This window comes from Promicromonospora sp. NPDC023987 (assembly GCF_040639055.1).
Lineage (GTDB): Bacteria > Actinomycetota > Actinomycetes > Actinomycetales > Cellulomonadaceae > Promicromonospora.
In genome coordinates this window covers 1-57,671 of the sequence record NZ_JBEZZF010000014.1, presented here as the reverse complement: position 1 = coordinate 57,671, position 57,671 = coordinate 1, and the positions used below count along the sequence as shown (strand labels likewise).

General features: G+C 71.3%; 51 protein-coding genes (1 of these 51 running past the window's edge). 21 read left to right on the top strand and 30 right to left on the bottom strand.

The window, feature by feature from the left end; translation table 11 throughout:
• From AB0F40_RS09250 to AB0F40_RS09230, 5 genes are all read right to left on the bottom strand, one after another.
• A protein-coding gene (locus AB0F40_RS09250) for a superoxide dismutase (RefSeq protein WP_357465923.1) crosses the window boundary here: on the bottom strand, positions 1-200 show its 5' end (the start). 430 nt of this gene lie to the left of the window's left edge; only the first 200 of its 630 coding nucleotides appear in the window; its start codon is at positions 198-200; its stop codon lies beyond the left edge, outside the window.
• A 165-nt stretch (positions 201-365) separates the two neighbouring features.
• Positions 366-2,078 carry a cytochrome bc complex cytochrome b subunit gene (locus tag AB0F40_RS09245; RefSeq protein WP_357465921.1) on the bottom strand — a complete coding sequence of 571 codons (1,713 nt, stop codon included), beginning with the start codon at positions 2,076-2,078 and terminating at the stop codon, positions 366-368.
• Positions 2,075-3,103, bottom strand: a complete 1,029-nt coding sequence (locus tag AB0F40_RS09240; RefSeq protein WP_357465992.1) for a Rieske 2Fe-2S domain-containing protein — start codon at positions 3,101-3,103, stop codon at positions 2,075-2,077. Before AB0F40_RS09240 ends, AB0F40_RS09245 begins: the two co-directional genes overlap by 4 nt.
• 50 nt (positions 3,104-3,153) lie before the next feature.
• On the bottom strand, positions 3,154-3,933 hold the full coding sequence (locus AB0F40_RS09235) for a c-type cytochrome (RefSeq protein ID WP_357465919.1): 780 nt from the start codon (positions 3,931-3,933) through the stop codon (positions 3,154-3,156).
• Between the two features lie 105 nt (positions 3,934-4,038).
• Entirely contained in the window at positions 4,039-4,692 is a 654-nt protein-coding gene (locus tag AB0F40_RS09230; protein ID WP_357465917.1) for a heme-copper oxidase subunit III, read from the bottom strand.
• Positions 4,693-4,870: 178 nt separating this feature from the next.
• Between AB0F40_RS09230 and AB0F40_RS09225 the strand changes: the two genes are divergently transcribed.
• Both AB0F40_RS09225 and trpD read left to right on the top strand, forming a co-directional pair.
• Entirely contained in the window at positions 4,871-5,344 is a 474-nt protein-coding gene (locus AB0F40_RS09225; protein WP_357465915.1) for a hypothetical protein, read from the top strand.
• A complete protein-coding gene (gene trpD / locus AB0F40_RS09220) occupies positions 5,341-6,402 on the top strand; it encodes an anthranilate phosphoribosyltransferase (protein WP_357465913.1) in 1,062 nt (353 codons plus the stop codon). The genes AB0F40_RS09225 and trpD overlap by 4 nt, the downstream gene beginning before the upstream one ends.
• 60 nt (positions 6,403-6,462) lie before the next feature.
• Here the strand turns inward: trpD and AB0F40_RS09215 are convergent, their stop codons facing one another.
• From AB0F40_RS09215 to coxB, 4 genes are all read right to left on the bottom strand, one after another.
• Positions 6,463-7,296, bottom strand: coding sequence for a hypothetical protein (locus AB0F40_RS09215; protein WP_357465911.1), 834 nt, complete (start codon positions 7,294-7,296; stop codon positions 6,463-6,465).
• A gap of 220 nt (positions 7,297-7,516) precedes the next feature.
• A complete protein-coding gene (locus AB0F40_RS09210) occupies positions 7,517-7,918 on the bottom strand; it encodes a cytochrome c oxidase subunit 4 (protein ID WP_357465909.1) in 402 nt (133 codons plus the stop codon).
• Positions 7,915-9,729: a cytochrome c oxidase subunit I gene (gene ctaD, locus AB0F40_RS09205; protein WP_357465907.1), complete on the bottom strand. Its 1,815-nt coding sequence runs from the start codon at positions 9,727-9,729 to the stop codon at positions 7,915-7,917. The genes AB0F40_RS09210 and ctaD overlap by 4 nt, the downstream gene beginning before the upstream one ends.
• The gene (coxB, locus tag AB0F40_RS09200) at positions 9,729-10,640 is read right to left on the bottom strand and encodes a cytochrome c oxidase subunit II (protein ID WP_357465905.1); all 912 of its coding nucleotides are present in this window, start codon (positions 10,638-10,640) and stop codon (positions 9,729-9,731) included. Before coxB ends, ctaD begins: the two co-directional genes overlap by 1 nt.
• 360 nt (positions 10,641-11,000) lie before the next feature.
• Between coxB and AB0F40_RS09195 the strand changes: the two genes are divergently transcribed.
• Positions 11,001-12,149: an aminotransferase class V-fold PLP-dependent enzyme gene (locus AB0F40_RS09195; RefSeq protein ID WP_357465903.1), complete on the top strand. Its 1,149-nt coding sequence runs from the start codon at positions 11,001-11,003 to the stop codon at positions 12,147-12,149.
• Positions 12,150-12,179: 30 nt separating this feature from the next.
• On the top strand, positions 12,180-12,425 hold the full coding sequence (locus tag AB0F40_RS09190) for a sulfurtransferase TusA family protein (protein WP_357465901.1): 246 nt from the start codon (positions 12,180-12,182) through the stop codon (positions 12,423-12,425).
• A 100-nt stretch (positions 12,426-12,525) separates the two neighbouring features.
• Here the strand turns inward: AB0F40_RS09190 and erpA are convergent, their stop codons facing one another.
• A complete protein-coding gene (erpA, locus tag AB0F40_RS09185; protein WP_108495706.1) occupies positions 12,526-12,879 on the bottom strand; it encodes an iron-sulfur cluster insertion protein ErpA in 354 nt (117 codons plus the stop codon).
• Positions 12,880-13,021: 142 nt separating this feature from the next.
• Positions 13,022-13,609, bottom strand: coding sequence for a hypothetical protein (locus AB0F40_RS09180; RefSeq protein ID WP_357465899.1), 588 nt, complete (start codon positions 13,607-13,609; stop codon positions 13,022-13,024).
• A gap of 48 nt (positions 13,610-13,657) precedes the next feature.
• Between AB0F40_RS09180 and nadA the strand changes: the two genes are divergently transcribed.
• The 3 genes from nadA to AB0F40_RS09165 all read left to right on the top strand — a co-directional run bounded on the left by nadA (position 13,658) and on the right by AB0F40_RS09165 (position 16,110).
• Positions 13,658-14,872, top strand: a complete 1,215-nt coding sequence (gene nadA, locus AB0F40_RS09175) for a quinolinate synthase NadA (protein WP_357465990.1) — start codon at positions 13,658-13,660, stop codon at positions 14,870-14,872.
• 13 nt (positions 14,873-14,885) lie between these two features.
• Positions 14,886-15,473 (top strand): DJ-1/PfpI family protein, encoded by a 588-nt coding sequence (locus tag AB0F40_RS09170; protein WP_357465897.1) that lies wholly within the window; start codon positions 14,886-14,888, stop codon positions 15,471-15,473.
• 88 nt (positions 15,474-15,561) lie between these two features.
• A complete protein-coding gene (locus tag AB0F40_RS09165) occupies positions 15,562-16,110 on the top strand; it encodes an acyl-CoA thioesterase (protein ID WP_357465988.1) in 549 nt (182 codons plus the stop codon).
• Between the two features lie 76 nt (positions 16,111-16,186).
• Here the strand turns inward: AB0F40_RS09165 and AB0F40_RS09160 are convergent, their stop codons facing one another.
• A complete protein-coding gene (locus AB0F40_RS09160; protein WP_357465895.1) occupies positions 16,187-17,566 on the bottom strand; it encodes a dipeptidase in 1,380 nt (459 codons plus the stop codon).
• 56 nt (positions 17,567-17,622) lie between these two features.
• Between AB0F40_RS09160 and AB0F40_RS09155 the strand changes: the two genes are divergently transcribed.
• Positions 17,623-18,243 (top strand): DUF3043 domain-containing protein, encoded by a 621-nt coding sequence (locus tag AB0F40_RS09155; protein WP_357465893.1) that lies wholly within the window; start codon positions 17,623-17,625, stop codon positions 18,241-18,243.
• Positions 18,244-18,392: 149 nt separating this feature from the next.
• On the opposite strand, the gene AB0F40_RS09150 is transcribed toward AB0F40_RS09155, so the two are convergent.
• Together AB0F40_RS09150 and AB0F40_RS09145 are read right to left on the bottom strand one after the other, a co-directional pair.
• Positions 18,393-19,406, bottom strand: coding sequence for an aldo/keto reductase family protein (locus AB0F40_RS09150; RefSeq protein ID WP_357465891.1), 1,014 nt, complete (start codon positions 19,404-19,406; stop codon positions 18,393-18,395).
• Positions 19,407-19,453: 47 nt separating this feature from the next.
• Positions 19,454-20,158: a hypothetical protein gene (locus AB0F40_RS09145; protein WP_357465889.1), complete on the bottom strand. Its 705-nt coding sequence runs from the start codon at positions 20,156-20,158 to the stop codon at positions 19,454-19,456.
• A gap of 61 nt (positions 20,159-20,219) precedes the next feature.
• On the opposite strand from AB0F40_RS09145, the gene AB0F40_RS09140 reads away from it, so the two are divergent.
• Positions 20,220-21,716, top strand: coding sequence for a PLP-dependent aminotransferase family protein (locus AB0F40_RS09140; RefSeq protein ID WP_357465888.1), 1,497 nt, complete (start codon positions 20,220-20,222; stop codon positions 21,714-21,716).
• 11 nt (positions 21,717-21,727) lie between these two features.
• Here the strand turns inward: AB0F40_RS09140 and AB0F40_RS09135 are convergent, their stop codons facing one another.
• Genes AB0F40_RS09135 through AB0F40_RS09120 form a run of 4 tightly spaced genes read right to left on the bottom strand, consistent with a single transcriptional unit; the run spans position 21,728 to position 23,809 of the window.
• Positions 21,728-21,937: a hypothetical protein gene (locus AB0F40_RS09135; protein ID WP_357465886.1), complete on the bottom strand. Its 210-nt coding sequence runs from the start codon at positions 21,935-21,937 to the stop codon at positions 21,728-21,730.
• Positions 21,934-23,025: a quinone-dependent dihydroorotate dehydrogenase gene (locus AB0F40_RS09130; protein WP_357465884.1), complete on the bottom strand. Its 1,092-nt coding sequence runs from the start codon at positions 23,023-23,025 to the stop codon at positions 21,934-21,936. Before AB0F40_RS09130 ends, AB0F40_RS09135 begins: the two co-directional genes overlap by 4 nt.
• The gene (locus tag AB0F40_RS09125; RefSeq protein ID WP_357465882.1) at positions 23,022-23,474 is read right to left on the bottom strand and encodes a hypothetical protein; all 453 of its coding nucleotides are present in this window, start codon (positions 23,472-23,474) and stop codon (positions 23,022-23,024) included. The genes AB0F40_RS09130 and AB0F40_RS09125 overlap by 4 nt, the downstream gene beginning before the upstream one ends.
• On the bottom strand, positions 23,450-23,809 hold the full coding sequence (locus AB0F40_RS09120) for a hypothetical protein (protein WP_357465880.1): 360 nt from the start codon (positions 23,807-23,809) through the stop codon (positions 23,450-23,452). The genes AB0F40_RS09125 and AB0F40_RS09120 overlap by 25 nt, the downstream gene beginning before the upstream one ends.
• 121 nt (positions 23,810-23,930) lie before the next feature.
• On the opposite strand from AB0F40_RS09120, the gene AB0F40_RS09115 reads away from it, so the two are divergent.
• On the top strand, positions 23,931-25,457 hold the full coding sequence (locus tag AB0F40_RS09115; RefSeq protein ID WP_357465878.1) for a leucyl aminopeptidase: 1,527 nt from the start codon (positions 23,931-23,933) through the stop codon (positions 25,455-25,457).
• 103 nt (positions 25,458-25,560) lie between these two features.
• Here AB0F40_RS09115 and AB0F40_RS09110 read toward each other — a convergent pair whose 3' ends face one another.
• Entirely contained in the window at positions 25,561-25,914 is a 354-nt protein-coding gene (locus AB0F40_RS09110) for an oxidoreductase (RefSeq protein WP_357465876.1), read from the bottom strand.
• Positions 25,915-26,215: 301 nt separating this feature from the next.
• On the opposite strand from AB0F40_RS09110, the gene lpdA reads away from it, so the two are divergent.
• The 3 genes from lpdA to AB0F40_RS09095 all read left to right on the top strand — a co-directional run bounded on the left by lpdA (position 26,216) and on the right by AB0F40_RS09095 (position 30,625).
• The gene (gene lpdA / locus AB0F40_RS09105) at positions 26,216-27,634 is read left to right on the top strand and encodes a dihydrolipoyl dehydrogenase (protein ID WP_357465874.1); all 1,419 of its coding nucleotides are present in this window, start codon (positions 26,216-26,218) and stop codon (positions 27,632-27,634) included.
• Between the two features lie 31 nt (positions 27,635-27,665).
• Positions 27,666-29,528, top strand: a complete 1,863-nt coding sequence (gene sucB, locus AB0F40_RS09100) for a 2-oxoglutarate dehydrogenase, E2 component, dihydrolipoamide succinyltransferase (protein ID WP_357465872.1) — start codon at positions 27,666-27,668, stop codon at positions 29,526-29,528.
• Positions 29,529-29,629: 101 nt separating this feature from the next.
• The gene (locus AB0F40_RS09095; protein ID WP_357465870.1) at positions 29,630-30,625 is read left to right on the top strand and encodes a TIGR01777 family oxidoreductase; all 996 of its coding nucleotides are present in this window, start codon (positions 29,630-29,632) and stop codon (positions 30,623-30,625) included.
• Here the strand turns inward: AB0F40_RS09095 and AB0F40_RS09090 are convergent.
• On the bottom strand, positions 30,609-32,069 hold the full coding sequence (locus AB0F40_RS09090; RefSeq protein WP_357465868.1) for a hypothetical protein: 1,461 nt from the start codon (positions 32,067-32,069) through the stop codon (positions 30,609-30,611). The two genes, AB0F40_RS09095 and AB0F40_RS09090, sit on opposite strands and share 17 nt — an antisense overlap.
• Positions 32,070-32,197: 128 nt before the next feature.
• Entirely contained in the window at positions 32,198-33,286 is a 1,089-nt protein-coding gene (locus AB0F40_RS09085; protein ID WP_357465866.1) for a Gfo/Idh/MocA family oxidoreductase, read from the bottom strand.
• Positions 33,287-33,451: 165 nt separating this feature from the next.
• On the opposite strand from AB0F40_RS09085, the gene AB0F40_RS09080 reads away from it, so the two are divergent.
• From AB0F40_RS09080 to glnA, 5 genes are all read left to right on the top strand, one after another.
• Positions 33,452-34,165, top strand: coding sequence for an HNH endonuclease family protein (locus AB0F40_RS09080; RefSeq protein WP_357465864.1), 714 nt, complete (start codon positions 33,452-33,454; stop codon positions 34,163-34,165).
• A 51-nt stretch (positions 34,166-34,216) separates the two neighbouring features.
• A complete protein-coding gene (gene lipB, locus AB0F40_RS09075) occupies positions 34,217-34,921 on the top strand; it encodes a lipoyl(octanoyl) transferase LipB (protein WP_357465863.1) in 705 nt (234 codons plus the stop codon).
• A 91-nt stretch (positions 34,922-35,012) separates the two neighbouring features.
• Positions 35,013-36,014 (top strand): lipoyl synthase, encoded by a 1,002-nt coding sequence (gene lipA / locus AB0F40_RS09070; protein ID WP_357465861.1) that lies wholly within the window; start codon positions 35,013-35,015, stop codon positions 36,012-36,014.
• Between the two features lie 42 nt (positions 36,015-36,056).
• On the top strand, positions 36,057-36,800 hold the full coding sequence (locus tag AB0F40_RS09065) for a DUF4191 domain-containing protein (RefSeq protein ID WP_357465859.1): 744 nt from the start codon (positions 36,057-36,059) through the stop codon (positions 36,798-36,800).
• A 346-nt stretch (positions 36,801-37,146) separates the two neighbouring features.
• Positions 37,147-38,571, top strand: a complete 1,425-nt coding sequence (gene glnA, locus AB0F40_RS09060; RefSeq protein WP_357465857.1) for a type I glutamate--ammonia ligase — start codon at positions 37,147-37,149, stop codon at positions 38,569-38,571.
• A 128-nt stretch (positions 38,572-38,699) separates the two neighbouring features.
• Here the strand turns inward: glnA and AB0F40_RS09055 are convergent, their stop codons facing one another.
• Complete coding sequence (locus AB0F40_RS09055) at positions 38,700-41,606, bottom strand: BTAD domain-containing putative transcriptional regulator (protein ID WP_357465855.1); 2,907 nt, start codon at positions 41,604-41,606, stop codon at positions 38,700-38,702.
• Positions 41,607-41,690: 84 nt separating this feature from the next.
• Between AB0F40_RS09055 and AB0F40_RS09050 the strand changes: the two genes are divergently transcribed.
• The gene (locus AB0F40_RS09050; RefSeq protein ID WP_357465852.1) at positions 41,691-42,764 is read left to right on the top strand and encodes a class I SAM-dependent methyltransferase; all 1,074 of its coding nucleotides are present in this window, start codon (positions 41,691-41,693) and stop codon (positions 42,762-42,764) included.
• 177 nt (positions 42,765-42,941) lie between these two features.
• The gene (locus AB0F40_RS09045; RefSeq protein ID WP_357465851.1) at positions 42,942-43,073 is read left to right on the top strand and encodes a hypothetical protein; all 132 of its coding nucleotides are present in this window, start codon (positions 42,942-42,944) and stop codon (positions 43,071-43,073) included.
• An 80-nt stretch (positions 43,074-43,153) separates the two neighbouring features.
• Here AB0F40_RS09045 and AB0F40_RS09040 read toward each other — a convergent pair whose 3' ends face one another.
• The 3 genes from AB0F40_RS09040 to AB0F40_RS09030 form a co-directional block, all read right to left on the bottom strand.
• Positions 43,154-43,747 carry a hypothetical protein gene (locus AB0F40_RS09040; protein WP_357465849.1) on the bottom strand — a complete coding sequence of 198 codons (594 nt, stop codon included), beginning with the start codon at positions 43,745-43,747 and terminating at the stop codon, positions 43,154-43,156.
• A 137-nt stretch (positions 43,748-43,884) separates the two neighbouring features.
• Positions 43,885-45,726 carry a translation factor GTPase family protein gene (locus tag AB0F40_RS09035; protein WP_357465847.1) on the bottom strand — a complete coding sequence of 614 codons (1,842 nt, stop codon included), beginning with the start codon at positions 45,724-45,726 and terminating at the stop codon, positions 43,885-43,887.
• Between the two features lie 138 nt (positions 45,727-45,864).
• Positions 45,865-46,830, bottom strand: coding sequence for an EamA family transporter (locus tag AB0F40_RS09030; RefSeq protein ID WP_357465845.1), 966 nt, complete (start codon positions 46,828-46,830; stop codon positions 45,865-45,867).
• Between the two features lie 80 nt (positions 46,831-46,910).
• Between AB0F40_RS09030 and AB0F40_RS09025 the strand changes: the two genes are divergently transcribed.
• Entirely contained in the window at positions 46,911-47,801 is an 891-nt protein-coding gene (locus AB0F40_RS09025; protein ID WP_357465843.1) for a LysR family transcriptional regulator, read from the top strand.
• Positions 47,802-47,805: 4 nt separating this feature from the next.
• On the opposite strand, the gene AB0F40_RS09020 is transcribed toward AB0F40_RS09025, so the two are convergent.
• The 5 genes from AB0F40_RS09020 to AB0F40_RS09000 all read right to left on the bottom strand — a co-directional run bounded on the left by AB0F40_RS09020 (position 47,806) and on the right by AB0F40_RS09000 (position 54,071).
• Positions 47,806-48,774, bottom strand: a complete 969-nt coding sequence (locus AB0F40_RS09020; RefSeq protein WP_357465841.1) for an OmpA family protein — start codon at positions 48,772-48,774, stop codon at positions 47,806-47,808.
• On the bottom strand, positions 48,771-51,299 hold the full coding sequence (locus tag AB0F40_RS09015; RefSeq protein WP_357465839.1) for an Hsp70 family protein: 2,529 nt from the start codon (positions 51,297-51,299) through the stop codon (positions 48,771-48,773). The genes AB0F40_RS09020 and AB0F40_RS09015 overlap by 4 nt, the downstream gene beginning before the upstream one ends.
• A gap of 2 nt (positions 51,300-51,301) precedes the next feature.
• Positions 51,302-51,865, bottom strand: coding sequence for a hypothetical protein (locus tag AB0F40_RS09010; protein WP_357465837.1), 564 nt, complete (start codon positions 51,863-51,865; stop codon positions 51,302-51,304).
• Between the two features lie 68 nt (positions 51,866-51,933).
• Positions 51,934-53,193, bottom strand: coding sequence for a hypothetical protein (locus AB0F40_RS09005; protein WP_357465835.1), 1,260 nt, complete (start codon positions 53,191-53,193; stop codon positions 51,934-51,936).
• Positions 53,190-54,071, bottom strand: a complete 882-nt coding sequence (locus AB0F40_RS09000) for a serine/threonine-protein kinase (protein WP_357465833.1) — start codon at positions 54,069-54,071, stop codon at positions 53,190-53,192. The genes AB0F40_RS09005 and AB0F40_RS09000 overlap by 4 nt, the downstream gene beginning before the upstream one ends.
• Positions 54,072-57,671: the final 3,600 nt, after the last annotated feature.

Genomic DNA, 57,671 nt, shown 5'->3' with positions numbered 1-57,671 from the left:
GCGAGGTCCTTCTCGATCTTGTTGACGCCGCCCAGGTTGCCCGTCTCGCGGGCCTCCTCGAGCTGCTCGAGGGCAGTGTTCGCGCCCTTGACGTACGTCGCGTGGTGCTTGGAGTGGTGCAGCTCCATGATCTTGCCCGAGATGTGCGGCTCGAGCGCGGCGTAGTCGTAGGTCAGGTCAGGGAGCGTGTAGACAGCCATTGCTGAGGTACCTCCAGGATGGGGCCGCACACCGGACGGTGTGCGGGGGGAAGACGCCGTCCTGGTCGCGCGCCGAGTGGTGCCCGCCGGGACGGCAATGGCCCGTGTCCCCGGCCGCAGTCGCGGACCGGGAGACACAGGCCATCGCTTGGTGTCGCAGGTCGCTCAGTGCTCCCGCGAGGTGGTTCCCGCGCCGGCCTCGACGGCCTGGCGCTCGGAGCCGTTCAGCTGGTCGTGCTCGCCGTGCGAGTGCGCGGCCTCGACCTCCGCCGGGGTGACAGGTGCCACGCGGTCCTCGTAGAAGAACCGAGACAGTCCGTGCCACCGCTTGTCGGAGCCGTAGCCCTTGCGCTTGACCCCCCGCGCGTCGGTCTTCGGGGCGATCGCCAGCGGAGCGGGCGCCTCGTAGTTGACGCGCAGCCAGCGCTCCTGCTCGTCGAGCGGAGTGTGGACCTCGACGTACTCGCCGTTCGCGTGGCGCACGATCCGGCCGGACTCGTGGCCGTGCAGCACCAGCTCGCGATCCTTGCGCTGCAGCCCGAGGCAGATGCGCTTGGTGATGTAGTACGCGAACACCGGCCCGACGAAGAACAGGACACGGAACACCCAGGTGATCGCATTGATCGACAACGCGAAGTGCGTGGCGATGAGGTCGTTCGACCCGGCAAGCGCCAGGATGATGAACGCCGCCAGGAACGCGACACCCAGGGCCGTGCGCACCGGCTTGTTGCGCGGCCGGTCCAGCACGTGGTGCTCCTTGTCGTCGTTCGTCACCCGCGCCTCGAGGAACGGGTAGACGATCAGGAACGTGAACAGGATGCCGGGGATGACCACGGCGGGCACCAGGACGTTCAACGGGAGCGTGTACCCGGCGATGACCCACTCCGTGCCCGCGCCGGGCATCAGGCGCAGGGAGCCCTCCAGGAACAGCATGTACCAGTCCGGCTGGGCACCGGCGGACACGGGCGACGGGTCGTACGGCCCGTAGTTCCACACGTTGTTGATCGCCATCGTGGCGCCCATCAGGGTCAGCACGCCGGCGACGATGAAGAAGTTGCCGGTCATCTTGGCGACGTACACCGGCAACGCCGGGTAGCCGACCACGTTCTTGTCGGTACGGCCACCGCCCGGGAACTGCGTGTGCTTCTGCAGCACCATGAGGAACAGGTGCAGCGCGATGAGGGCCAGCAGGATGCCCGGGATCACGAAGATGTGCAGCGTGAACAGCCGGGGCACGATGTGGTGGCCCGGGAACTCGCCGCCGAAGACGAAGTACGACAGGGGCGAGCCGATCAGCGGGATCGACTTGATCACGCCGTCGGTGATGCGCAGACCGTTGCCGCTCAGCACGTCGTCAGGCAGCGAGTAGCCGGTGAAGCCGGCGGCGAGGCCCAGGATCATCAGGACGATGCCGACGATCCAGTTGATCTCGCGGGGCTTGCGGAATGCACCGGTGAAGAACACGCGCATCATGTGCACCACGATCGACGCCATGAAGATCAGCGCGGCCCAGTGGTGGATCTGCCGCATCAGCAGCCCGCCGCGCACCTCGAACGACATTTCGAGGGTCGAGGCGAACGCCACGGACATCAGCTGCCCGTGCATGTTGGCCGGGTGCTCGTTCTCGTAGGTCGTGAGCGCCATCGACGGTTCGAAGAACATCGTCAGGAAGAAGCCCGAGGCGATCAGGACCACGAACGAGAACAGTGCGATCTCGCCGAGCATGAAGGACCAGTGGTCCGGGAAGATCTTGCGCGCGAACTCCTTGACGGCGACGCCGATCGAGGTGCGCTGGTCGAGGTAGTCGGCCGCCTTGCCGGCGGGCGTCGTCGGCTTGGCCGGCGCCTCATGCTTGGTGTCGTGGGTCGCGGTGCTCACTTCAGTCGCTCCCAGAAGCTCGGGCCGATGGGCTCGGCGAAGTCGTCCTGCGCCACGAGGTAGCCCTCGTCGTCAACGGTGATCGGCAGCTGCGGCAGCCGGCGGTTGGCCGGGCCGAAGACGACCTTCGCGCTGTCCGCGATGTCGAACGTCGACTGGTGGCAGGGGCACAGGAGGTGGTGCGTCTGCTGCTCGTAGAGCGCCACCGGGCAGCCCACGTGCGTGCAGATCTTCGAGTAGGCGACGATGCCCTCGTACGACCAGTCCTCGCCCTCGGGCGACTGGTCGGTCCGGAGGTCCTCCGGGTTGAGGCGCACCATCAGGACCACGGCCTTCGACTTTTCCGTGATCCACTCGTGCGTCTCGCGGTATGCCTCGGTGGTCTCCGGGACCACGTGGAACACCGAGCCCACCGTGACGTCGGTGGCCTTGATGGGACGACCTGACGGGTCGATCGCGAGGCGCATGCCGCGCTTCCACATCGTGTGCTTGAACTTGGAGATGTTCCAGTCACCGCCCACCGAGCCGATCAGCGGCACGGCGATGGCGAGCGGGAACAGCGCCAGGGCACCGAAGAACGCGCCCTTGAGCATGCCGCGGCGGCCGACGACGCCCGAGTCCGCGAGGCCCTCGTTCAGGTCGTTGATCGCGGTCTCGCGGTCCTCGCCCTGCGTCGCGAGCGTGTGGCGCTCCTGCACGTACTCGTGGTCACCCATGAGCGCCTTGGCCCAGTGGATGCCTGCGATGCCGATGCCGAGCAGCGACACCGCGAGACCGAGGCCCAGCAGCAGGGTCGACAGCCGGACGCCGGCCGCCGTGCCGTCCGGCGGGACCATCATGTAGGCGACGATCGAGCCGATCGTGCCGAGGATCGACAGGACGAACAGGAGAGTCACTGTCCGCTCCGCGCGCTTGGCGGCACGGGGGTCCGTGTCGGTGAGGCGCTTCTTGTGCTCCGGGACGCCCGGGTCCTGGAACCGCTCCGCGGGCCCGACGGCGGTGCCCGTCTCCTGGGACACCGTCACGTCGGCGGAGGTGTTGCCCAGGTCCTTCTGGTTCTCGTTCTGGTTCTCGCTCACGAGGACTTCGCTCCGATCCACACCGCTGCGCCGATGAGCAGGCCCATGCCGACCACGAACGCCCACAGACCCTCGGACACCGGTCCGAGAGCACCGAGTGAGGCGCCGCCGGCCGAACCGTCGCGCTGCTCGACGAGGAAGGAGATGATGTCGCGCTTCTCCTCGGGGTTGATGTTCGCGTCGTTGAACACGGGCATCGACTGCGGACCGGTGAGCATCGCCTGGTAGAGGTTCCGCTCGGACGTGTCCCACAGCGGAGGCGCGAACTTGCCCTCCGAAAGAGCACCGCCGGCGCCCACCGCGTTGTGGCACATGGCGCAGTTCGTCCGGAACAGGGCCATGCCGTTGGACGGGTCACCCTTCGAGGCGTCCACCTGCTCGTCCGTGGGGATGGCAGGGCCGGCGCCCAGCGAGGCGACGTACGCGGCCAGGGCCGCGGTGTCCTCCTCGCCGAACTGCGGCGGCTTGGCCTCGGCCTGCGGGCCGTTCATCTGCATCGGCATCCGCCCGGTCGACACCTGGAAGTCGACGGCAGCTGCGCCGACGCCGACCAGGGACGGCACGCCGTCGGTACCTTCCGCGTTCGAGCCGTGGCACGTCGCGCAGTTGGCCTGGAACAACTTCTTACCGGTCTCGATGTCCGCGGTGCTGACGGTCTCGGCCTGAGCCGTACTCGGAGCCAGGGCGGCGTAGACGCCGCCCGTGGTCAGCAGCGCCAGCAGCAGAAGCACGACCGGAGCCAACCGGTGGTGCCTGCGGGCGGCGAGTGCCTTCACGAAAATGTCCTCGTCTCGCTGTGAGTGTTTGAGCTTCTCTGTTATGAACCTATGCCACCGCACGGGCCACGCCGACACACGCCAGGGGGCGTGGTCGCTACGGGGTCACTGCAGCAGGTAGATCACCGCGAACAGCGCGATCCACACTACGTCGACGAAGTGCCAGTAGTAGGACGTGACGATCGTGGTGGTGGCCTCGTGGTGACCGAAGCGCTTGGCGGCGAAGGAGCGGCCGAGCACGAAGAGGAATGCGATCAGACCGCCGAGCACGTGGAGGCCGTGGAAGCCGGTGGTCATGTAGAAGACCGAGCCGTACGCGCTGGACGAGATCGTCAGGCCGTGCCCGACCAGCTCGGCGTACTCGAAGATCTGGCCGCCGATGAAGAACGCACCCATCACGTAGGTCATCGTGAGCCACTCCTGCATGCCCCACGTCCAGAACTGGTAGAGCTTCCCGGAGCGCGACGGCTTGAACTGCTCAGCCTTGAAGACCGCCCACTGGCAGGTGAAGGAGGACAGCACCAGGACGATCGTGTTGATCGTCGAGAAGGTGATGTTCAGCTTGTCCGCCTGCAGCGCCCACTCCTCGGCCGGCATGGTCTGCCGGACCGTGAAGTACATGGCGAAGAGCGCTGCGAAGAACATGAGCTCGCTCGCGAGCCAGACGATCGTCCCGACCGAGACCGGGTTCGGACGATTGACTGTCACGTGCTGGTGCGTGGGGTTGGCTGCAGCCGTTGCGGTCGACACGACAGCCATTATGGCCGACGTTGGAGCGTCCCGAACGCCGAAGCGCCCCGGGCGCTCGCGTCGAATCTCACAAAGTCCTTCCAACGCCCTACCTGCGACGTCTCTTGCTGACGCCATTCGGCAGAGTGCCATGAAAAGAGCGCGGACAAATCTGCCGTGCGAGCGGGGACTGTGCCACGATCGACGCATGACCGGCATGACGACGGATGTGACCAGCGCAGGTACGAGCGGTATCGAGTCCGACAGAGCGTCCGACAGAGCGTCCGGTGGAGCGACGTCGAACCCGCGAGTCCTCCTGTACAGCGACGACCGCACTGTGCGTGAGCAGGTGCGACTCGCCGTCGGCCCGCGCCTGCACGCAGGTGCGCCTGACATCGAGTGGACCGAGGTCGCGACCCCCGCCACGGTGGTGGACAAGGCCGACAACGAGAAGTGGGACCTGCTCGTCCTCGACGGTGAGGCCGACCAGACGGGCGGCATGGGCCTGTGCCGTCAGCTCAAGAACGAGATCTACGAGTGCCCGCCGGTGCTGATCCTCACCGGCCGCCCGGAGGACGCGTGGCTCGCCTCCTGGTCCCTGGCCGACGGCGTGGTCGCGCGCCCCCTCGACGCCATCAAGGTCCAGGAGGCAGTCGCGAAGCTCCTGGCGGGTCCCGCGTGAACCTCGAGGCACCCACGTGGTCCGGCCTGCTCGCCGGGCTGATCACCGGGTTCGATCTGAGCCAGGCTGAGGCCGGCTGGGCGATGGACCAGGTGATGACTGGCGAGGTCTCCCCCGTCCAGCTCGGCGGGTTCCTCGTGGCGCTGCGCGCCAAGGGTGAGACCGTCGAGGAGCTCGCCGGCCTGACCGACTCGATGGTCCGGCACGCGACCCGGATCGACGTGCCGGGCCCGTCCGTCGACATCGTCGGCACCGGCGGCGACCGCGCGCACACCGTGAACATCTCGACGATGGCGTCCGTGGTCATCGCGGGTGCGGGCCTGCAGGTGGTCAAGCACGGCAACCGGGCGGCGTCGTCGTCGTCGGGCAGCGCGGACGTGCTGGAGGAGCTCGGCATCCGGCTGGACCACACGCCGGAGCGGGTGGCGCGGATCGCCCGCGAGGCGGGCATCACCTTCTGCTTCGCCGCCGCGTTCCACCCGTCCATGCGGCACGCGGGCCAGACCCGCCGGGAGCTGGGGGTACCGACGGCGTTCAACTTCCTGGGTCCCCTCACCAACCCGGCGCAGCCGCGCGCAGCCGCCGTCGGCTGTGCCGACGCCCGGATGGCGCCGCTGATGGCCGGCGTGTTCGCCGAGCGCGGCAAGTCCGCGCTCGTGTTCCGGGGCGACGAGGGCCTGGACGAGCTCGCCGCCACGGCGGGCGCCACCGTGTGGGAGGTACTCCCCGGCACCGAGGGCGGCACGGTCGTCGAGCACCGCCTGGACCCTGCCGCCGACCTCGGCCTCACGCGCATCAAGGTCGAGGACCTGCGCGGCCACGACGCCGCCTACAACGCCGGGGTCGCCCGCGCCGTCCTCGCCGGCCAGGACGGGCCCGTCCGCGAGACCGTGCTGCTCAACGCGGCGTCCGGGCTCGTCGCCGACGGCACGCTGCCCGGTACCGGCTCCGGGACGCTCGTGGAGCGCCTCACCGCCGGGATCGGGCTGGCGGCGCAGGCCGTCGACTCGGGCTCCGCACAGGCCGTGCTGGACCGCTGGGTCGCTGCCAGCCGCTGACAACCCCGCAGGAGCCGGGCACCCATCGGATGCCCGGCCCCTGCGGTCATCGCGGTCCGGTCACTGCTCGACGATCTGGTCAGCCGGAGGCGCCTCGATACCGAGGTCCTCGCCCCACCGGCTGAACTCGGACGTCGAGACGAGCTCCTGCCCTTCGACGGTCATGGTGACCTCCACGCGTGCCGGGCGGTCGGCCTCGTCCAGCGCGTAGACGACGGTCATCTCGCCCAGCGCGTCAAGCATCTCGGGGTCCAGCTGCTCGACCTGCGGACCGGTCACCTTGGCGGGGTCCAGGACGAGGGTGTACAGGTCCACCTCGGCCCCGCCGACGGTGTCCGTCCCGCTCTCCTCGAACGACACGATGGCGTCCTGGAAGCCCTCCAGCTGCGCCTTGGGGTCCGGCGCGTCGGCCATCGCCTGGAACGAGCCCATCGAGGGGTCGCTCATCAGCTCTTCCTCGGTGGCCTCGATGTACTTGCCCTGGGTGAGCTCGCCCATCGAGATGTAATAGGTCTTGTCCACGAGGATCATCGAGAGCTCCATGCCCTCGACGTCCATCGACATCGACATCCGGGGCGACTCCGGGTCGCTGGCGTCCACGTCCATCGGGATGGTTCCGCCGGCCATCCCCCCGGCCTCGGCCAGCGCACCGCTGTAGGACGACTCGATGTGCATCGTGGTCGCGGTCTCCTGTGCGGCTCCGACGCGCTCCACGAACGTCGCCTGTGTGATCTCGGCCGACGCCGGCTCGGACGCAGTGTCCGACGCAGTGTCGGACGCAGTGCCCGACCCTGCGTCGGACGCAGTGTCGTCGGCCGCCGCGCCACAACCCGCCAGGCCGACTGTCAGCAGTCCGGCGCCCGCGAGCGACACGATCCTCTGAGAAATTCGCACGACGTACCTCTCTCGTTCCGCCACCGTGGATGCTCTGGGCGCACCCGTGTCCGGTTGACGACCTTCGATCCAATCAGCCGATCGCAGTGCGCGGTACCCGAGACGGGTGAAGCTGCGGGTGAATTTCGGCCAGGCGGACGAGAAAGGCCGGTCGGTGCGCCCACGGGGCACACCGACCGGCCTCTCTGCTCAGCCGGTCCAGCGTCAGCCGGTACCGGTGTCAGTGCGAGTGGATACCGCTCGAGTACTCGAACACCCAGCCCACGAGCGCGATCACCGCCGCGCAGAAGCCGATGTAGAACACCCACCAGCCCACGGCCAGGCCGAGGAAGCAGATCGCGGCGGAGCCGGCGATCGCCAGCGGCCACCAGCTCCAGGGCGCGTACACGCCCTGGTCGCCTGCGGCGTCCTCGATGTTGCCGTTCGGGTTGTCCTCAGGACGAGCGTCGATGCGCCGGGCCGTCAGGGCCAGGTACGCCCCGATCATCGCCACCAGGCCGCCGACCAGCGGCATGCCCAGGTACCCGACGGGCTCCTGCCAGTCGGTCATGTACCCGTACACCACGCCGGCCAGGACGAAGAAGGGGGTTCCCCAGAGGAACAGTCGGGCCTCGATCTTCATTTGTCGGTCTCCTCGTCCGGCGTGTCAACGACCGTCGTGCTGCTCTGCTGCGGTGTGCCGCCGCCGTCCGCAGCGCGCTGCTGCGCCTGCGTGTCCTGGCCGCGCCGGTCCGCCTCGCCGTAGATGTTGTCGAGGACGCCCCGGTTGTACTCGGGGTGCTCCATCGCCACGACCTCCGGGTGGTGCAGGTCGAAGGCCGGCGACTCCGAGCGGATGCGCGGGAGCGACGTGAAGTTGTGCCGCGGCGGCGGGCAGGACGTGGCCCACTCGAGCGAGCGGCCGTAGCCCCACGGGTCGTCGACGGTGACCATCGGTGCCTTGCGCCAGGTGACGTAGACGTTCCAGAGGAACGGCAGGGTCGACGCGGCGAGGATGAACGCACCGATCGTGGAGACCTGGTTCTCCCAGGTGAAGCCCTCCTGCGGCATGTAGTCCGCGTACCGGCGTGGCATGCCCTCGACGCCCAGCCAGTGCTGGATGAGGAACGTGGTGTGGAAGCCGATGAAGAGCAGCCAGAAGTGCAGCTTGCCCAGGCGCTCGCTCAGCATGCGGCCGGTGAACTTGGGCCACCAGAAGTAGAAGCCCGCGAACATCGCGAAGACGACCGTGCCGAAGACGACGTAGTGGAAGTGCGCCACCACGAAGTACGAGTCGGACAGCTGGAAGTCCAGGGCGGGGCTCGACAGGATGATGCCGGTCAGGCCACCGAAGAGGAAGGTCACGAGGAACCCGATGCTCCACAGCATCGGTGTCTCGAACGTGAGCTTCCCTCGCCACATCGTGCCGATCCAGTTGAAGAACTTCACACCGGTCGGTACCGCAATGAGCATCGTCATGAACGCGAAGAACGGCAGCATGACCGCGCCGGTCACGTACATGTGGTGGGCCCAGACGGTCACCGACAGCGCGGCGATGGCGATGGTCGCGTAGACCAGACCCGTGTAGCCGAAGATCGGCTTGCGGCTGAACACCGGCAGGATCTCGGTGACGATGCCGAAGAACGGCAGCGCGATGATGTAGACCTCGGGGTGACCGAAGAACCAGAACAGGTGCTGCCAGAGGATGGCACCGCCGTTCTCCGGGTTGAAGATCTGTGCGCCAAGACGCCGGTCGGCGCCCAGCGCGAACAGCGCGGCGGCGAGCGGCGGGAACGCCATCAGCACCAGGAGGCTGGTGACCAGCGTGTTCCAGGTGAAGATCGGCATCCGGAACATGGTCATGCCCGGGGCGCGCATCGTGATGATCGTGGTGATGAAGTTGACCGCACCGAGGATCGTTCCGAAGCCCGCCAGGGCGAGGCCGAACACCCATAGGTCACCACCGAGCCCTGGACTGTAGGTGGTGGTCGACAACGGCGCATAGGCGAACCAGCCGAACGACGCAGCGCCCTGCGGCGTGAGGAACCCCGCGGTCGTGATGAGGCCACCGAACAGGTACAGCCAGTAGGCGAACATGTTCAGGCGAGGGAACGCGACGTCGGGCGCGCCGATCTGCAGCGGCATGATCACGTTCGCGAAGCCCGCGAACAGCGGGGTCGCGAACAGCAGCAGCATGATCGTGCCGTGCATGGTGAAGAGCTGGTTGTACTGCTCCTTGCTCTGCACGAGCTGGATACCCGGCTCGAAGAGCTCCGCCCGGATCAGCAGCGCCATCAGGCCGCCGATGCAGAAGAACAGGAACGACGTGATCAGGTACAGGTACCCGATCGTCTTGTGGTCAGTGGACGTGATCCACTTGATGACGGTCCGGCCGAGCGTCTGGCGCCCGGGCGCCAGGCCCGGGATCAGCTCGGTCGTGGTCGCTGCGGACATCAGTGCCCAGCCTCCTCTTCCTCGGCGTCAACCGGGCCTTGTGTCCGGGCGAGGTCCATCCCGAGCTTGCCGGTCTGTCCCTTCGCTGCGAGCTCCGCCATGTGGGCGTCGTACTCCTCCGCGGACACGACCTTCACGTTGAAGAGCATGCCGGAGTGGAACTCGCCGCAGAGCTCTGCGCACTTCCCGGCATACGTGCCCTCACGGGTCGGCGTCACCTGGAACGTGTTGGTCCGGCCCGGAATCATGTCCTGCTTGTACAGGAACGCGGGGATCCAGAACGAGTGGATGACGTCACGCGAGTCCAGCGTGAACTCGACGGTCTCGTCCACCGGCAGGTAGAGCGTCGGGAAGGACTGCGAGGTACCGGGCGCGCCGTCGACCTCGTCCTCCTCGGTGACGCTACCGGGGTCGGCCTCGTGCTCGCCCGAGTCGTAGACGTCCGCGTCGAGATAGTTGAAGTCCCAGCTCCACTGCTTGCCGATGACCTGGATGTGCTCCGTCGCGTTGCCGTCGACGGCCTTGATCGCCGTCACGTCGCGGTCGGTGTACCAGAACAGCACGAGCACCATGATGATCGGCACGGCCGTGTACATGAGCTCGAGCGGCAGGTGGTAGCGCGTCTGTACCGGGAGCTGGTGGTCGTCCTTGCGCTTCCGGTAGGCCGCGATGCACCAGAGCATCAGGCCCCAGGTCACGATGCCCACGGCAAGGGCGGCGATCCACGAGCCGACCCAAAGGTCGGTGATGCGCTCGGTCTGGTTAGTCACCTCCCCGTCGGAATAGCCGGGCAGGTATCCGCGCTGAACGGAATCACTGGCACAGCCGGAGGCCAGGAGTGCGACGCCGACGGCAAGAGCCGACGCGCGCATGATGGCCCGCCGGGTGCGGGTAGGTGGCTGCGAGTGCAAGGGAGGCCTTTCACGTCTCGTCCGGCGCGTCGCACCGGTTTCCTCCCGAGCTCCACGCAGAACCTTCGTCCTCGATGGATGCAGCCTAGCGCGCTCCGGAGCCCCATGATGCCCGGAGTGAGCCCTCCCGGACGTGATCCTCTCCGCATCCGGGTCGCGTATCGACGCTGTTCAGACACCGGCCATGGAGGTGTCAGAACGATCTGCGCGCCCCGTCGGCCGGTACGGGTGCGAAGATCAGGCGAAGGACCGCGGCGGCATGCCGTACGCCGCCGTCGGCGCCCGTCCGTGGGGGCTGACGGGCCGGCCACGGGCACGCTGCCGGCGGACCCGAGCCGCGACACAGGAGCAGGAGGACGTGTGAGCCACGCCACCCCGGGCACCCCCGACCGGGTGCATCTCGACAACGGCGGACGAGCCCCGTGGCACCCGCTCGCCCGGCAGGCCTTCGAGCAGGCCCTCGCCGACGGCTGGGCGGACCCACGCCGGCTGCACGCGGAGGGCCGACGTGCCGCCCGCCTTCTCGACAGCGCCCGCGAGGCGGTCGCCGCGGTGCTCGGCGCACGGACCCAGGAGGTCCACTTCACCCCTGGGCACACCGCGTCGCTCCATGCGGCGGTCGCATCAGCCGCCGCGGCCCGGCGGCGGGCCGGCAGCGCGATCCTCACCAGCGCCGTCGAGCGCTCGGCCCTGCTCCACGCCGCCCGTGCCGCGGGCCGGCCGAGCACGGTCCCCGTCGACCGGCTCGGCCGGGTCGACGCCGACGCGATGGTCGCGGCCGTCCGGGTGCCCGGCTCGGCGCTGGCCGTGCTGCAGCACGCGAACGGGGAGGTCGGCACGGTCCAGCCGGTCGAGGCCGTGCACGACGCCGCACGCGCGGCCGGCGTCCCCCTCCTGGTCGACGCCGGGGCGAGCGTCGGGCACGTGGCAGTACCCGAGGCCTGGGACCTCCTGGCCGCCGACCCCGCCGACTGGGGCGGGCCGGCGGGAGTCGGGGTGCTCGCGGTCCGGCAGCGGGTCCGCACGGCTCCGGTGGGGCCGGAGGACGAGGACCCGTGGGCACCCGGTGGCGTGAGCGTGCCCCTCGCGTTCGCCGCGGCGGTGGCGCTGCAGGCCGTCGAGGCCGACCGGGTGGCGCAGGACGTCCGGCGCCGGGAGCTCGTCGAGCACGTGCGGGAGCAGGTGGCGCGCATCCCCGACGTCGAGGTGGTGGGCGACCCGGACGGCCGGCTCCCCCACGTCGCCACGTTCTCGTTCCTCTACGTGGACGGCGAGGCGCTGGTGACGGAGCTGGACCGGCACGGGTTCGCCGTCGGGTCGGGCTCCGCGTGCACCGCGAGCACCCTCGAGCCGTCGCACGTGCTGGCCGCGATGGGTGTGCTCACGCACGGCAACGTGCGGATCGCCCTGGACCGCGGCACCACCGCCGACGAGGTGGACCGCTTCTGCGCGGTGCTGCCGGACGCGGTGGCTCGGGTCCGCGAGATGCTGGGTGTCGGTGGCCTCTGAGATGTCAGATCCGGTCACTAAGGTGGTGGTGTGGCTGACGCCTTGGTGGACGCGCGCGGGCTGCGCTGCCCCCTGCCCGTCATCCGGCTCGCGGCGGCCGCGAAGGGCCTGCCGGCGGGCACGGAGCTGACCGTGCTGTCGACCGACCCCGCCGCAAGGCTCGACGTGCCCGCGTGGTGCCGGATGCGCGGGCACGAGCACGTCGCGACGGTCGAGCACGTGGCAGTGCCAGGGGACGACGTCGGCGGCTGGGCCGTCACCGTGCGCCTGCGCTGAGCGCAGCCACGCCGTCCGCCCGGGCACAAGGAAGCGGGCCGGTCACCGCGAAGGTGACCGGCCCGCCGTCGTGCAACGTCTTGTCGACGCAGAGCTCAGATCAGGAGAACGATCCGCCGCAGGCACAAGCGCTGCCTGCGTTCGGGTTGTCGATCGTGAAGCCCTGCTGCTCGATGGTGTCCTTGAAGTCGATCGTGGCGCCCTCGAGGTACGGCACGCTCATCTTGTCCACGACGACCTCGACGCCGTCGTAGTCACGCAGCGCGTCCCCGTCGAGCACACGCTCGTCGAAGTAGAGCTGGTAGATCAGCCCGGAGCAGCCACCAGGCTGCACCGCGACGCGAAGACGCAGGTCGTCGCGGCCCTCCTGCTCGAGCAGGCTACGGACCTTGCCCGCGGCGACGTCGGTGACGTTGACGCCGTGGGTCCCGATGTCCGTGGTCGTGTCGGTCATGTCATCTCCCGATCGTGTTCGACATACCGGTAGTCGATGTCTCAGCGGTGCCAACCCATCGGGCCGTCCGTCTGTTCCCGTCGCCGGTCTGTCCTCAGATCGTACGCCCACGGACCGGCCGGGCCGCTCACCCGTCCGGCACTCAGCGCGCCCACCCCGGCGTCCAGGTCCTGGCCACGCGGGCGATGTCGCCGTCGACGGCCTCGTGCACCCCGCTGAGGCCCGCCGTCGACCACTCGCGCCTGCTCACCTCGCTGCTCTCGGTGATCACGACCACGGGGACGGCGTGCGGCGCCGCGGCGGCAGCGGCCTCGACGACGACGCCGCGGTGCAGCGTCTCGCCGTCGAGCCGCGTGACGTACGCCACGACGACGTCGGCGGTGGCGGCGGCCTCGGCGAGCGCCGCGCCCTCCGCACGCGGCAGGGTGGACGGCGCGGGGCCGGGCGCGGTGGGGCCGGGGTGGGCGGGGCCGACGTCCTGCGCCCCGACGCTGTCCGGCCGGCCCACGGGGATCGCCGCACCGGCCAGCAGCACACCCCCGCCGCCGGTGCCGTGGGTCGGCGCGGCGGCGAGCGCGCCGCTCCCGCTCAGCGCTCCCGCCGAGGCCCCGTGGCCGCCCGGTACGCGCACCGCGCGCGCCTCGGTGCCGCTGTGGGGCGCGGCGTCGCGCCACGCGGAGGCGAGTCGCTCGGCGTCGGGCAGGGTCTCGGCAAGCAGCAGCACGTGCACCCGGGCATCGTGGCACGTCCTGACTTCGTGTCACCACCGCGTGTCATGATGGTGACCGTGAGCACCCTGCTGGCTGAACACTCCGGTTTCTCCGAGCCCGCCCCGTCGCCGCTGCTGCTGCTCGGCCAGGGCCGTGACCTGGCCTCCGAGCGTGGCGTGGAGTGTGTGGGCGAGCTGCCCGCACCGAGCGACCCGAACCTCGTCGAACGGGCCCGGGCCGCGCGGGCCGCCCTGGGCAGCCGGGCGTTCGTGCTGGGGCACCACTACCAGCGCGACGAGGTCATCGACTTCGCCGACGTCACCGGCGACTCCTTCAAGCTGGCGCGCGAGGCCGCTGCCCGGCCCGAGGCGGAGTTCATCCTGTTCTGCGGGGTGCACTTCATGGCCGAGAGCGCGGACATCCTCACCTCCGACGCGCAGCAGGTCGTGCTGCCCGACCTCGCGGCGGGCTGCTCCATGGCGGACATGGCGGCGATCGGCCAGGTCGAGGAGGCCTGGGCGGTGCTGCAGGACGTCGGCGTCGCGGACTCGACGATCCCCGTCACGTACATGAACTCGTCGGCCGCGATCAAGGCGTTCACCGGGCGGCACAGCGGCACCGTGTGCACCTCCTCCAACGCCGAGGTCGCGCTGCGCTGGGCGTTCGACCAGGTGGGCGGCATCGACGGCACCGGGAAGGTGCTGTTCCTCCCGGACCAGCACCTGGGCCGCAACACCGCGGTCCTCGAGCTCGGGATGTCCCTCGAGGACTGCGTGGTCTTCGACCCGCGCAAGCCGAACGGCGGGCTGACCGACCAGGAGCTGCGCGACGCCCGGATGATCCTGTGGCGCGGCCACTGCTCGGTGCACGGCCGCTTCTCGGTGCGGAACGTCACCGACATCCGCGCGGCGGTCCCCGGCGTCAACGTGATGGTGCACCCCGAGTGCAAGAACGAGGTCGTCACGGCGGCCGACTTCGTGGGCTCGACCGAGTACATCATCAAGCAGCTCGACGCGGCCGAGCCGGGCTCCTCGTGGGCGATCGGCACCGAGCTGAACCTGGTGCGCCGGGTCGCCAGGGCGCACCCGGACAAGAACGTGCACTACCTCGACTCGACGGTGTGCTTCTGCTCGACCATGAACCGCATCGACCTGCCCCACCTCGTGTGGGCCATGGAATCGCTCGTGGAGGGGCGCATGGTGAACCAGATCGTCGTGGACGCCGACGACGCCCACTGGGCCCGCGTGGCGCTCGACCAGATGCTGGCCCTCCCAGGAATCTGACCCGGGCGGACATGTGAGCGGCAACGGCGGGCTGCGCATCGGGATCTTCGTCTTCGACGGGGCGGAGGAGCTCGACGTCGTCGGGCCCTTCGAGGTCTTCGCCGAGTGGGGCTCCCACTCGCAGCTGCGGCCGTCGGTGAGCACCTTCTCCTGGGACGGCTCCGGCGTGCGGCTCGCGAAGGGCCTGCGCATCCTGCCGGCGCACGGCGCGGACGACGTCGGTCCGCTGCACGTGCTGGTCTACCCCGGCGGGCTGGGCACCCGGCAGCTGCTGGCCCAGGCCGGGCACCTCGAGTGGTTGCGCATGATCCGCAAGCAGACGCCGATCATGGCCAGCGTCTGCACCGGTGCCCTGCCGTTCGCCGCCGCGGGCCTCCTGGCGGGGCGGCCGGCCACGACGCACCACAACCACTACGACGAGCTCACCGGCCTGGACCCGAGCATCCTCGTGGACTCCGAGGCACGGTACGTGGACGACGGCGACGTGGTCACCTCCGCGGGTGTCTCGTCGGGGATCGACATGGCGCTGCACCTGGTCGAACGGCTCGAGACCGTGGCGGTGGCCCGGTCGGTACGCAGCGAGATCCAGCACCCGGCCTGACCGAGGCGGAACGGGGGACCCTGCGCGCCTCCCGCGACCAGTATCTGATACCGCCGGTTCTCGGTATAACCTTCGACGCATGGCTCGCATGCTCCAGCTCACCTGGACCGGACTCCTCCCGCGCAAGGCCCGCCCCGGACAGACCCTGCTCGACCCGTCGGTCACCCGGATGCGCGTCGGCCCCCTGGACCTCGACTCGTACCTGCACGTCAACAACGGCACGTACCTGCAGATGATGGACGTGGCCCGGAACAACCAGATCGCCGACCTCGGCATGTTCCCGATCGCCCGCGAGAAGGGCTGGGCGCCGGTGGTCGCGGCGTCGACCATGAAGTACCGCCGATCCCTGCAGCCGTTCGACCGGTTCGAGATCACCACCCGGATCCTGGGCTGGGACGAGCGCGTGTTCTACCTGGAGCAGGTGTTCACGCGAGCCGACAAGCTGTGCGCCCGCGGCATCGTGGCCAGCCGGTTCCTGGACCGCAAGGGCAACCGGATCCCGGCGTCCGAGGTCGTGCGGGACGCGACAGGTGAGGACCTGCCCTCCCCCGAGCTCCCCGAGGACGTGGCGGCCTGGGCCCGCGCGATGGACATAGCGCCGCGCGAGCCCTCGACCGTCCCCACCTTTGAGGCCTAAGTTACTTCGCTTTGGGGTGACTCAAAGCGAAGTAACTTAGGCCTCGAAGGGAACTACAGAGGGTGACCCGAGAGGGTCAGAGACCCTCGGCGACCTTCGTCAGCAGCAGGGCCTCCGCCAGGACGACCTTCTGGAGCTCACCCAGGTGCACCGACTCGTTCGCGCCGTGCGCCCGCGAGTCCGGGTCCTCGACGCCGGTCACGAGGATCGCGGCATCGGGGAAGACCTCGAGCAGGTCGGCGATGAACGGGATCGATCCGCCCATGCCGACGTCGACCGGCGCCGTGCCCCACGCCTCGGTGAACGCCGAACGCGCGGCGCGCATCGCCGCCGAGTCGCCCGGCGCGAGGAACGGCTTGCCCTGCTCGCCGGAGCGCCACGTCACCTGTGCGCCGAACGGCGCGTGCTTCGCCACGTGCGCGGCGAGGGCCTCCTCGGCCGCCGCCGGGTCCTGGCCGGGGGCCAGCCGCAGCGAGATCTTCGCCGTGCAGCTCGGCGCGAGCGTGTTCGACGCCGCGGCCACCGACGTGACGTCCATGCCGATCACGGAGAGCGCCGGCTTGGTCCACAGCCGCCCGGCGACACTGCCGGTGCCCACGAGCGCCACGCCGTCGAGCAGCGAGGAGTCCGCCCGGAGATCGGCCTCCTCGTAGTCGACCTCCGGTTCGGGTGCGGCGACCAGGCCCTCGATCGCGACGTCGCCCGCCTCGTCGTGGAACGTGGCGACCAGGCGCGACATCAGGGTGACGGCGTCCAGCACGGCACCCCCGAACATGCCCGAGTGCACGGCGTGATCCAGGACCCGCAGCTCCACGTCGCCGTCGACCAGGCCACGCAGCGACGTCGTCAGGGCGGGAACGCCGATCTTCCAGTTGCCGGAGTCAGCCACCACGATGACGTCCGCGGCCAGCAGGTCGCGGTGCGCCTCGAGGAACGCGCGGAACGACGGCGAACCGGACTCCTCCTCACCCTCGAGGAACACGGTGACGCCGACCGGCAGGTCAGCGCCGTCCGGAAGGCCGAGCGCGCGCAGCGCTCCCAGGTGGGCGACGATGCCCGCCTTGTCGTCGGCCGCCCCGCGGCCGAAGAGCCGCTCCCCCACCTGGGTGGGCTCGAACGGGTCGGTCTCCCAGGTGGCGGCGTCACCCGGCGGCTGCACGTCGTGGTGCGCGTAGAGCAGGACGGTCGGCGCACCCTCGGACGCCGGCCTGCGCGCGACGACGGCGGGCGCACCCGCCGTCCCGTCAGGGCGCGGCGCGGACAGGATCTGGACGTCGGGCAGGCCGGCGTCCCGCAGGAGCTGTTCCGTGGCTGCGGCGCTCGCGGCGACGTGCGCCTGGTCGAACGCGGCGGCCGAGACGCTCGGGATGCGCACCAGCGCCTCGAGGTCGGCCTGCAGGGCGGGAAACAGCTCGGCGACGCGGGCGCGAAGGGCCGCGGTTGTATCGGAGGTCACCGCCCCACGTTAACGGCTCGCAGCGGGGCACTGCCGCGAGCCATTAGGCTGGGGAGGTGTTCTCCCGCAGCAAGACTCCGACCCCCGACGGCGTGACCCCGGTGGGCGACTCACCCGACGAGGTGGCGTCCGCGTCCGAGACGACCCCGGCCGGCGCCCCGACGAAGGGGCGCCCCACGCCCAAGCGCACCGTGGCGCAGGCCGCGAACAAGCGTCCGCTCGTACCGAACGACCGCAAGGCGGCGCGCAAGACCCAGCGCGAGAAGTCGCGCATCGACCGCGAGCGCGCCTACCAGGCGATGCAGACCGGCGACGAGCGCTACATGCCGGCCAAGGACAAGGGCCCGGTGCGCCGGTACGTGCGCGACTTCGTGGACGCGCGCTGGAACCTCGGCGAGTTCTTCCTGCCGGTCGCGTTCATCTTCCTGTTCGCGACGTTCTTCACCTCGCAGTACCCGGAGCTGAGCATCGTCGTGATGCTCGGCCTGTACGGCTTCCTGTTCCTGACGATCATCGACGCGTGGCTCCTGTGGCGGTCGCTGAAGAAGCGTCTGACCGCGAAGTTCGGCGAGGTCCAGCGCGGCCTTCTCATGTACACGATCACGCGCGCGTACCAGCTGCGCCGGTCGCGGCTGCCGAAGCCGATGAGCAAGAAGCGCGGCAACTACCCGGAGTAACCCCTGCCGCCGAGGTAGAACCAGAGCGAGATAGAACCCTGGCGAAGTAGAACTGCAGCGAAGTAGAACCCTGGCTCAGGCCGGGGTTCTACTTCGCTGCAGTTCTATCTCGCTCTGGTTCTACCTCGCCGCCGCCCTACTTCGGCAGGTCAGACCGGGCGCGTCTTCGGCATGCCCTCGAGGGTCTTGGCCGGGTCGCGCTCGACCACGCCGGCCAGGGCGTCGTCGATCTGCTTCATCAGCTCGGCGGGGATGGTCACACCCGACGCCTTGACGTTCTCCGCCACCTGCTCCGGGCGCGACGCACCCACGAGGGCCGCGGCGACGTTGTCGTTCTGCAGCACCCACGCGACTGCGAGCTGCGCCATGGACAGATCCAGCTCGGCGGCGACCGGCTTGAGGTTCTGCACGGCGGCCAGCGTCTCGTCGTTCATGAAACGGCTGATCGTCTGCGCGCCGCCCTTCTCGTCCGTGGCCCGCGAGCCGGCCGGCGCCGGCTGACCCGGCAGGTACTTGCCCGACAGCACGCCCTGCGCCATGGGCGACCACACGATCTGCGAGACGCCCGCCTCCTTCGAGGCCGGCACCACTTCGTCCTCGATGACCCGCCACAACATCGAGTACTGCGGCTGCGAGGAGATGAGCTGGAAGCCGAGCTGCTTCGCCAGGGCGGCACCCTCGCGGATCTGGTCGGCGGTCCACTCGGAGACGCCGATGTAGAGAGCCTTGCCCTGGCGGACGACGTCGGCGAACGCCTGCATCGTCTCCTCGAGCGGGGTCTCCACGTCGTAGCGGTGCGCCTGGTACAGGTCGACGTAGTCGGTGCCGAGACGAGTCAGGGAGCCGTTGATCGACTCCATGATGTGCTTGCGGGACAGGCCGGTGTCGTTGGGGCCCTTCGGACCGGTGGGCCAGTACACCTTCGTGAAGATCTCGAGACCGGCGCGGCGCTCGCCCTTCAGCGCGTCACCGAGCACCTGCTCGGCCGCCGTGTTCGCGTACGCGTCAGCGGTGTCGAACGTGGTGATGCCCGCGTCGAGGGCGGCCCGGACGCACGAGGTCGCGACGTCGTTCTCCACCTGCGAAGCGTGGGTGAGCCAGTTGCCGTACGTGATCTCCGAGATCTTGAGACCACTGTTACCGAGATACCGATAGTTGACCATGCCGTCACCCTACGACGAACATCGAATCGAATCGGCACCTGACCACGTCAGGCGCGGGAGACGAGGCCGGACGGCGCAAACCACCGCACACCGACCTGCACCACCGGGCCGACCCCGAGCGCGAACGCGACGGTGGCCCAGCCGAACGTCCCGCCGAGCAGCACCCCGATCACCACGACAGTGACCTCGATGACCGTCTTGATCAGCCAGACGGGCCACCCGGTCAGCCGCACGGCGCCGGTCATCAGCCCGTCACGCGGTCCCGGGCCGAGCCGGGCGCCCACGTAGGCGGCCGTCCCCAGGCCGTTGAGGACGATCCCGCCCAGGGCGAGCCCGATCGAGGGCGCGAGCGCGGGGTCGGGCAGCAGCACCTCGAGGAGCCAGAGCGCCGGGTCGATCACCAGGCTGAGCAGGATGATGTTGGCGATGGTCCCGATGCCCGGCCGCTGCCGGAGCGGGATCCAGGCCAGCATCACGAGGAAGCTGATCCCGAGCACCACCCAGCCGTAGGCGAGGCCGGTCCGCCCCACGATCCCCTGGTCCAGCACGGACCACGGCATGGCCCCCTGGTTGGCGTGCAGCATCATCGCCATGGAGGCGCCGAACACCAGCAGGCCGAGCACGAGCTGGACACCGCGACGCAGCGGGCTCATCGCGACGGTCCGCACCGGTGCGGGAGCGGGGTCGGGCTCGGCCGGCGGCACCGCGGGGAGGAGCGCATCGTCGGCCGGGCGGCCGCTGGTGGTCGTCATGTGCTCATGATGCGTGACCATTGGCCTTGTCTTCCATGGCCAATAGGGCAAGAGTGGACCCATGTCCGCTGCGTCGCCCGTCGTCCTGCGGCACCTCTCCTCTGCCGCCACCGCACGCCTGCTCGGCGCCTGGCACGCCGGCGGGCCGGCCTATGTCGCGCTCGCCGACGCGCTGCGCTCCGCCGTCCTGTCCGGCACCCTGTCGCCCAACACCCGCCTGCCCAGCGAGCGCGATCTCGCGGCCGCGCTGCACGTCTCACGCACCACCACGTCCGGCGCGTACGCCCGGCTGCGGGACCTGGGGTTCGCGGCCAGCCGGGTCGGGTCGGGGACGGTCACCACGCTGCCGCAGGGCCGCGTCGAGCGCGGACCACGGCGCCCGGCCGGCGGAGACGCCCCGGTGGCGGACGAGTCGCTGCAGCATCCCGGGGCCCGGAACGCCAGGCCCGCCGCCGTCGGCCACCTGGACCTGTGGCAGGCGACGCCGTCCGCGCCGCCCGAGCTGTACGACTCCTTCGCGCGGGCCCTGGACAGCCTGCCGGCCTACCTCGACTCGGGCGGCTACGAGCCGTACGGGCTCGCACCGCTGCGCGAGGCGGTGGCCGCGCGCTACCGCGAGCGCGGGGTGCCCACCACCGCGGACGAGATCCTCGTGACCACCGGCGCCCAGCAGGCGATCGCCCTCCTGGCTCGCACGCACCTGCGCCCGGGCGACCGCGCGGTCGTCGAGTCGCCCACCTACTTCCACGCCATGGAGGCGATGCGCGAGGCGGGCGGCCGCGTCGTCGGCGTCCCGACGGGCCCGCTCGACGTCGACCTGCTCGCCTCCACCGTGCGCCGCACCCAGGCGCGGCTGGTGTATCTCGTGCCGGACTACCAGAACCCGACGGGCTACCTGCTGTCCGCCGGGGACCGAGCCGCCGTGCGAGAGGTCGCCGACCGGAACGGCGTCACCGTCGTGGGCGACGAGACGCTCGTCGAGCTCGGCCTGGACGGCGGCCCGACGCCCCCGGCCTTCGCCGGGTACGGGACCTCACCGCACGTGGTGTCCGTCGGCTCGGCGTCGAAGGGTTTCTGGGGCGGCCTGCGGGTCGGCTGGATCCGCGCCCACCCCCGGATGATCGCCCAGCTGGCGCGGGCACGGCAGTCCATGGACATCGCGACGGCGGTGCTGGAACAGCTCGCCGTGACCGACCTGCTCGGCCGGCGCGCCGAGATCATGATCGGCCGGCGGGCCATGCTGCGCGAACGGCGCGACCTGCTCGTCGGCCGGCTGCGGGAGTCGTTCCCATGGGAGGTCCCCCTGCCCGCCGGTGGCCTGTTCTGCTGGGTCGACCTGGGTAGGCCCGTCGCGCAGGCCTTCGCCGCGGCAGCCGCAGCAGAGGGGGTGCTCGTCGCAGCGGGTCCGCTGTTCACGCCCGACGGCGACGGGGCCGACTCACGGGTGCGCCTCACCTTCACCCGGTCGCCCGCGGAGCTGTCCGACGCCGTGCCGCGCCTGGTGCGGGCGTGGGGGCGAGTGGCCGGTGGTCAGCGTCGGGTGAGCTCGCCGACATAGGCGCAGACCCGTCAAGACGTCCGCAGCTCCACGCTCGGGGCCGCCGGGGTGCCGTCGTGCAGCAGCCGTGCCTGCACCGCGCCGGCCTCGGCCAGCGCACGCCAGTGCTCGCCGAGCCACTGCTCGGCGTCGTACTGCGCGGTGAAGACGGGGGTCAGGGGCTCGCTCAGGCGACGCCCCTCGGCGTCGTCGAGGGCCCACTCCCACTGCGGACGGATCACTCCAGCCTCCCACTTGCTGTCGAGCCGGCCGAGCGGGTCAGTGCGCGGTTGATCCGCGACGCCCACAGCGGCCCCTCGTAGACGAACGACGTGTAACCCTGGGTGAGGTCGGCTCCGGCGCGCAGGTAGGCACGGACGTCGTCGGCCCTGGTGATACCGCCCACGCCGATGATGACGGGACCCGTGCCGAGCCGCTCGCGCAGCCGCGCGACCACCTCGATGCCCCGGCCCAGCAGCGGCGGTCCGGACAGCCCACCCGGGCCGCGGTCGTGGCCGATCGTCGTGTTGACGGCGACCACGCCGTCCAGCCCCAGCTCGAGCACCAGGTCGGCGACGGCGTCGACGTCCTCGTCCGCGAGGTCGGGGGCGATCTTCACCAGGAGCGGGATCCGGCGGCTGCCACCCGGGAACCCGGTGGCGTTCGCCTCGTCGGCGGCTGTGCGCACCGCCTCGAGGATGGGGCGCAGCGACTCCGTCGCCTGCAGGTCGCGCAGTCCGGGAGTGTTCGGGGAGGAGACGTTGACCACGAGGTAGTCGGCCCAGGGAGCCAGCAGCCGGGCCGACGTCGCGTAGTCCGCGGCGGCACCGTCCGGCGGGGCCACCTTGGTCTTGCCGATGTTGGCGCCGACCACTATCGCGCGGCCTGCCGCGGTGCTCCGCAGCTCACGCAACCGGTCCGCGGCGGCCGCCGCGCCCTCGTTGTTGAAGCCCATCCGGTTGCGTACGCCGCGCACGTCCAGCTCGCGCCACATCCGCTGCTTCTGGTTGCCGGGCTGCGGGCTCGCGGTGACCGTACCGATCTCGACGAACCCGAAGCCGAGCATCGTCAGGCCCCGGACCGCTCTCGCGTTCTTGTCGAACCCTCCGGCGAGGCCGAACGGCGCGGGCACCACGCGGCCGAAGATCCGCACGCTCCCCGGCCCGCCCGCTCGCTGCCCGAGGTAGGGGGCCACGGCGCCCTGCACGACGTCGCGCAGCACCGGAACCTTCCCGACGCGCTCGATCAGGGTGAACGCGAGCTCGTGCGCGCGTTCCGGGTCCATCCGGCGGAAGGCGGCGTTGAACAACAACGAGTACGGCCAGCTCATGCAGTCCTCTCCTCGGGCGTGCTGCGCGACGTCCGCCACAGCCACCACAAGCCCACGAAAGGCAGGACGAGCGGCACGTAACCGTAGCCCTGGCCGAACCCGGACCAGACGGTTGACTCACCGAACGCCTGCGCGTCGGCGAGCGACAGCGCGCCGACGGTCACGACGCCCACTGCCTCGATCCCGACGGTGATCCATGCGACCAGGCGCCAGGCGGGGCTCCCGATCGCGAGTGCGAACGTCGCCACGACATAGACGATCGCGGCGAGCGTGGACAGCGTGTAGGCAACGGGCGCCTCGTCGAACTTCACGACCAGCTCGTACGACGACCGGCCGAGTGCGGCGAACGCCAGGACCCCGTACACGGTCACCAGGACACGACCGAAGCCCTGCCCGGTCCGCCGTCCGACGGTCCGCTGCGCCATCATGCCGCCGTCCAGATCTGCCACATGCGCCACTCCAGGAACGCCACTGTCAGAGACGCCACGAGCAGCACCACCGAGCTCCACCTGGTGCGTTCGGCGAACGCCCACGCGGCTGCGACCGGCAGGATCACCAGGGTCGTGGCGAAGTAGCCCCAGAACAGGAGCGGGTCGCCCGCGCCGGCACCGGTGGCGCCCTGCACGATCGCGACGACGCCCTGGACCAGCACGACCGCCTCGACCACTGCCCCGCCCCACAGCTGGTTCAGGACGACCGCGCGGTCGCGGGCCACGAACCAGGCGGCCCATCCGGCCAGGGCCACGCACAGCGCGACCACGAGGAGGACGAGGGCAAGGATCACGTCCCGCAGACTACCGGGCGGCACCTGCCGTGCGGCAATCGGACGGTGCGTGACCTGCGCCTCCATGAGGCCTCCAGGCCCGGCTGACCCCGTGTCAGGGGCGCGGGATACGATCGGCCTCGTGACCTCCGTTACCCTCTCCAGCAAGAATCCCACCGCGGTGAAGGCCGAAGCGCTCGTGGTGGCGACCGCCCAGACGTCGGACGGCGTAGCCATCGTGTCCGACCAGCTTCCGACCGACCTGCTGACACAGCTCGAGTCGCTCGCACCGCAGCTCGGCGTCACCGGTGCCCGCGACGAGGTCCGCAAGATCCCGGCCGGCCCCAAGCTCGCCGTCGACATCCTCGTCCTGACGGGCCTGGGCGAGCGCGCCGAGGACGGCACCTTCGCCACCGAGACCCTGCGCCGCGCCGCGGGTGCGGCGACCCGCGAGCTGGCGGGCCTCAAGTCCGCCGCGATCGCGCTGCCCGCGTCCGACGACGACGAGATCACCGCCGTGACCGAGGGCGCCCTGCTGGGTGCCTACGTCTTCAACCAGTACCGCAGCGCCGACAGGTCCACCGCGAAGGACTCAGCGAAGGAGGCCAAGAACCGCAAGGACCCCGTCGCGACCATCGAGATCCTGACGCCGCTGCACAAGAACGCCAAGGCAAAGGTCGCGGCCGAGCGCGCCCAGGTCGTCGCCGCGGCGGTCCACGCTGCCCGCGACCTGGTCAACACCGCGCCCAACGAGCTGTACCCGGCCACGTTCGCCGACGCCGCGAAGACTGCCGCCAAGGACGTGCGGCACGTCAAGGTGACGGTCCTGGACGACAAGCAGCTCGCCTCCGGTGGCTACGGCGGGCTCACGGCCGTCGGCCAGGGCTCTACGCGCGGTCCGCGCCTGGTCAAGGTCGCCTACACGCCGGCCAAGCCGAACGGGAAGGTCGCGCTGGTCGGCAAGGGCATCACGTTCGACTCCGGCGGCATCTCGATCAAGCCGGCCGCGGGGATGGAGGCCATGAAGTCGGACATGGCCGGCGCCGCGGCCGTCCTGTCCACCGTCGTCGCCGCCGCGAAGCTGAACCTGCCGCTCGCGATCACCGGTTACCTCTGCCTCGCCGAGAACATGCCGGGTGGCAACGCCCAGCGCCCTGCCGACGTCGTCACCATCTACGGCGGCAAGACCGTCGAGGTGCTGAACACCGACGCGGAGGGCCGCGTGGTCATGGCTGACGGCCTGGTCTCAGCGATCGAGGACGGCCACGACGTGGTGCTCGACATCGCGACGCTGACCGGCGCCCAGGTGGTAGCGCTCGGCACCCGCACCTCTGCCGTCATGGGCACCGACGCGGTGCGCGACGAGGTCAAGGCCGCCGCTGACGCGACCGGCGAGCTGTTCTGGCCCATGCCGCTGCCGGAGGAGCTCAAGACGAACATCAAGTCCAAGGTGGCCGACGTCGCCAACTCCGGCCCCCGCTGGGGCGGCATGCTCAACGCCGGCCTGTTCCTGCAGACCTTCGTGGGCGACCACCCGTGGGCCCACCTGGACATCGCGGGACCCGCGTTCAACGACGGCGGCGGGCACGGCTACACGCCCGGCGGCGGTACCGGCGTGGGCGTCCGCACCCTGCTGGGCTTCCTCGAGGGCCGGGCCGCGGCGGAGTAGCAACTCGTTGGTCGAGCTTGTCGAGGCATCTCGTTGGTCGAGCTTGTCGAGGCCCGGGTCTCGAAAAGCTCGACCAACGACGGCGTTGCGACCAACGAGAGCGCTACTTCGACCTGCGCTGCGCGCTGTTCCAGTCGCGCATCCGCTGGGGGTAGCCGGTGAACCGGACGTTGTACACCGGCACCCCCAGCTGGTTAGCGATGTCGAACGCCGTGCGCTCGTCCGGTACCCGACGCCGTGTCCACTCACCCGTGGTCGCCACGAGCAGGATCGTGCTGGGGATGTCCGTGGTCGGCGGCTCCACATAGGCCTCGACCCCGACGCGCGACCCGATGAACTCGCCAAGGTGCGCCACCGTCTGCCGGCGCGCGTCGTTGCCGCCGGGGCGCGATCCGCTGCCGGACGAGGAGCGTCGCTGGAAGAAACGCGCGAGCGAGCTACGGGACTGGCGGGGCATACGTCGAGACTACTAGCGCGACCGCCTCGGTCATAGGCATCTCCACGCGATTCCAGGAAACCCACAGCTCCCGTTCACAGGCTACCGTCCGCCCAGCACAGGCCCGCCGTCCCCACGCAGCCCCGTCACAGCTCCGCCCACAGCCCGAGTTGCCCGTCAATGTCGCCACGGTCACACCCGCCGAGCCGGGTTCACGATTGGGGCCACGCCCGCTGAAGTGTCAAGATGGCATGCGGTGCTCACTATCCACCCGAGGTGAGCGCTCCACAGTGCCATCAGCCTGTCAACGAGGAGCCAGCACGTGCCTACGCATGACAATCCGGCCACGTTCGACGTCGTCGTGCTCGGCGGGGGCAGCGGTGGCTACGCCACCGCGCTCCGGGCCGCACAGCTGGGTCTGAGCGTGGCGCTCGTGGAAGAGAGCAAGCTCGGCGGCACCTGCCTGCACATGGGGTGCGTCCCCACCAAGGCGCTGCTGCACGCGGCCGAGGTGGCCGACGCCGCCGCCCACGGCGCGCAGTTCGGTGTCCGCACCTCGCTGGACGGCATCGACATGCCCGGCGTGCTCGCCTACAAGGACTCCGTGGTCGCCGGCCTGTACAAGGGCCTGCAGGGTCTCGTCGCCTCGCGGAAGATCACCGTCGTGGACGGACACGGCACGCTCGTGGCCCCCGGCGTCGTCGAGGTCACGTCCCCGGACGGCGTGGCGACGCGGTACAACGGCAAGGACGTCGTGCTCGCGACCGGCTCGTACGCCCGCAGCCTGCCTGGCCTCGAGCTCGGCGACCGGGTCATCACCTCCGACGAGGCGCTTGCCCTGGAGACCGTGCCGAAGTCGGTCGTGGTGCTCGGTGGCGGCGTGATCGGCGTCGAGTTCGCCAGCGTCTGGAAGTCCTTCGGCGCCGACGTGCAGATCGTCGAGGCGCTGCCCCACCTCGTGCCGAACGAGGACGTCGCGCTCTCCAAGGCGCTCGAACGTGCGTTCCGCAAGCGCGGCATCAAGTTCTCCCTCGGCGAGCGCTTCGCCCAGGTCAAGCAGTCGCAGGACGGTGTGCAGGTCGAGCTCGAGTCGGGCACGACGTTCGACGCCGACCTGCTGCTCGTCGCCGTCGGGCGCGGTCCGCGCACCGCCGACCTCGGTCTCGAGGCCGCCGGCGTACGGCTGGACCGCGGCTTCGTCCTGACCGACGAGCTGCTCCGCACCGGTGTCGCCACTGCTTCCGGCGGTCAGGTCTGGGCCGTCGGCGACATCGTCCCCGGCCTGCAGCTCGCCCACCGCGGGTTCGCCCAGGGCATCTTCGTGGCCGAGCAGATCGCGGGCCTCGCGCCCGTGACGATCGACGAGGCCACGGTCCCGCGCGTCACCTACTGCGAGCCGGAGGTGGCGTCCGTCGGCGTCACCGAGGCGCGGGCCGCCGAGCTGTACGGCCCGGACCAGGTCGAGACCATCGAGTACAACCTCGCGGGCAACGGCAAGAGCAAGATCCTGGGCACCCAGGGCTTCGCCAAGCTGGTGCGGCGCAAGGACGGACCCGTGGTCGGCATGCACCTGATCGGCTCACGGGTGGGCGAGCTGATCGGCGAAGGGCAGCTCATCGTGGGCTGGGAGGCGTTCCCTGAGGACGTCGCCTCGCTCGTGCACGCCCACCCCACCCAGAACGAGGCACTCGGAGAGGCACACATGGCGCTGGCCGGCAAGCCTCTGCACGCCCATAACTGACCACTTAACGACAAAGGAGACCCCACAGGTCATGTCTGAGAACGTGCAGCTGCCGGCCCTCGGCGAATCCGTCACCGAAGGCACTGTCACCCGCTGGCTCAAGGCTGTCGGCGACGAGGTCGCCGTCGACGAGCCGCTGCTCGAGGTGTCGACCGACAAGGTCGACACCGAGATCCCGTCGCCCGTCGCGGGCGTCCTCGAGCAGATCCTCGTCCAGGAGGACGACACCGTGGAGGTCGGCGCCACCCTCGCCGTCATCGGCGACGGCTCCGGTTCGGGCGCCGCCCCTGCCGCGCCTGAGACCGAGCAGGCGGCCGCTGAGGCTCCTGAGCCGACGCCGGAGGCCGAGCCCGCCCCCGCCGAGCCCGCCCCCACCGAGGCGCCCGCCGCAGAGTCTCCCGCCGCCGAGTCTCCTGCCGCCGAGTCCCCCGCGCCCGCCCCCGCCGCGCCTGCCGAGGCTCCTGCCCCGGCCGGTGGCGGTACCGATGTCCCGCTGCCCGCCCTGGGCGAGTCGGTGACCGAGGGCACCGTGACGCGCTGGCTCAAGGAGGTCGGTGACGAGGTCGCGGTCGACGAGCCGCTCCTCGAGGTATCGACCGACAAGGTCGACACCGAGATCCCGTCGCCGGTCGCCGGAACCCTCCAGGAGATCCTGGTCCAGGAGGACGAGACCGTCGAGGTCGGCGCCGTCCTGGCGCGCGTCGGTTCGGGTGCTGCCGCTCCGGCTGCTGCCCCGGCCCCCGAGGCCCCCGCCCCCGAGGCGCCGGCACCCGCCGCCCCCGCGGAGCCCGCCGCTCCGAAGGCCGAGACCCCGGCGCCCGAGCCGGTCGGCCCGCCCACGCCGGCTCCGGCGCCCGAGGCATCCCCGGCACCTGCCCCGGCAGCCGCTCCGGCTCCGGCTCCCGCGCCCGCAGCTCCGGCACCCACGCCGGCCGCCGCTCCGGCGTCGACCGGTCGCACCATCGGCTCGTACCTGACCCCGCTCGTGCGCAAGCTCGCCGCGGAGAAGGGCGTCGACGTCGCTGACGTGACAGGTACCGGCGTCGGTGGCCGGATCCGCAAGGAGGACGTGCTCGCGGCCGCCGAGGCCAAGGCGGCGCCCGCACCGGCAGCAGCAGCTCCCGCGGCCGCGAAGGCACCGTCCGCCCCTGCGAAGCTCGAGGTGTCGCCGCTGCGTGGCACCACCGAGAAGATGTCGCGCCTGCGCAAGATCGTCGCCCAGCGGATGCTCGAGGCGGTGCAGTCGCAGGCTCAGCTGACCACGGTCATGGAGGTCGACGTCACGCGCGTCGCGCAGCTCCGGGCCAAGGCCAAGGAGTCGTTCGCCGCGCGCGAGGGCGCCAAGCTGACGTTCCTGCCGTTCTTCACGCAGGCCACTGTCGAGGCGCTCAAGGCGTACCCGAAGATCAACGCGACCATCGACACCGAGAAGGGCGAGATCACCTACCACGGCTCGGAGAACGTCGGCATCGCCGTCGACACCGAGCGTGGCCTCGTGGTCCCGGTCATCAAGAACGCGGGCGACCTGAACCTGGCGGGCATCGCCCGGCAGATCCAGGACCTGGGTGCCCGCACCCGGGCGAACAAGGTGACGCCGGACGAGCTGTCGGGCGGCACCTTCAACATCACCAACACGGGTTCGGGCGGGTCGCTCATCGACACCCCGATCGTCCCGCTGGGCCACGCCGCGATCCTGGGCACCGGCACCATCACGAAGCGGCCGGTCGTCGTGACCGACCCGGACGGCAACGAGAGCATCGCGGTGCGCTCGATGTCGTACATCTTCCTGTCCTACGACCACCGCCTGGTCGACGGCGCGGATGCCGCCCGCTTCCTGACAGCGATCAAGAACCGGATCGAAGAGGGCGCGTTCGAGTCGGAGGTCGGTCTCTGACGCGGATGTTCGCATCCCGTGGATAGCGTGAAGTAGTCGGCCGTGGCCGGTTCCGGGTTCGGAACCGGCCACGGCTGTTCACGGCAGGCTAGATTCACCGCATGGATGTGGTGGTTGCGGGCTCACACGGTCTCATCGGTTCCGCGCTGGTCGCTGATCTCGTGGCGCGTGGGGACACCGTGCGCCGGCTGGTGCGCCGCGGCGCTGAGCCGTCCGACGGCGTCGGGCCACCCGGCGGCGTCGGGCCACCCGGCGGCGTCGGGACCACCACAGGCGGCAGCGCAGCGAGTGCCGCTCTCGTCCGCGACGTCTCGTGGGACCCGCGGACCGGCGCACTCGACCCGGCCGCGCTGGAGGGCGCGGACGCCGTCGTGAACCTGGCCGGCGCCGGGATCGGTGACCATCGCTGGACTGCTGCCTACAAGCAGACGCTCCTCGGCTCGCGCACCACCACGACGAGCCTGCTCGCCCGCACGATCGCCCGCCTGGACACGCCACCCGTGCTGGTGAACAGCTCCGCGATCGGCGCGTACGGCAGCCGTGGCGACGAGGTCCTGACCGAGGCGTCGGCGCGCGGGGACGACTTCCTGGCCGGCCTGGTCGAGGCGTGGGAGAACGCCACCGCGCCGGCAGCGGAGGCCGGCGCACGCGTCGTCTGGCTGCGCAGCGGTGTGGTGCTGGCGCCGTCGGGCGGCGCGCTCGGCAGGCTGCTGCCGATCCTGCGGCTCGGCGTCGGCGGCCCGCTGGGCAGCGGTCGGCAGTGGTGGAGCTGGATCACCCTGACCGACGAGGTGGCGGCGATCCGCCACCTCATCGGCGCGGACGTCCGCGGACCGGTCAACGCCGTCGCCCCCGAGCCCACCACGAACCGGGCGCTGACCCAGGCGCTGGCCAGAGCCCTGCACCGACCGGCGATGCTGGCGGTGCCCCGCTTCGCGCTGCGGATCGCGCTGGGCCAGTTCGCGGGCGACCTCGTCGCCTCCCAGCGGGTCGTGCCCGGTGTGCTCATCAGGACCGGCTTCACCTGGACGCACACGGAGGTTCAGGACGCGGCCCGCTGGGTGGTGGAGGCGAACGAGGTCAGCGCACCTCGCTGACGCGCCAGCCGCCCGGCGTCCACACGAGGGTCAGGTCCGCCGACTCGCTCGAGGCGGGGACCGACGTCTCGCCGGTGTCGGACACCTGCTTGTGCGCGGTGATCGTGTACTCGATGCGGACGACCGCCTCGATGGGCACCCTCTTGTCCGTCTGCTTGCCGTCGGCGGCATCCGACGTCTCGGACGTCTCGGTGCGCGATGCGGTGGTCGCGTTCTGCAGGGCTGATGCCGCGCCGGGGCCCAGTGTCACGACCTCCGTCTTCTGCACCTCGGCGGACGCACCGACCACCTGCGCGCCGGTCTGCTCGAGCTCCTCGAGGATCTGCTTGTCCGCCACGTAAGCGGGCGAGCCCTCCACGTTGATCGTACCGATGTCGGACACGGCACCCGCCAGCAGCGCCAGCCGGCGCGACGTGAGCTCGACTGCGGCACCCGCCGGGTCCTTGGCGTTGGCCACGGGGTTGACCCCGACCGCGAGCGACGACGCCGCTCCCGACGGAGACGGCACAGCGACCGCGGGCTCCTCGCCACCGAAGACCTCGGGAGCGGCCATGGCCCCTGCCGTGATGCCCGCGATGACGCCCGCCGCGATCATGCCCGTCGCGACGACGGACACCACGGTGGTCCGCGGCTGGACGTTCTTTTCTGCCGCCCCGGCCCGGCCCGTGAGCGGCGTCGTCGCCCGACGCCGCGCCGTGGCCGCCCAGGCCTTGCCGTCCACCGCCGCGATGGACCCGGTCAGCGTCCTCGCCGCGGAGCGCCAGGCCGAGGGCGTGCTCGCGCCGAGCGGCACGTGGCCCGCGATGGGCACCGGACCGCTGAGCGCCGCCGAGACCAGCGACGAGCTCTCGGGGAGGCGAACCGGCTCAGGCGACACGGCCTCGTCGGCGAGTGCCGCGAGCGTGCCGGGCTCCGGCCGGTCGCGCGGGTCCTCGGCGCGGGCGCGGGCCAGCACGGCCCGCAGCGCCTCGTCGGCGGCCGAGTCCAGGCTCGGGCCGGGGAACCCGAGCACCGACTCCACGAGCGTGGCCAGGGACGTGACGTCGACCGGGTCGTCGCTGTGGTCAGGGAGCGTCACGCGGGGGCGGAGCATCGCGCTGCCGTCCGAGCGGAGCAGCACGTCCGTCGGCCGGACCCCGCCGTGGACGAGGCCCACGCTGTGCAGGGCAGCGAGCGCCTGCGCGATCGCGACGGTGACGCCGGCGCCTTCCGCGGCGGTCAGGGGACCCCGCGATCCGACGGCGGTGGGCAGATCGACAGCTCCGGTGCGCGACAGCCGGACGTCCAGGTTGTCCGGGCCGTTCGGGGAGATGGCGATGAGCGGCACCAGATGGGGGTGGTCCAGTGTCGCGAGAGTGTCTAGACGGCGCACCAGGAGGGCGCGAGACGCGGCCTCCGTGGGGACGGCCACGCGGACCAGTTCCGCGGATTCGATGTAGTGCACTCGTTCATGAGAACCCCGGCGCTCGAAGCCCGCTCTTTATCCACAGGGTTTGCCGAATCCGGGACGCTGTGGATGGATTCGCCGGATGCTTGACCGCAGGACCTGGTCTACGGTTTGCCGCCGCCGGATCAGACGTCGATGAGTCGCCCCTCCTGCGCGGACCGCCGGGCGGCGTCGAGCACCTCGGCGGTGCGGACGGCGTCGGCGGGGTCTACCGGCACCTCGGCCTCACCGGCGAGCCATTCGGCGACCGCCGTGTAGAAGTCCGCGTGCCCGCCGCGCGGCTGCGCCACCGCCGTCCGCTCCCTGCCCCGTACGAGCCAGCCGTGGGTGCCCTCCGGCTGTTCGCCGTCGAGCACGTCGAAGGGCGACGCGTCGCCCTCGAACGAGTTCACGAGGTAGGCGCCGCCGTCGCCGAGCACGCGCGTGCGCGGCCCCGGCGCACCGACGAGGGAGCCGGCCCAGAGCCGGGAGACCACGCCCTTGGCCGGCGGTTCGGCGCCGAACAGCACGTCGGCGGCGGCGGCCCGCCCCGGGACGACGCCGGGCCGGCTACCGGGAGCGGCGTGGTGCAGCACGAGGAACACGTCGTCCTCGGTGGGCGTGGAGAGCGCCCGCGTCTCCGCGTAGACCGCGACGACCGGACCGAACAGCTGGGTCGCGGAGTCCACGAGGTGCGGGCCGAGGTCGAGCAGGAGTCCGCCGCCCACGGCGTCGTTCTCCTTCCACCGCTGCTGCGGTTTGGGCCGCCACCGTTCCCAGTGCCGCTCGAAGGTGTGGACCTTGCCGAGGTCGCCCCGGTTCAGGAGGGCCGCGAGCGTGAGCTGCTCGGGGTCCCAGCGCCGGTTGTGGAACACGGTGAACGGCGTGCCCGACGACGACGCCGCGCTCACGACCCGCCGTGCCTCCGCCGCGGTGGTCGCTATCGGCTTGTCGAGCACGAAGGGCTTGCCCGCCACGGACACTGCGCCCGCGTGCTCGGCGTGCAGCGACGAGGGGCTGGCGATGACGACCAGGTCGTAGAGCCCTGGCTCGAGGAGCATCGACGGTAGGTCGTTGAACAGTCGCGCGCCGGGCCAATCACCGGCGGCCTGGACGCGCCGTCCGGAGTCCCGGGCGACGACGGCCGTCACCGTCATTCCTGCTGCTCGCGCCAGGCGGGCGTGGATTTGCCTGCCCGCACCTCCGTAGCCGACAATCCCGATCCGAAGAGCCATGGCCCCATGGTGCCCCCCGGGGCGCGCCGACGCGAGACCACTGGTCAGCGGGTTAACCACCGTAACCCAACTCTGGCAGACTGGGGCAAGAGGTACTTTTCGCACGTTCTTAGCGGTTCCGGCCAACTACGTCCGGACCACACCGGCCGACAGAATGAGGGGCTCGTGTCCGCCACAGCCAAGAAGTCCAGCCAGGCCCGCAAGACCCTCCAGCTCGTGCTCGTCGCCGTCGCGGCACTGGTGCTCGCGGGCAACTTCGTCCTCAAATCGCTGGGCGACGACGTGGCTCCCGCCGAGGGCGCCGAGGGATCGGCCCTCGTGGAGCTCGACTCGCTCACGGTGCAGGATGCCGCCACCGAGGACGGCTACGACCGCGAGGCTGACTTCGGCAGCGCCTGGCAGGACGCCGACGACAACGGTTGCGACACCCGGAACGACATGCTCCAGCGCGACCTCGAGGACATCGAGCTGTCCTCCGGCGACACGTGCGAGGTGGCCTCAGGGACGCTCGACGACCCGTACACGGGCGAGACCATCGCGTTCGTGCGCGGCGAGAACTCCAGCGACGTGCAGATCGACCACGTGGTGGCGCTGATGAACGCCTGGACCACCGGCGCGGCGGACTGGGACCGGCCCAAGCGCATCGCGTTCGCCAACGACCCGCTCAACCTCGTGGCCTCCGACGGTCCGGCGAACATGGGCAAGGGTGCGAAGGACGCCGCCGAGTGGCTGCCCGAGAACCAGGCCTACCGCTGCGAGTACGTCGCCCGGCAGGTCGCGGTCAAGGCCGAGTACGAGCTGTGGGTCACGCCCGCGGAGCGCGACGCCATGGAGGACGTCCTGACGAGCTGCCCGGCGGAGCCGCTCCCGGCTTCCTGACCCCGCCGCTGCTGCCGGGCGGGACTGTTGAGCGGACGTAGGGTGACTGGCATGGACATCCGCCACCTCACCGGGCACATCGGGTACCACGAGGGCTGGGACCTGCAGCGCAGCACACACGAGTCCGTCCGTTCCGAGGACCTGGCCGACACGGTCTTCTTCCTCGAGCACGCCTCGGTCTACACCGCGGGCGCACGCACACGCCGCGACGAGTACCCCACCGACGGCACCGAGGTCATAAAGGTCGACCGCGGCGGCAAGATCACGTGGCACGGGCCGGGCCAGATCGTGGCCTACCCCATCGTCAGGCTCGCCAAGCCGTTCGACGTCGTCGAGTACGTCCGCACGCTGGAGCAGGCGGTGATGGACGTGTGCACGGCGTTCGGCGTCGAGACCATGCGGGTCGAGGGCCGCTCGGGCGTGTGGGTCGCGGCGGACTCCCCCGACGTGCCGAACCCGCGGCTGGAGCGCAAGGTCTGCGCCATCGGGGCGCGCGTGGCCAAGGGCGTCACCATGCACGGCCTGGCCCTGAACTGCGACGCCGACCTCGCCGCCTTCGACCGCATCGTGCCCTGCGGGATCCCCGCCGAGGACGCCGACGTCACGTCCCTGACCGCCGAGCTCGGCCGGCAGGTCACCGTCGACGACGTCCGGCCGCACCTGGAGGCGGCCCTGATCGCCCATCTCGCGCCACTGCTGGCCCGCGGCGAGACGCCGTCCGACGCGCCGTCCGCGACCGTCCCAGCGACCGCGTGACGAACGCCACTGGCCGGCCCCGGGACGGCCGCGCGAGGGCGGGCACGCGAGGCATAGGCTGGCCCGACCCGCTGACCTTGGAGGGATCTGCGTGACCATCGCACCTGAAGGCCGACGCATGTTGCGCATCGAAGCGCGCAACTCGGCTACGCCCATCGAGAAGAAGCCCGACTGGATCAAGACCCGGGCGGTGATGGGCCCCGAGTACCGCGACATGAAATCTCTCGTCAAGGGCGAGGGCCTGCACACGGTGTGCGAGGAGGCCGGCTGTCCCAACATCTTCGAGTGCTGGGAGGACCGCGAGGCCACCTTCCTGATCGGCGGTGACCAGTGCACCCGCCGCTGCGACTTCTGCCAGATCGACACCGGCAAGCCCGCCGACTTCGACAAGGACGAGCCGCGCCGCGTCGCGGAGTCCGTGCGGACCATGGGCCTGAAGTACTCGACGGTCACGGGCGTCGCCCGCGACGACCTGGCCGACGGCGGTGCCTGGCTCTACGCCGAGACGGTCCGGCAGATCCACGCGCTCAACCCGGGCACGGGCGTCGAGCTGCTGATCCCGGACTTCAACGCCATCCCCGAGCTGCTCGACGCCGTCAACGAGTCCCGTCCCGAGGTGCTCGCGCACAACGTCGAGACCGTGCCGCGCATCTTCAAGCAGATCCGGCCCGCTTTCACCTACGAGCGGTCGCTGTCCGTGATCACCCGTGCGCAGGACGCCGGCCTGGTCACCAAGTCGAACCTGATCCTCGGCATGGGCGAGACCATCGACGAGGTCAAGCAGGCTCTCCAGGACCTGCACGACGCCGGTTGCGACCTCATCACGATCACGCAGTACCTGCGGCCCTCGCTGCGCCACCACCCGGTGGACCGCTGGGTGCGGCCGGAGGAGTTCGTGGAGCTGTCCGAGACCGCTGAGGAGATCGGCTTCCTCGGCGTCATGGCGGGGCCGCTGGTGCGTTCGTCGTACCGCGCGGGCCGCCTGTGGGGCCAGGCGATGACCAAGTACGGCCGCCCCATTCCCGAGGCGCTGTCGCACCTCGCACAGCCGACCACCTCCCGTCAGGAGGCGGCGAGCCTGCTGGCTCGCTGATCCGGCACCCAGTCCACTCGCAGCACACTAGAATTGACGACCATGGCCCGAACCTCGTCCGGGGGCGACGCGCGCAAGGATGTAGCAGCGTCTGCCGCCAAGCAGAAGAAGCCCAAGAAGCGCCGCTGGTATCACCAGCTGTGGGACGTCTACAAGATGACCCGCAAGCAGAACCCGCTCGTCACGTGGTGGATGCTCGCCGCGTTCGTCGGGGTCGTCGCGGTAGCGCTGCTCATCGGCGTCCTGGTGGGCCCATGGGTCTACGCACTGGTCATCGGCGTGCCGTTCGGCGTGCTCGCCGCCATGTTCGTGCTGTCGCGCAGCGCCGAGACGGCCGCCTACACGCAGATCGCCGGCCAGCCCGGCGCCGCGCGCGCGGCGCTCGGCACCGTACGTGGAGGCTGGACCTTCGAGGACGAGCCCGTGGCCGTCGACGCGCGTAACCAGGACTTCGTGTTCCGGGGCGTCGGCAAGGCCGGTGTGGTGCTCGTCTCCGAGGGGCCGCCCCACCGTGCGAGCCGCCTGCTCGAGCAGGAGCGCAAGAAGGTCAGCCGCATCCTGTCGAACGTGCCGGTCACGCTGATCCAGTGCGGCGACGGCGAGGGGCAGGTGCCGCTCACCAAGGTGGCGCGCGCCGTCTCCCGGCTGAAGTCGACCCTGACCCGGGCCGAGGTGTCCGAGGTCGCCAAGCGCCTCAAGGCCATCGGTGGCGTCAAGCTGCCGATCCCCAAGGGCATCGACCCGACCCGCGCCCGCCCGGACCGCAAGGGCATGCGCGGCCGCTGACCAGCCATCGACGTCGTCCGGCACCTGCCGGGGGACCATGCGAGAGGGCGCCTTGCCCGTCGGAGGCGCCCTCTTTGCGTGCCTGTTCCGTCCGGTGGACGGACGCCGCCGGGCGGGCCGATGTGACTTCTGGCACTCTGTGGCAGCACTGGCGGGGCCACTACCAGCACATCTCCCCGGGATGACGCGGCCGAGAGACCCGAGAAACATCCCGGCAACAACCGGTAACCAAAGAGAAACCACCTGCCCATAGGTTCATGGCGATCCCAAGCGACCGTGCCCCAGCTCGACACGGCATGGTCCCGACGGACTCCCCCTGAACTTGTCGAGCGAGCAAGGAGCGCAGATGTTCAAGAACGCCGAGGAGGCGATCGCCTTCACCCGCAACGAGGGGGTGGAGTTCGTCGACGTCCGGTTTATCGATCTGCCGGGCGTCACGCAGCACTTCAACATCCCGGTCGAGCAGTTCGACGAGGACGCCTTCAGCGAGGGCCTCATGTTCGACGGCTCGTCCATCCGCGGGTTCCAGGCGATCCACGAGTCCGACATGAAGCTCGTGCCGGACATCACGACGGCGTTCGTCGACCCGTTCCGCAAGGCCAAGACGCTGATCGTGAACTTCTCGATCGTCGACCCGTTCACGGGTGACGCCTACGCTCGCGACCCGCGCAACATCGCGGCCAAGGCCGAGGCCTACCTGAAGTCGACCGGCATCGCCGACACCGTCTTCTTCGGCGCCGAGGCGGAGTTCTACGTCTTCGACGACGTGCGGTTCAAGACGTCCCCGAACGAGAGCTTCTACTCCATCGACTCCGTCGAGGCCGCGTGGAACACCGGCCGCGAGGAGGAGGGTGGCAACCTCGGGTACAAGACCCGCTACAAGGGCGGCTACTTCCCCACGTCGCCCAGCGACCGCTTCGCGGACCTGCGTGACGACATGGTCAAGGTCCTCGGCGAGGTCGGTCTCTCCGTCGAGCGCGCGCACCACGAGGTGGGCACCGCCGGCCAGCAGGAGATCAACTACAAGTTCAACTCCCTGCTGCACTCCGCCGACGACCTGATGAAGTTCAAGTACGTCATCAAGAACGTCGCGTTCGAGGCCGGCAAGTCCGCCACGTTCATGCCGAAGCCGGTCTTCGGCGACAACGGCTCGGGCATGCACTCGCACCAGTCGCTCTGGAAGAACGGCGAGCCGCTGTTCTACGACGAGAAGGGCTACGGCGGCCTGTCCGACCTCGCCCGCTGGTACATCGGCGGCCTGCTCAAGCACGCCCCGTCGCTGCTCGCGTTCACCAACCCGTCGGTGAACTCGTACCACCGGCTCGTCCCGGGCTTCGAGGCTCCCGTGAACCTCGTCTACTCGGCGCGCAACCGCTCCGCCTCGATCCGTATCCCGATCACGGGTACGTCGCCGAAGGCCAAGCGCATCGAGTTCCGCGCGCCGGACCCGTCGTCGAACCCGTACCTGGCGTTCTCGGCGATGCTGATGGCCGGCCTGGACGGCATCAAGAACCGTATCGAGCCGCCGGCACCGGTCGACAAGGACCTGTACGAGCTTCCGCCCGAGGAGCACGCGCAGATCGCACAGGTGCCGACGTCGCTCGACGGCGTGCTGGACGCGCTCGAGGCCGACCACGAATACCTCACCGCCGGTGACGTGTTCACCGAGGACCTGATCGAGACCTGGATCGCGTACAAGCGCGAGAACGAGATCGACCCGATCCGTCTGCGGCCGCACCCGCACGAGTTCGAGCTCTACTACGACATCTGAGCAGTAGTACTCGCGGTGGTCGCTGGTCGCGCTTGTCGAGACCAGTCGGCCGAGAATGACCATGCACTTGCTGCCAAGACGATGTCGATCTTGGCAGCAAGTGCATGGTCATTTTCAGTGCCCCACGATCACCCGTTCCGGGCGCTCCGAGTCTGCTCGACAACCGACACCGCCCAGTCCGCCACCTGCGCCCGGGGCACTCCGACGGCGAGCTCGGTGATCCGACCGGCTGCGGCGGCACCGAGGAGCGTCGTGAGCTGGTCGGTGAGGTGCCGGTAGCGGGCGATGTCGTCACCGACGAGCTGGGGCGCGTCATCGGCTGCCTGCACCGCACCCAGCAGGAATGCCGCGTCACGGGGACGCTCGCACGCCGCGAGCAACTCGGCCGCGATGCGCAGCGTGGTCCACAGCTGGGGCCACATCGCGGCCCGGCGTAGGTCGTGCAGCAACGGCATCACCAGATCCAGCGCCTCGCGGTGGCGACCCTGGCGCACCAGCACCGCGAACAGCCCGAGCCGCGCGACATGGTGGACGTGCTCGGACCCGATCCGTTCGGCCTCCGCGGCCGCCTCCCGGAATCGCACCTCCCCTTGCCGCGGATCCTCCTTCGCCTCGACCTCCCCGACGGCATAGAGCGCGAAGGCCCGCGCCGGCTCCGACCCGGCCGCCTCGGCACCGAGCAGCGCGGCGTCGGCGCACGCGCGCGCCGTGGCGAGGTCCCCGTGGTAGCACTCGAGCAGGGCGACGGTGATCGGAGGCTCCGCACGCAGGCCCGGCGCCAACCCCGGCAGCTCCGCGACCCGGTGCAGCCAGTCCGATGCCGCGTCGTAGTCACCGGCATAGAACTCCGAGACGACGTTCGCAAAGCCGGCCAGGAACCCGGTGCCGGCATCGTCGGAGAGCGCGTACGCCGCAGCCGCCAGCTCGCGTGCCCGCTCCAGCTCGCCGCGATCGGTGCAGGCCAGCGCGCCGGCCGCGGTCCCGACGGCCAGGGACGGGTCCCCGGCCTCCGCGCATCGCTCGGCCACCTCGACGATCAGGTCACCGAGCTCGATGCCCGGCAACCAGTGCGGGCACTGTCGGACGCATCCGACCAAGGGGGCCGCTACGTCGAGTCGTCCTACCGCCAGGGTCCACCGCACGGCGGCGGCAAGGTCGGGGCCGGCGCGGACCAAGCTCTCCCCGGCCGCTACGGCCCTGCCCGAGTTCCAGTCACGGGCGGCCCGCGCCACCCGCTCACCCGCCCACTCAGCGTGGGCGCAGCGAACCGCATCGGCCTCTCCCGAGGCGGTCAGCAACCCATCGGCGTACGCCCGCACCAACGCCAGCATCCGGAAGCGCACCGCGACGCCACGCTCTTCCCGCACCAGCAGGTGGGACTCGACCAGTTCGCCGAGCGCGGCAACCACCCCGCCGTCTCCCGGCCAGAGGGACAGCCGGCCGGTCAGGCTGGTCACGTCGTCGGTGACGAAGCTCCCTACGAACACCGACAGCTGGCCCAGCAGACGCCGTTCCGACGCGCTCAGCAGCCGTACGGACCACTCCACGACTGCCCGCAGATCAGGAAGCGGTTCGTCCGCCGCCGACCCGTCGAGGCCGTCGAGGACGTCTCCGACACCGAGGGTTGCGGCCCGGGACGCGGCCATCTCCAGCGCGAGGGGCAGTCCGTCGAGGCGACGGCACACCGTGGCGACCGACTCGGCGTTCCCGGCGGTGAGCTCGAATCCCGGGCGCAGCCGACGCACCCGGTCGACGAACAGCTGTACGGCGGGATCGGTGCCGGGCCCGGAGGTCGTGTCGCCGGTCGCGGGCACCGGGAACGGCGCCAAAGGCACCACCCGTTCGGACGTCACGCCCAGCCGGTGGCGGCTCGTGGCCAGGACGCGCACGCGGGCACAGCGGCGTATCACGGCGTCGACGACCTCGGCAACCTCCTCCAGGAGGTGCTCGCAATTGTCCAGGACCACGAGCGCGCGGTCGATGCTGAGGTATTCGAGCAGGTCGCGGGTGACGTTCCCGGCCCGCGGCCGGAGCCCGAACGCATCGGCGACCGCGGTGGCTGCGCGCCCGGGCGGCACCGACGCCAGCTCGACCACCATGACGGGGAGGCCGAGCCGTTCCACCAGCCGCGGCAGGCCTTGTGCCACCAACCTGGACTTTCCGACACCGCCGACGCCGGTGACCGTGACGGTGCGGCTGTCGGCGACCGCCGTCACCAGGTCGTCGAGGGTGGCGTCCCGGCCGAAGAACGCGGTGGAGGTGTCCAGCCACGCCGGGACGGTCGGCACCGCCCCGCCATGGGCCGGCAGGAGGTCGTGGCCGAGGATGCGGGCCTCCAGGTCACGGAGTGCCGGGGACGGGTCGAGGCCCAGCTCCTCGGCCAGGATCGTCCGATGCCTTCGGTAGCGGTCGAGGGCATCAGCCTGTCGGCCCGCGCGGTAGAGCCCGGTCAGCAGCAGTTGTACGGCGCGCTCGCGGAACGGGTGGTCGACCAGCAGCGCCTCGACCAGCCGGACCGCTTCCTCGGACGCTCCGGCGTCGAGGAGGGCCGCCGACCGGTCCTCGGTCACCTCGAGGCGCAGCCGCTCCAGCCGCTCCGCCTCTGGTGCGGCGAAGTCCCGGTCGGCGAACTCGGCGTACGCGGGGCCGCGCCAGAGCCCCAGGGCTTCCCGCAACAGGTCGGCCGCTCGTTGCGGCGGGGCACCCTGGGCGCGTTCGGCGAGCGCAGCAAATCGGTCGGCGTCGATCGCGCCGCCTTCGATCTCGAGCGTGTAGCCGCCGGGTCCCACGGTCAGGGCCGCCGCGCCGAGGAGGGTGCGCAGGCGCGACACGACCGTGTGGAGGGAGGCGCGGGGATCACGCGGCAGGTCGTCCGACCATGCCGCCTCGACCAGCGCGTCAGCGGTGACCGGCCGCCCCGCGTGGACCAGCAGGCAGGCGAGCACGGCACGCCGACGTCCGGGCGGCACCGGAACCTGCTCTCCCCCGGACGCCACCTCCATCCGCCCCAGCACGCTGAAACGAAGGTCGCTCATTGGCCCAACTCTGCACCGATGCGCGTGAAAGGTCCATGAAACCGGTCCGGCGCACTGTGGTCACCCATCCACCGAGGAGGAGACATGACCACCACCGAGATCGATATGCAACGGGTCGGTGAGTTCGCCCAACAGGTCGCCGGAGTACTGACCGGCGGTGCCACCGCGGCACTCATGGTCGTCGGCGACCGGCTCGGCCTGTACGCCGCGCTCGCCGGATCCGGGCCGCTCACTCCGACCGAGCTCGCCGAGCTCACCGGCACCACCGAGCGCTACGTCCGGGAGTGGCTGGCGCAGCAGGCTGCCGTCAGGTTCCTCGACCACGATCCCGAGGCCGGCACGTTCGAGCTGACGCCCGAGCGTGCCGCCGTCCTGGCCGACGACGACTCACCGGCCGCGATGATCGGTGCGGCGCCGATGATCACCGGGCTGCACCGTCGTACCGACGACGTCGTCGCGGCGTTCCGCAGCGGCGACGGCATCCCGTGGGCGAACCAGGACCCGATGATCTTCGAGTCCGCCGAGCGCTTCTTCCGGGTCAGCTACCGCAACAGCCTGGTGGCCGAGTGGATCCCCGCACTGCACGGCGTCCACGAGAAGCTGCAGGCCGGCGCCTACGTCGCCGACATCGGCTGTGGGCACGGGGCGCCGCTGGTGCTGCTCGCCGAGGCATACCCCGCCAGCCGGTTCGTCGGCTTCGACATCCACGAGCCGTCCGTGGTCACCGCACGCCGGCGTGCCGCGGACGCTGGGGTGTCGGACCGGGTGAGCTTCGAGGTGTCGCACTGCCATGGCTACCCGCAGGACGGGTACGACATGGTCACCTTCTTCGACGCCTTCCACGACCTCGGCGACCCGACCGGAGCGGCGGCGTACGCGCGGGCCTCGCTGGCCGACGACGGCACGCTGATGTTGGTCGAGCCCCGCGCCTGCGACGAGCTGGCCAGCACGCTGCGGGAGATCCCCACTGCCGCGCTCAACTACGCCGCGTCGACCTTCCTCTGCACGCCGAACTCGCGATCACAACCGGGCGCCGCCGCCCTCGGTCCGTTGGCCGGGCCCGCCCGGCTGAAGCAGGTTCTCGCCGATGCGGGCTTCTCGTCCGTGCGCACGGCCGCGGAGAACGACTTCAACGCGGTCTACGAGGCGAGGCCCTGACGCACGGTCAGCGGTTGCTAGCCCGCCTGGTCAGGCCGGCCGCATGGCTCACCAGGTCACGCGCCGGTCTCTCCGGCGGGTGCGGACCGGCCGCGAAGTCTCGCATGGCTCCGCCTACGTTGCTGACCATGGCGACGGAACGTCAATGCATACCCTCTGTCGCAGACGACAACCATCGTGACCATCGGAGAGCGACACGTGGTCATCATGTCCTCAGCGCTCGGCGCGGACAAGAACGGGCGGACCGTCAACAGCCAGAACGTCGACGCCATCGCCGAGATTCACGACTCGATCTCGGTTGCCTCGTAGACCGACCGCGGATTCGGCATGCTGCAGGTCCGGTGGACGATGCGGGGCGGCACGATCTGAAGGCGCGGGCGGCGGTCGAGTCAGTCGCCGATTCTCCTGCCCTCGTGCCGACCAGCTGCGAAGGCCACCGGCGCCACCGCTGCCACCCGGTCCGGCGTCCGACGCCGGTAGTAGGCGATTGTCAGCACCGCGAGCAACGGGCCCCATGCCACCAACGGCACGTAGCAGACCAGGAGCACCGCCTTCTGCGCGACCGTCGGGAAGAAGTAGTCCAGGCCACCGCTGGTCGTCCCGGTCAGCACGTTGACGACGGCGAACGTCCAGATCCCGGTCAGCGCGGCCGCGCCGAGGGCTGCCGGGACGGTCGCGGCGAACCGGTGGACCGGTCGTCCGCCGACGAGCGGCAGCCAGCCCGGCACCACCTCGCCCCACCGTTGGACCAGTCCGAGGGACAGCAGCGCCAGCAGCTCGGCGAAGACCGAGAGGCCGACGATCTGCACGCGTTCCGAGAACGGCAGCACGATGGTGGTGTTGACGACCGGGAGCCCGGCGACCAGGGCGATCCGCCACAGGCCGGACGGAAGCGTGATCAGGGCGAGGACATGGGCCAGCCGGTGCACGCCCGGCGTGACTCCTGTGGCGGGCCGCAGCATCGAATCGATGGATGAGCTCATGTCTTCGATCGTCGCGGGGACGGGGCCCGGACGAATCCCCCGCGCATGTGAGCCCGCTCCCCCGAACGGGTGACTCCGTCGAGACTGACCATGTACCTGCTGCCAGGATCGACCACGTCCTGGCAGCAGGTACATGGTCAACGGCGGTCAGCAGCAACCTCCCGCACCGGCTCGAACCGGTCGTGCTCCGTCTGGCACACCCCTTCGCCGTGGGTCAGCCCCGGCAGGTCGCGCTGCAGGGCAGCGACGCTCCCCGCCGGGATCTCGCCCCGCACGACGGCGATCCCGACGCCGGCGACACCCGACTCCATCGGCAATCCGCCCAGCCGACCCACCAGCGAGGTCACCGGGCCGACGACGTCGTCGGGCAGCTCGATCACGAACCGGTGGACCGGTTCGCACACCACCGTGCCCGCTCGCCGGACGGCGGCGGCCAGCACGCGCGGCGTCAGCCCGCGGAAGTCCGCTCCGGTGCTGGACATCGCCTTGTTGAACTTCTGGTGCATGTGGCTCTGCCGCGGCGAGTAGCCCGAGTGCGTCATGACCACCCGGGCGTCCGGGACCGGCCACCGCAGCGACCCGCGCGCCAGCTCCCGGCGCACGGTGTCCTCGACGGCGTCGAAGAAGGCCGGCGGCATCGATCCGCGCTCGCACTCGAGGTCGAACGTCACGCCCGAACCGGCGGTGACGGGTTCGACCCGCAGCCCGATCGTGGCCAGGAACTCGTTGCCGTCCTGCTTCTTCACCTCGAGCGCGTGACCGGTGCCGACGATCCGCTCCTGGCGAGCCGTGCGGACCTCGCCGAACCGCGCCTGGACCCCGTACTCGCGCACGAGGACCGCGGCCAGCACCTCGCGCTGGACCTCGCCGTACAGCGAGACGGTGATCTCCTCGTCGCGCCGCCGCACGCGGATCAGCGGGTCCTGCTCGGCCAGCTCGGTGAGCGCCGCGTACAGCCGCCCGCGGTCCGCCGGGTCGACGTCGACCACCGTCTCGTACGACGGCGGCGGGAACTGGCTCGCCCGCTCGTCCCCTGGCAGCGCCCGCCCGACGACGTCACCGACCCGCGCCGTCGACAGCCCGTGCACGACGGCGATCTGCCCGTCTGCGGCCGTGTCCCGCGACTGGAGCGAACCACGATGCGCGACGCGCAGGCCGGTGATGCGCTCGGCCCGCCCGTGGCCAAGGTCGACCTTGTCGCGGACCTGCAGCGCGCCGGACCGCATCCGGACGAACGCCCGCTTCCAGCCACCTTCCCGGTCGATGGCGAAGACCACGCCGGACCGCCCTTCGACGTCCGACCCCGCGGCCGCGCCGCCACCGGTGCCCGACACGGGCAGGTAGGTGCCCAGCGCGGCGGCCAGCTCGGGCACACCGGCGCCGGTCGCCGCCGACCCGAACAGCACGGGATGCGCGCTCCCCCGCCGTGCCTCGTCCGCGAGCCAGGCGTGGAGAACATCGTCCGGGAGCGGCGCGACCCGGGCCGACGGCGTTCCGGCGGCCAGCACCCGCTGCACCGGCAGCACGTCGGGGCTGAGGCGGCGGGCGACGGCGTCAGCCACCTCCTGCGGGCGCGCCCCGCGGCGGTCGATCTTGTTCACGAACACGATCACCGGCAGGTGCAGCCGCTGCAGGGCGCGCATCAGCACGAGGGTCTGCGCCTGCACGCCCTCGACGGCGGACAGCACGACGACGGCGCCGTCGAGCACGGCGAGGCTGCGGTCCACCTCGGCGATGAAGTCCGGGTGGCCGGGCGTGTCCAGCACGTTGACCGTGACGTCGCCGGCGGGGAACGACGCGACGGACGCCCGGATGGTGATGCCACGCTCGCGCTCCAGCGCGAGCGTGTCGGTGGTGGTGTCGCCGCCGTCCACGGTGCCGGGGCGGTCGATCACGCCCGCGTGGTGCAGCAGGCGCTCGGTCAGGCTGGTCTTACCGGCGTCGACATGGGCGACGATCCCGAGGTTGAGGTACGACAAAAGCTGTCACGTCCGTTGTGCGGAGGGTCAGGGCACGGGGCGTGACAGCTGTCATCGGTGTTCCAATCGCTCGGGTCGGGTACCGCACCACGATGCTCCGTCGCGGGATGGCGGAGCAACGCTTTTTCGGTCTTGGTCCTAGCCCCGGAGCGCGACCCGCCGGCCTCGCGGCGGCAGTTGGCCGGCGAGCACCGCCGCGAGCGCCAGCACGAGCCCGGCGACCTGGACGGGCGTCAGGGTCTCGCCGAGCAGGCCGACGCCGATCCCAGCGGCGACCAGGGGTGCGAGCGGGCCGAGGAACGCCACGGACGTGACGGGCAGGCGCCCGATCCCCCGGAACCAGAGCACGTACGCGATGAGGCCGCCGACCAGTCCCAGCCAGAGGTAGCCGAGAGCGGCCCTGCCGTCGACGGCGGGCGGCGGGCCCTCGGTGAGCAGGGTGATCGGGAGCAGGAAGAGCCCACCGGCGGTCAGCTGCCAGCCGGCGGACGCGATCGGGCCGACGCCGGCGGGTCGGCCCCAGCGCTTGGTCAGGGCGACGCCGAGTGCCATGGATACCGCGCCGCCGAGCCCGGCCGCGACGCCGACCGCGTCGAGCCGTGCGTCCGGCCCGAGCACGACGAGGCCGACGCCCACGACACCGGCTCCGCCCCAGACCAGCTTGTGCACGGACAGGGGTTCGCCCAGCACCGGCAGCGCGAGGAGGGCGACGACCACGGGCGTGATCGCGCCGAAGGTGGCCGCCACGCCGCCCGGCAGCCGTTCGGCGGTGAGGAAGAGCAGGGGGAAGAAGAGTCCGATGTTGAGGATGCCGAGCACCGCGCTCTTCCACCACCACGATCCGTTGGGCAGCGCCCTGGTCGGGGCTGTCCCGCCGTTCCCGGCACTGACCTGCCGGGTGAACCTGCCGAGCAGCGCACCGATGGCGATGGCGGCGAGGCCGGCGGGCAGCGCGCGGACGAGGCCGGCGAAGAGCGGGTACCCCGCGGGAAGCATCTCGGTGGTGACGAAGTACGTGGTGCCCCAGACCATCGGGACGAGTGCCGTCACGACGGTGAGCGCCGCCGTCCGGCTGCCGTCCGAGGGAAGCATCGTGGTGGTCATGGCCCTCAGTCTTCGTGCGGAGCAGCAATGAGTCCAACACATCCTTTTCATGCGATCGATCGTGCTGCACGATTGATCGTGTGGAACTGCAACAGCTGCGCTACGTCGTGGCGGTCGCCGAGACGTCGAACTTCACCAGGGCAGCGGAACGCTGCCACGTGGTCCAGTCGGCGCTGAGCCACCAGATCAAGCGGCTCGAGCACGAGCTCGGGGCGCCGCTCTTCGCCCGGACCAGTCGCCAGGTCCGGCTGACGCCGGCGGGCGAGGCGTTTCTCCCCGCCGCCCGGCAGGCTCTCGAGGCCGCCGAGCGTGCCGCGGCGGACGCGGCGGCGACGGTCGGCGAGGTCCGCGGCCGGCTCAGCGTCGGCGTCATCCCGACGGTCGCCGCGGTCGACGTGCTCGCTGCCCTGCGCGAGCTGCGCAACCGCCATCCGCAGGTGCGCGTCTCGCTGCGCACCGGACCGAGCGACCAGCTGACGTCGGACGTGGCGGGCGGGCGGCTCGACGTGGCGTTCCTCGGCCTGCCGAGCACCGCGCGGCCCACGGGCGTGTGCTGGCACGAGCTCGCCCGCGACCGTCTGGTCGCCGTGCTCGCCCCGGACCATCCGCTGGCGGGCGCCCACGACCTGGGTCTCGCGGACCTCGCGGCCGAGCCGTTCGTCGACTTCCCGTACGGGTCTGCCGGGCGGGCTCAGACCGATCAGGCCTTCGCGCGTTCCGGGCTCGGCCGGGACGTGGCCTTCGAGGTCACCGACGCGCACCTCATGGCAGAGGTGATCCGCCACGGGCTGGCGATCGGCTTCCTGCCCTCGACCTATCTCCGGCGCGCGCCCGAGCTCGGCGGGCTGGCCGTCGTCACCGTGACAGACGCTCCGAGCCGCGTCGAGCACGTCGTCTGGGGCAAGCCGGGCCCCACGCCGGCGACCCGTGCGTTCCTGACGGCGATCGGGCTGCCGGCGGTCTCCCCGTGACCCCCTATGGCACCACCTCGACCGCCACCGTCACGGTCTGGTTCCGCGTCCGGTTCGTCTCGTTCGTGTTGGGGTACGGCGGGTCGACGTCGCCCGCGCTGGCCACGTCCACCGCGCTCAGCGGGATCCCGCTGCCCGAGGAGAGCACCTGCGCCGCCGCGAGCGCCCGGGCCAGCCCTACCTCGGCGTTGCTCGCGTAGGGTCCACCCGGGACCGGAGCGGTGTCGCTGGTGTGCCCCACGACCGTCACGTCGATGTCGGCGGCGTCACCGAGCAGCTCCGCGAGACCGGTCAGGGCGTCGGCGCCACGGTCCGACGTCTCGGCGCCGCCGGCCAGGAACACCGGCCCGTCGAACGTCACGAGGACCGAGCGCGTGTCGAGCGTGGTGGCCCAGCGCGGGTCCTCCAGCGCGTCCCGCACGTCCCGGAGCTGCGCCCGGTTGCCGGACGCCGCGCTGTCCGGCGCGGCACCGTCCGCCGTCTGCTGGCTCGACCCCGCCTCGTCCGACGGCGCCAGTGCACGGATCTCACCGATCTCTTGCCGTAGCCGGGTGAGCTCCTGGGCGACCGCTGGGTCGGCCCGCTGGTCCGACGTCGGCCCCGGGGCGAGGGCCCAGCCTGCGGCGGCTCCCCCGCCGGCGAGCAGCAGGCAGGCCGCCACGGCGCCGACGGCCGCATCCCCGCCGGAGCGCTTTCCGGCCCAGGTCTCGCGGATCCGGCGACGCCCGTCGCGCGCCCCGGCGTGCTCGGGGTCCAGGTGCTCGACGCGGGCCCAGCACGCGTCCGCATGGGCGAGGTCGCCGAGCTGGGCGTGCACGCGGGCCAGCAGGTCGAGCACCTCGACGTCGTCGCTGTCGCGGCCGCCCAGCGTGTCGAGCAGGCGCCGCGCGGCGTCGTACCGCCCGGCGCGGGCGTGCAGCGCGGCCTCGCGGAGGGTGCCCTCGCCCATGGCGGCCTCGACGACGGCGCTCACCGCGCACCGCCGTTGCCCAGGAGCCCGTCCCCGAACATCGACGGGGCCGTGGCGCTTCCGCCGGCCCGGCCGACGAACCGGCTGAGCCGGGCGTTGATGCCGGCGAGCCGGTTGACGTCACCTCCGGCGACCGCGGCGCGCCCGTCGGCGAGGAGGCGCTGCACCTCCGGGCGGGGGTCGCCGTCCAGGTCGCTCTCCAGACCCGCGAACCGGATCAGCGGAAGCTGCCCACTGTCCCGGAACACCCGGATGGCGATGGACCTGACCTCGTCGGTCCGACGTTCGATCACCGTCCGGTTGCCGTCCGCGATGGCTTCCTCGAGCTCGACCTCTGCCCTGTGCAGCTCGGCCGCGTAGCGGCCGCCGCCCGCGTCCTCCACGACCTCGCGCGCGATGCCCTGTGCCATCCGTCCCTCCTCGACGACCTTTGGCAGCTCCAGCAGCTCGTCGACCTCGTCGAGCGCGGAATCGGCGTCGAGCAGCCGCGCCTGGCAGGTCGCTATCGCGTCCTGGTCCGCCTCGGACTGTCGCAGGAGCCGGTCGATCTCGTCGATGATCCCGTCCGAGTCCAACCGGTCCAGGCGGGCGAGCGCTTCAGTGGCGCTGATCTGGTCGCCCTGGCTCCGCAGCTCGTGGTATCTGCCGTCGAGTGCCGCGCGGGCCGCCCTGAGGTCCGCGAGGCTCGGCAGCACGGACCGCCCGAGGTCGACGTCGATGACGAACTCGGCGTCGAGGAAGGGGATGTACGCCTCCGCCTTCATGCTGAAGCTGGTGTCGACCCGCACGACCACCTCGACCTCCATACCCACGGGAAGATCACGCTCGATGTCGTCCGCGCGAAGGTCGAGCTGCCCCACCACCGTGTTGCGATCGGCGCGCGCGTGCTCGCCGGACAGGATGGGGATGCGCACCAGGCCGTCGCCGGACTTCTTGCTGACCGCCTGCGTCGTCCGCAGCCCGCGGACGCTTCCCGTGCTCGGCAGCTCCGTGTTGAGTGCGACCAGGGGCGCCACGACGTTGCCGGTGAGGCCTACGCCGACGGAGTGGCTCATGGTCGGGGCGCCGCCCATGCCACCGCTCTTGCGCTGGTAGGTGAGGCCCGGCCGGTCGGTCGCGATCTCGTTGCCCTCCGGGTCGCGCAGGATCGCGGTGAACGAGTGGGTGGTGAAGTCCTCGGCGTTCAGGCGTACGGAGAACGACCCGTCCGCGCGGAGCGCGACGGTCCCGGTGCTCCAAGGCGGGAGCGCCGTCGTGTTGCGGACCTCGATGGAGCTGCCGCTCCAGTCCGTCACGTCGTCCGCCTGGGCTCGCCCGCCGAGCAGCGGGTCGTGGTCCAGACCGGCCGGCGCGTACTCGAGGTTCAGCCGTGCCCGGCCCGGCACGACCGGAGCCTTCCTCCGGATCTCCTCGGGGATGCGCTGCGTCCTGGCATAGACAGCCGCACCACGCGCTACCACCGTCATCGGGTCGAGGCTGTGGTCGAGCGGGATGCCGAGGCCCTCGTCCGGGTCGGCCAGCATCTGGCGCACCAGCGCGAGCTGGGACGAACCGCCGACCAGCAGGACCCGTTCGAACGCCTCTGGCCTGACCCCGCTCTGCGCCAGCGACTGCCGGCACAGCCGGATCGAGCTGGCCACCAACGGACGTGCGATGGCGGCGAGATCGGAACGCGTCAGCACGCACGTGAAGTCGACCTCACGACCGGCCTCGATCTTGAAGTCCGCCTCCAGCTCGACGGTCTCCTGCTGGGACAGCTCGATCTTCGCCGCCTCCGCCAGCGCCTTCAGCTTCGCGAGCACACCGCGGTGATAACGGTCGTCGGGTGAGGCGTCGCTCAGGCCGTGCTCCTGCTGGAGCCTTGGCAGCAGGATGTCCTCCACGATCGCCCAGTCGATCCGCTTGCCGCCCAGCGTGTTGTCACCGGCGTGGTCGACGACGAGGAACTCGCCGTCCTCGATCTTGACCACTGCGGCATCGAACGTGCCGCCGCCGAAGTCGTAGACGAGCCAGAACCCCTTGTCGGGGAGCTTGTCGGCATCGGCCGTGTACGCCCACACGGCGGCGGTCGGCTCCTGCAGGAGCGGCGCGTAGCGCAGGCCCGCAAGCTCGGCGGCCCGCCTCGTCGCGGCCGTCTGGTCCACGGTGAACGCGGCAGGGACCGTGATCACCGCCGTCTCGACCGGCTCGTCCGATCGCCGCTGCACATCGCCGCGCACCGACTTGAGCACCTCCGCCGACAGCTCCTCCGGCGACATGGTGCGGCCCGACGCCTCGAACAGCTTGTCCTGGTCGCGTCGACCCATGCGGAGCTTGAACTCCGCACACGAGTTGTCGGGGTCGGACACCGTACGGTCCCCGGCCTTCTGCCCGACGAGCACGTTCCCCGAGCGGCTCACGTACACGGCCGACGGCGTGAACTCGACGTTGTGGTTGTTACGGACCACCTCGGCGCTCGCGCCCTTCGCCACGGCGACGGCACTGTTGGTGGTACCCAGGTCGATCCCGATGTCGATGGTGTCGCGCATCGTCATGCCTCCTTCTTCTCCGGTACCGCCACGATCACTTCCCCTTCTTGGATGACCCGCCCGGCACGGCGTACCGAGGGCCGGATCGTCTCCACCACCGTCTCCTCCGTGACCGTCGGATCGTCCTGGTAGGCCAGCACGCGCAGGTCCATCCCCACGTCGAAGCGCAGTCCGTCGTGTCCCCGTACCTCGATCCCGGCACCGGCGAGGCCGTCCGCGGCGGCACCCAGATAGCGGCTCGTCCAGCGCACGGCACGCGGTGGGTCCTGTTCGGCTCCTGGTCCGTCCACCTTGTTGCGAGCCCGCCAGATCTCGGTCACCAGGTCCGCGACCACCTCGTCCGTCAGGTCGCCCGGCAGACCTCCTGCCAGATCGTCGGGCGGGTCGTCGGGCGCCGTCGGCGATGACGCCACCAACGGGCCGTGCGCAGGGACCGGTGGTGCCGGCGACGCCGGGCCGGGGCCCGCGACCGGCGGCAGGATCCGGAACTCGGCCGGGAACCGGCGCTGCCGGGACCAGTCCGCCAGGCTGGAGACGCCCTGCCGGCGTCGTGGTAAGGCATTCACCGATCTACTCCTTCGCGTTGGTGTGCCGGTGCGTGGGGCTCCGGTGGGATTCGGGTCTGGCTCCGCTGTCATCGGGAGTCCTGGGAAGCATCGAAGATCCGCCGCGCGACATAGGTGGCCACGGCCCCTCCGGCAAGAACGCCCACAACGGACGCGGCCGGTCCGAGGCCGAGCAAGCTGACGAACCACCAGGACGCGAGACCAGCGAGCACGAAGACGGCGATCAGGAGCACCACGCGTCTGGGGTCGCCTTGCCCTCGGCCGGACCGCGGCCTGCCACGGGAGCCACCCCGCAGCCCGAGGCTCACGAGGTCTGCGATGTTGTTGTCCAGGAGCGTGCCGACGGACGAGGACGACGCGAGCGTGCGGGCCTCACGGAGCAGGTCGAGGACGGAGCCGGCCGACAGGGCGGCAGGCGCGGACTCCAGGTACTCGTTGACGTACCCGAGCACGCAGTTGTTGACACCGCGCGCCACCTCGTCCCGGCAGGCGGTGACCAAGTCGTCGTCGTCACCCAGGACCGCCGCCATGGTGGCCAGCGCCGTCGACGTCTCGTCGAGCAGGGCTGCCGCGGCCGAGAGTCCCGCGGTCGGGGCGACGCCGCGCGCGGTCTCACAGGCCCGCCGGACCCGGTCGGCGGCCGGTTCGACGGCGGCGCGGGCCACGTCACGCACCTGCCTCGGTTCGAACATGGCCTCTTCGAGCACCGCCATGTGGCTCTCCGCGTCGGCCGGAACGACGTCGGCGGACCGCACGGCCAGGCCGACGGACACGCCGATCACATGCTCGGGCAGCCGGTCACGCAGCGCGCGGAGCACGGCGACGGACAGCCGCGGATCATCGATCTCCGCGGCGCGCGCACGGACCCACGCCCACGTGTGCTCCGCGGCGAGCACCTTCGACCAGAGGCGCAGGCTGGTCTCCCAGTCCGTCCAGGCCGCCGCGTCGGCCACGGTCCCGTCGGCACCGGTCGCCTCGAGCGCCCGGCTGTGGGCGAAGATCGCGGGGCCTGCATCGTGCCTGCCGACGTCGGCCGGCCCCAGCCAGAACAGCTCGTGCACGAGCCGGGCCACCGGGTCGCGCAGCACCTCGAAGGCCGCGCGCAACGCGTCGGCGTCGTCCGACGGCGGCAGCGGCAGGTCGCCATCGGGCGTCGACGTCGCGTAGTACGGGTTCTCGGTCTCCTCGCGGTGCCTGCGCACCTGCCGGGACGACGCGTCGGTGGGCAGCCCCGTGACCCGGAACGCGTTGTTCCGGTAGAGGCCGTGGCCCTCGAGGGGGCGCAGCACGCGATCGAGGTCGCGCCGGACGTCAGCTGTGGTGCTCATCGCGGCACCCCTTCCCCGTTGGTACGGTCCCAGCGGCTGTCGCGCCAGGGGGCGAGCTCGTGGCCCAGCTCGGCCGCGTCGGCGTGCCGGCGCCGCAGGTCCGGCGCGAGGGCGCGCAGGACCACCTGCGCCAGATCGTCGTCCACGTGCCGGTTGAGGTCTCGCGGTGAGATCGGCGGCTCCCGGTGCTGGGCGCCGAACACGGTGAACGGCACGTCCGAGTACGGCAGGAGGTCCGTCAGCAGGAGGTAGGCGAGAGTCCCGACGGCGTACACGTCGCCGGCCGGGGAGGCGCCCTGGCCGTATCGGAGTGCCTCCGGCGCCATGAACGCGAGGGTGCCCTCCGAGCTGGTCAGACCCGTCTCGGCGTCGGCACGCCGGGCCAGCCCGAAGTCCCCGACCCGCACCCGGAGCCGCCCCTGGTCGAACCCGACGAGGACGTTCCACGGCGTCACGTCGCGGTGGACGATCGGCGGGTCGGACCGGTGGGCCACGGCAAGCCCCGCGCAGAGCTGCACGAGGATCTCGACGACGTCGCCGAGCGGTATGCCGTCCGGGTGCGACCGGCGGAAGTCGTCGAGGTTCCCTGCCGCCACGTACTCCATGGTGAAGAACCCGCGGTCGCCGGCGGGCGTCGTGACCGTGCCCGCGTCGAAGACCCGCACGATGTTCGGGTGACCGATCTTCGAGAGCAGCACGGCCTCACCGAGCATCCGTCGCGTCTGCGCCAGCGTGCCGACCCGTTTCAGGACCTTCATGGCCTGGCGGCCCAGGAACCGGTGCCGTACCCGGTAGACCTCGGAGTAGGCGCCCTGGCCGAGGTAGCGCTCTACCTCGTACGCGTCGCCGATCCGGCGGCCCTCGGTGAGCAAGCGCACTGATGTGATCTCCCGTCCGCGACTGTGGTGGACGGAAGGTTGGCACGCACGGTGCGGGACCCCTCCCGCTCGGGTCACCCAGGGGCCAAGCGCGATGACCATGTACCTGCTGCCAAGAATCAGCCGGTTCTGGCAGCAGCTACATGGTCATCTCAGTCACTCCGCGCCGTAGAACACCCGCTCCATCACGGCGCGGGCCCGCCGGGCCAGCCGCAGGTACAGCTCTTCGAGCTCCGGCCCCGTGCCGACGTCGCCGAGCAGGCGCGCGATCCCGGTCAGGGCGTGGCTGTCGTGCGGCAGCATGTCCACGCCCTGACCGGTGGTCCGGCCCGACCACAGCACGATCGCCGAGCGCAGCCGCGACGCGAGCCGCCAGGCCTCCAGCAGCACCTCCGCGTCGTCGTCGGTCAGGAGGTCCGCCTCCCGGGCCGCCTTCAGCGCGGCGACGGTGCCGGTGGTCCGCAGGCCCGGCACCTCGAACGCGTGCTGGAGCTGCAGCAGCTGGACCGTCCACTCGACGTCGGACACGCCGCCCCGGCCCAGCTTCAGGTGGCGCGCCGGGTCGGCGCCGCGCGGCAGCCGCTCCGACTCGACACGGGCCTTGATGCGTCGCACCTCGCGCAGGACCGCCGCGTCCGGTCCACCTTCCGGGTAGCGCAGCGGGTCGATGAGCGCGGTGAACCGCGCACCCAGCGACGCACCGCCCTCGGCGCCGGGGCCCAGGTCGAGCTCGCGGCTCAGGTCGGGCACGCCGCCGGCAGCCGCACCGGCATCCGCCGCACCAGCCGCACCGACGGCGACCGCACCAGCCGCACCGCCGTCCGACAGCGAGGCCGCCACCGCGCCCTCCTCCGGGCCCCCCGCCGCGACCACGCTCAGCGTGCCGGAGAGCGCGCGCGCCCGCAGGAGCGCCTGCGCCTCCCAGGGCGACGACCAGCGGCTGTAGTACTCCACATAGGACTTGAAGGACCGCACGAGGGGCCCGTTGCGGCCCTCTGGGCGCAGGTCGGCGTCCACGGGCAGGCCGGGCTCGGACCCGACGGCGGAGAGGATGCGCCGCAGGTCCTTCGCCACGGTCAGGGCGTAGTCGTTGGCCTCCTTGTCCGGCGCGCCGCCCACCGCCTCGTAGACGAACATGACGTCGGCGTCGGAGCCGTACCCCAGCTCCTGACCACCCAGGCGGCCCATGGCCACGATCAGCAGCCGCGCGGGCTCGTCCCCGCGGGCGACCCGCCGCGCGGCGCGGGCCTCGTGCTCCGCGATGCGCAGCCCGCCGGCCAGGACGACGTCGGCGGCGTCCGAGATGGCCTTCGCCGCGTCGACCGGACCGAGGGCGCCCAGCACCTCGGCGACGCCGGTACGAGCCAGCTCACGCCGGCGCAGGGCGCGCAACGCGATGGTGGCGCTGTCCACCTCCTGCGCCCGGCCGAGCAGGGCGTCGGCCTCCGCGGCCAGCCGCCGCACCCCGCGCGGCGCGAGCGAGTCGGACTCGGCGAGCCAGCGCACCGACTCCGGCGACCTGCCGATGGCGTCCGCGAGGTACCGGGACGAGGAGAGCACCTGGGCCAGCCGCGACGCCGCCTCGGCGGAGTCGCGCAGCAGCCGGAGGTACCAGTGCGTGGAGCCCAGCGTGTCGGACAGCTTCCGGAACGCGAGCAGCCCCTCGTCCGGGTCGGCCCCCTCCGCGAACCAGCCCAGCAGGACCGGCAGCAGCTGCCGCTGGATCGCCGCACGCCGTGAGACACCGTCGGTCAGGGCCTGGACGTGCCGCATGGCGCCTGCCGGGTCGCGGTAGCCGATCGCGGCGAACCGGGCCATCGCGGCCCGCGGCGCGAGCGACGCCTCGCCCGTCGACAGCAGGGCCGTCGCCGGCAGCAGCGGCCGGTAGTAGACGGCCTCGTGCAGGTCACGCACCTCGCGGCGCACCGAGCGCCAGGTCTTGACGAGGTCGTCCGCTCCGCCCTGGCCCAGCCCGCGCGCGATGCGCCGCAGCTCGGCCTCCGCCGTCGGCATCAGGTGGGTGCGACGCAGCCGGAAGAGCTGGATCCGATGCTCCAGGGCGCGCAGGAACCGGTAGCACTCCCCCATCCGGCGGGCGTGCTCGCGTCCGACGTAACCGCCCTTCGACAGCGCCGACAAGGCGTCGAGAGTCGTTCGCGACCGGATGTCCTCGTCCGCCCGCCCGTGCACGAGCTGCAGCAGCTGCACGGTGAACTCGACGTCGCGCAGGCCGCCCTTGCCGAGCTTGACCTGCCGGTCCGCCTCGGCCACCGGCACGTTGTCCTCGACACGCTTGCGCATCGCGCGGGCGTCCTCGACGAAGTTGGGCCGTTCGACGGCCTGCCACACCAGCGGCCCGACGGCGGCCCCGTACTCCTCTCCCAGCGCCAGGTCGCCGGCGACGGTGCGCGCCTTGAGCAGCGCCTGGAACTCCCACGTCACCGCCCACCGCTCGTAGTACGCGAGATGGCTGGCCAGCGTCCGCACGAGCGGCCCCTGCTTGCCCTCGGGCCGCAGCGACGCGTCGACCTGCCACAGCGCAGGCTCCGCCGAAGGACCGGAGCACACCTGTGCGAGCCGACCCGCGAGCCGCGTCGCGACCCGCAGGGCGTGGTCCTCGTCGCACGCCGGTGCGCCGTCGGGCAGCCGGCCGGGCTCGGCGACGTAGATGACGTCGACGTCCGAGATGTAGTTCAGCTCCTGCCCACCGGTCTTGCCCATGCCCACGACGGCCAGGCGCACGCCGACGGCATGGTCGTCCTCGTCGGCGCGCGCGACGGCCAGCGCGCCCTCCAGCGCGGCGGCAGCCAGGTCCGCGAGCGCTGCCCCGACGGCGGGCAGCACCGCCGTCGGCTCGGGTGCGGTGACGTCGGTGGCGGCGATCCGCAGCAGCCGCGCCCGGTACGCACGGCGCAGCCGGTCGGTGTACGACGGCGGAGCGCCGTCGCCCGTCCCCGCCCGGTCGGCCGGCACGTGGGTGCCCGCGACCGGCTCCTGAGCCTCCGGGTCCGCGTCGACGGCCCGCAGCAGCTCGGCGCGGACCGCGTCGGCGGGCACGCCGGTGCCCGGTGTGCGGTCACAGATCAGGTCGAGCAGGGCGGGATGGCGAACGAGCTCGTCGCCGAGCGCTGAGGACGCGCCCAGCACGCGCAGCAGCCGGTCGCGCGCGGACGGGCGGGGCGGCTCGTCGTCGTCGCCCCGGGGTTCGACGGGCTCGCCCTCCGTGACGGCGAGGACCGGGCGCAGCCGGTCCGGGGCCGCGGCGGCGAGGCGGACGAGCTGGAGGAGCGCGAGGTCGGGATCGGCGACTGCGGTGAGCGAGCGCAGCAGCGCGGCGTCGGCAGGTTCGAGGGTGACCGGGCCGCGGTGGGGCCCGGGCGGGCGGTCCGCGCCCCTGGCGCCCTTCGGCCTGGCGTCCAGGACCGACATCAGGTCCGGGTCGCGCCACAGCGTGGCGGACCGGGTGAGGTCGGCGAAACCGGCCCGGATCAGGTGGGTCGTCAGGGTGGGACTGGCGATTGGGACTAAGTCGTAACAAGGTAGCCGTACCGGAAGGTGCGGCTGGATCACCTCCTTTCTAAGGAGCTCATCTCCATCAGG

What these genes read in the sequence shown, in the direction of transcription:
- AB0F40_RS09230 (WP_357465917.1), bottom strand. Translation starts at nt 4,692, where the DNA reads ATGGCTGTCGTGTCGACCGCAACGGCTGCAGCCAACCCCACGCACCAG.
- AB0F40_RS09225 (WP_357465915.1), top strand. Translation starts at nt 4,871, where the DNA reads ATGACCGGCATGACGACGGATGTGACCAGCGCAGGTACGAGCGGTATC.
- AB0F40_RS09210 (WP_357465909.1), bottom strand. Translation starts at nt 7,918, where the DNA reads ATGAAGATCGAGGCCCGACTGTTCCTCTGGGGAACCCCCTTCTTCGTC.
- ctaD (WP_357465907.1), bottom strand. Translation starts at nt 9,729, where the DNA reads ATGTCCGCAGCGACCACGACCGAGCTGATCCCGGGCCTGGCGCCCGGG.
- erpA (WP_108495706.1), bottom strand. Translation starts at nt 12,879, where the DNA reads ATGACCGACACGACCACGGACATCGGGACCCACGGCGTCAACGTCACC.
- nadA (WP_357465990.1), top strand. Translation starts at nt 13,658, where the DNA reads ATGGTGACCGTGAGCACCCTGCTGGCTGAACACTCCGGTTTCTCCGAG.
- AB0F40_RS09165 (WP_357465988.1), top strand. Translation starts at nt 15,562, where the DNA reads ATGCTCCAGCTCACCTGGACCGGACTCCTCCCGCGCAAGGCCCGCCCC.
- AB0F40_RS09150 (WP_357465891.1), bottom strand. Translation starts at nt 19,406, where the DNA reads ATGGTCAACTATCGGTATCTCGGTAACAGTGGTCTCAAGATCTCGGAG.
- AB0F40_RS09145 (WP_357465889.1), bottom strand. Translation starts at nt 20,158, where the DNA reads ATGACGACCACCAGCGGCCGCCCGGCCGACGATGCGCTCCTCCCCGCG.
- AB0F40_RS09140 (WP_357465888.1), top strand. Translation starts at nt 20,220, where the DNA reads ATGTCCGCTGCGTCGCCCGTCGTCCTGCGGCACCTCTCCTCTGCCGCC.
- AB0F40_RS09130 (WP_357465884.1), bottom strand. Translation starts at nt 23,025, where the DNA reads ATGAGCTGGCCGTACTCGTTGTTGTTCAACGCCGCCTTCCGCCGGATG.
- AB0F40_RS09110 (WP_357465876.1), bottom strand. Translation starts at nt 25,914, where the DNA reads ATGCCCCGCCAGTCCCGTAGCTCGCTCGCGCGTTTCTTCCAGCGACGC.
- sucB (WP_357465872.1), top strand. Translation starts at nt 27,666, where the DNA reads ATGTCTGAGAACGTGCAGCTGCCGGCCCTCGGCGAATCCGTCACCGAA.
- AB0F40_RS09095 (WP_357465870.1), top strand. Translation starts at nt 29,630, where the DNA reads ATGGATGTGGTGGTTGCGGGCTCACACGGTCTCATCGGTTCCGCGCTG.
- AB0F40_RS09085 (WP_357465866.1), bottom strand. Translation starts at nt 33,286, where the DNA reads ATGGCTCTTCGGATCGGGATTGTCGGCTACGGAGGTGCGGGCAGGCAA.
- lipB (WP_357465863.1), top strand. Translation starts at nt 34,217, where the DNA reads ATGGACATCCGCCACCTCACCGGGCACATCGGGTACCACGAGGGCTGG.
- AB0F40_RS09065 (WP_357465859.1), top strand. Translation starts at nt 36,057, where the DNA reads ATGGCCCGAACCTCGTCCGGGGGCGACGCGCGCAAGGATGTAGCAGCG.
- glnA (WP_357465857.1), top strand. Translation starts at nt 37,147, where the DNA reads ATGTTCAAGAACGCCGAGGAGGCGATCGCCTTCACCCGCAACGAGGGG.
- AB0F40_RS09055 (WP_357465855.1), bottom strand. Translation starts at nt 41,606, where the DNA reads ATGAGCGACCTTCGTTTCAGCGTGCTGGGGCGGATGGAGGTGGCGTCC.
- AB0F40_RS09050 (WP_357465852.1), top strand. Translation starts at nt 41,691, where the DNA reads ATGACCACCACCGAGATCGATATGCAACGGGTCGGTGAGTTCGCCCAA.
- AB0F40_RS09040 (WP_357465849.1), bottom strand. Translation starts at nt 43,747, where the DNA reads ATGAGCTCATCCATCGATTCGATGCTGCGGCCCGCCACAGGAGTCACG.
- AB0F40_RS09030 (WP_357465845.1), bottom strand. Translation starts at nt 46,830, where the DNA reads ATGACCACCACGATGCTTCCCTCGGACGGCAGCCGGACGGCGGCGCTC.
- AB0F40_RS09015 (WP_357465839.1), bottom strand. Translation starts at nt 51,299, where the DNA reads ATGCGCGACACCATCGACATCGGGATCGACCTGGGTACCACCAACAGT.
- AB0F40_RS09005 (WP_357465835.1), bottom strand. Translation starts at nt 53,193, where the DNA reads ATGAGCACCACAGCTGACGTCCGGCGCGACCTCGATCGCGTGCTGCGC.